The 57,671-nt window shown below is 28.8% G+C and carries 41 protein-coding genes, 7 tRNA genes, 2 rRNA genes and 1 other annotated feature (2 of these 51 cut by a window edge); of the genes, 10 read left to right on the top strand and 40 right to left on the bottom strand.

The genetic code is table 11. The features are described from left to right. Both CLSA_RS00290 and CLSA_RS00285 read right to left on the bottom strand, forming a co-directional pair. A protein-coding gene (locus CLSA_RS00290; protein ID WP_022743431.1) for a sensor histidine kinase crosses the window boundary here: on the bottom strand, positions 1-563 show its 5' portion. The gene continues 736 nt to the left of window position 1, outside the view; 563 of the gene's 1,299 nt are visible here — the first part of the coding sequence; it begins with the start codon at positions 561-563; its stop codon lies off the left edge, out of view. Between the two features lie 5 nt (positions 564-568). Next, positions 569-1,252 (bottom strand): response regulator transcription factor, encoded by a 684-nt coding sequence (locus CLSA_RS00285; protein ID WP_022743430.1) that lies wholly within the window; start codon positions 1,250-1,252, stop codon positions 569-571. Positions 1,253-1,589: 337 nt separating this feature from the next. Here CLSA_RS00285 and CLSA_RS00280 point away from each other — a divergent pair, with 337 nt between their 5' ends. Further along, positions 1,590-1,802, top strand: coding sequence for a (2Fe-2S)-binding protein (locus CLSA_RS00280; RefSeq protein ID WP_022743429.1), 213 nt, complete (start codon positions 1,590-1,592; stop codon positions 1,800-1,802). A gap of 48 nt (positions 1,803-1,850) precedes the next feature. Here CLSA_RS00280 and CLSA_RS00275 read toward each other — a convergent pair whose 3' ends face one another. Together CLSA_RS00275 and mnmL are read right to left on the bottom strand one after the other, a co-directional pair. Further along, positions 1,851-2,567 (bottom strand): 2-phosphosulfolactate phosphatase family protein, encoded by a 717-nt coding sequence (locus tag CLSA_RS00275; RefSeq protein WP_022743428.1) that lies wholly within the window; start codon positions 2,565-2,567, stop codon positions 1,851-1,853. A 60-nt stretch (positions 2,568-2,627) separates the two neighbouring features. After that, positions 2,628-3,557, bottom strand: a complete 930-nt coding sequence (mnmL, locus tag CLSA_RS00270; protein WP_022743427.1) for a tRNA modification radical SAM protein MnmL/YtqA — start codon at positions 3,555-3,557, stop codon at positions 2,628-2,630. Positions 3,558-3,860: 303 nt separating this feature from the next. On the opposite strand from mnmL, the gene CLSA_RS00265 reads away from it, so the two are divergent. Then, positions 3,861-4,922, top strand: a complete 1,062-nt coding sequence (locus tag CLSA_RS00265; protein WP_022743426.1) for a YkvI family membrane protein — start codon at positions 3,861-3,863, stop codon at positions 4,920-4,922. Positions 4,923-5,045: 123 nt separating this feature from the next. Next, positions 5,046-6,050: a radical SAM protein gene (locus CLSA_RS00260; RefSeq protein WP_022743425.1), complete on the top strand. Its 1,005-nt coding sequence runs from the start codon at positions 5,046-5,048 to the stop codon at positions 6,048-6,050. A gap of 59 nt (positions 6,051-6,109) precedes the next feature. Here CLSA_RS00260 and CLSA_RS00255 read toward each other — a convergent pair whose 3' ends face one another. From CLSA_RS00255 to murI, 5 genes are all read right to left on the bottom strand, one after another. Then, positions 6,110-9,307: a S8 family serine peptidase gene (locus CLSA_RS00255; RefSeq protein WP_022743424.1), complete on the bottom strand. Its 3,198-nt coding sequence runs from the start codon at positions 9,305-9,307 to the stop codon at positions 6,110-6,112. A gap of 218 nt (positions 9,308-9,525) precedes the next feature. Beyond that, the gene (locus CLSA_RS00250; RefSeq protein ID WP_041715968.1) at positions 9,526-10,194 is read right to left on the bottom strand and encodes a helix-turn-helix domain-containing protein; all 669 of its coding nucleotides are present in this window, start codon (positions 10,192-10,194) and stop codon (positions 9,526-9,528) included. Then, positions 10,191-10,559, bottom strand: a complete 369-nt coding sequence (locus CLSA_RS00245; RefSeq protein WP_022743422.1) for a DUF3783 domain-containing protein — start codon at positions 10,557-10,559, stop codon at positions 10,191-10,193. Before CLSA_RS00245 ends, CLSA_RS00250 begins: the two co-directional genes overlap by 4 nt. A gap of 34 nt (positions 10,560-10,593) precedes the next feature. Next, on the bottom strand, positions 10,594-11,118 hold the full coding sequence (locus tag CLSA_RS00240) for a peptidylprolyl isomerase (RefSeq protein ID WP_022743421.1): 525 nt from the start codon (positions 11,116-11,118) through the stop codon (positions 10,594-10,596). A 296-nt stretch (positions 11,119-11,414) separates the two neighbouring features. Next, on the bottom strand, positions 11,415-12,200 hold the full coding sequence (gene murI, locus CLSA_RS00235) for a glutamate racemase (RefSeq protein ID WP_022743420.1): 786 nt from the start codon (positions 12,198-12,200) through the stop codon (positions 11,415-11,417). 321 nt (positions 12,201-12,521) lie between these two features. Between murI and CLSA_RS00230 the strand changes: the two genes are divergently transcribed. Next, complete coding sequence (locus CLSA_RS00230) at positions 12,522-13,631, top strand: HD-GYP domain-containing protein (RefSeq protein ID WP_022743419.1); 1,110 nt, start codon at positions 12,522-12,524, stop codon at positions 13,629-13,631. Between the two features lie 79 nt (positions 13,632-13,710). Here the strand turns inward: CLSA_RS00230 and CLSA_RS00225 are convergent, their stop codons facing one another. From CLSA_RS00225 to trhA, 8 genes are all read right to left on the bottom strand, one after another. After that, positions 13,711-13,947, bottom strand: coding sequence for a hypothetical protein (locus tag CLSA_RS00225; protein ID WP_022743418.1), 237 nt, complete (start codon positions 13,945-13,947; stop codon positions 13,711-13,713). A 425-nt stretch (positions 13,948-14,372) separates the two neighbouring features. Next, complete coding sequence (gene carB, locus CLSA_RS00220; RefSeq protein ID WP_022743416.1) at positions 14,373-17,582, bottom strand: carbamoyl-phosphate synthase large subunit; 3,210 nt, start codon at positions 17,580-17,582, stop codon at positions 14,373-14,375. A gap of 13 nt (positions 17,583-17,595) precedes the next feature. After that, complete coding sequence (gene carA, locus CLSA_RS00215; protein ID WP_022743415.1) at positions 17,596-18,645, bottom strand: glutamine-hydrolyzing carbamoyl-phosphate synthase small subunit; 1,050 nt, start codon at positions 18,643-18,645, stop codon at positions 17,596-17,598. A gap of 446 nt (positions 18,646-19,091) precedes the next feature. Beyond that, positions 19,092-19,874, bottom strand: coding sequence for an SDR family NAD(P)-dependent oxidoreductase (locus CLSA_RS00210; protein WP_022743414.1), 783 nt, complete (start codon positions 19,872-19,874; stop codon positions 19,092-19,094). A gap of 284 nt (positions 19,875-20,158) precedes the next feature. Then, the gene (mgsA, locus tag CLSA_RS00205) at positions 20,159-20,521 is read right to left on the bottom strand and encodes a methylglyoxal synthase (RefSeq protein ID WP_022743413.1); all 363 of its coding nucleotides are present in this window, start codon (positions 20,519-20,521) and stop codon (positions 20,159-20,161) included. A 216-nt stretch (positions 20,522-20,737) separates the two neighbouring features. Next, a complete protein-coding gene (locus CLSA_RS00200) occupies positions 20,738-21,982 on the bottom strand; it encodes a glutamate-5-semialdehyde dehydrogenase (RefSeq protein WP_022743412.1) in 1,245 nt (414 codons plus the stop codon). Positions 21,983-21,998: 16 nt separating this feature from the next. Next, a complete protein-coding gene (proB, locus tag CLSA_RS00195; RefSeq protein ID WP_022743411.1) occupies positions 21,999-22,814 on the bottom strand; it encodes a glutamate 5-kinase in 816 nt (271 codons plus the stop codon). Positions 22,815-23,210: 396 nt separating this feature from the next. Next, positions 23,211-23,858, bottom strand: coding sequence for a PAQR family membrane homeostasis protein TrhA (gene trhA / locus CLSA_RS00190; protein WP_022743410.1), 648 nt, complete (start codon positions 23,856-23,858; stop codon positions 23,211-23,213). A gap of 225 nt (positions 23,859-24,083) precedes the next feature. Between trhA and CLSA_RS00185 the strand changes: the two genes are divergently transcribed. The 3 genes from CLSA_RS00185 (at position 24,084) to CLSA_RS00175 (ending at position 28,764) form a co-directional block, all read left to right on the top strand. Then, on the top strand, positions 24,084-24,677 hold the full coding sequence (locus CLSA_RS00185; protein ID WP_022743409.1) for a DUF1836 domain-containing protein: 594 nt from the start codon (positions 24,084-24,086) through the stop codon (positions 24,675-24,677). Then, positions 24,678-26,378 (top strand): ABC-ATPase domain-containing protein, encoded by a 1,701-nt coding sequence (locus tag CLSA_RS00180; protein WP_022743408.1) that lies wholly within the window; start codon positions 24,678-24,680, stop codon positions 26,376-26,378. A gap of 796 nt (positions 26,379-27,174) precedes the next feature. After that, positions 27,175-28,764: an ABC-F family ATP-binding cassette domain-containing protein gene (locus CLSA_RS00175; RefSeq protein ID WP_022743407.1), complete on the top strand. Its 1,590-nt coding sequence runs from the start codon at positions 27,175-27,177 to the stop codon at positions 28,762-28,764. 218 nt (positions 28,765-28,982) lie between these two features. Here the strand turns inward: CLSA_RS00175 and CLSA_RS00170 are convergent, their stop codons facing one another. Together CLSA_RS00170 and CLSA_RS00165 are read right to left on the bottom strand one after the other, a co-directional pair. After that, positions 28,983-30,707, bottom strand: a complete 1,725-nt coding sequence (locus CLSA_RS00170; RefSeq protein ID WP_022743406.1) for a ferredoxin hydrogenase — start codon at positions 30,705-30,707, stop codon at positions 28,983-28,985. A gap of 145 nt (positions 30,708-30,852) precedes the next feature. Beyond that, complete coding sequence (locus CLSA_RS00165) at positions 30,853-31,425, bottom strand: TetR/AcrR family transcriptional regulator (protein ID WP_022743405.1); 573 nt, start codon at positions 31,423-31,425, stop codon at positions 30,853-30,855. Between the two features lie 361 nt (positions 31,426-31,786). Here CLSA_RS00165 and CLSA_RS00160 point away from each other — a divergent pair, with 361 nt between their 5' ends. Continuing rightward, complete coding sequence (locus CLSA_RS00160) at positions 31,787-32,677, top strand: phosphatidylserine decarboxylase (protein WP_041716416.1); 891 nt, start codon at positions 31,787-31,789, stop codon at positions 32,675-32,677. Between the two features lie 142 nt (positions 32,678-32,819). Here CLSA_RS00160 and CLSA_RS00155 read toward each other — a convergent pair whose 3' ends face one another. Together CLSA_RS00155 and CLSA_RS00150 are read right to left on the bottom strand one after the other, a co-directional pair. Continuing rightward, the gene (locus tag CLSA_RS00155) at positions 32,820-33,956 is read right to left on the bottom strand and encodes a Card1-like endonuclease domain-containing protein (RefSeq protein WP_022743403.1); all 1,137 of its coding nucleotides are present in this window, start codon (positions 33,954-33,956) and stop codon (positions 32,820-32,822) included. A 383-nt stretch (positions 33,957-34,339) separates the two neighbouring features. Next, a complete protein-coding gene (locus tag CLSA_RS00150) occupies positions 34,340-36,106 on the bottom strand; it encodes an N-acetylmuramoyl-L-alanine amidase family protein (RefSeq protein ID WP_022743402.1) in 1,767 nt (588 codons plus the stop codon). A 517-nt stretch (positions 36,107-36,623) separates the two neighbouring features. Between CLSA_RS00150 and CLSA_RS00145 the strand changes: the two genes are divergently transcribed. Further along, positions 36,624-37,373: a helix-turn-helix domain-containing protein gene (locus CLSA_RS00145; protein ID WP_022743401.1), complete on the top strand. Its 750-nt coding sequence runs from the start codon at positions 36,624-36,626 to the stop codon at positions 37,371-37,373. A gap of 151 nt (positions 37,374-37,524) precedes the next feature. Here CLSA_RS00145 and CLSA_RS00140 read toward each other — a convergent pair. The 3 genes from CLSA_RS00140 to CLSA_RS00130 form a co-directional block, all read right to left on the bottom strand. Beyond that, positions 37,525-37,599 (bottom strand) — tRNA-Arg (locus CLSA_RS00140). A 514-nt stretch (positions 37,600-38,113) separates the two neighbouring features. Next, positions 38,114-39,013 carry a sensor histidine kinase gene (locus tag CLSA_RS00135; RefSeq protein ID WP_022743400.1) on the bottom strand — a complete coding sequence of 300 codons (900 nt, stop codon included), beginning with the start codon at positions 39,011-39,013 and terminating at the stop codon, positions 38,114-38,116. 298 nt (positions 39,014-39,311) lie between these two features. Then, on the bottom strand, positions 39,312-40,118 hold the full coding sequence (locus CLSA_RS00130; RefSeq protein WP_022743399.1) for a DUF1189 domain-containing protein: 807 nt from the start codon (positions 40,116-40,118) through the stop codon (positions 39,312-39,314). Between the two features lie 204 nt (positions 40,119-40,322). On the opposite strand from CLSA_RS00130, the gene CLSA_RS00125 reads away from it, so the two are divergent. Next, positions 40,323-41,507: a L,D-transpeptidase gene (locus CLSA_RS00125; RefSeq protein WP_022743398.1), complete on the top strand. Its 1,185-nt coding sequence runs from the start codon at positions 40,323-40,325 to the stop codon at positions 41,505-41,507. 264 nt (positions 41,508-41,771) lie between these two features. Here the strand turns inward: CLSA_RS00125 and addA are convergent, their stop codons facing one another. The 16 genes from addA to CLSA_RS00045 all read right to left on the bottom strand — a co-directional run. Next, positions 41,772-45,503, bottom strand: coding sequence for a helicase-exonuclease AddAB subunit AddA (gene addA, locus CLSA_RS00120; RefSeq protein ID WP_022743397.1), 3,732 nt, complete (start codon positions 45,501-45,503; stop codon positions 41,772-41,774). Between the two features lie 47 nt (positions 45,504-45,550). Further along, complete coding sequence (gene addB, locus CLSA_RS00115; RefSeq protein ID WP_022743396.1) at positions 45,551-49,051, bottom strand: helicase-exonuclease AddAB subunit AddB; 3,501 nt, start codon at positions 49,049-49,051, stop codon at positions 45,551-45,553. Between the two features lie 39 nt (positions 49,052-49,090). Continuing rightward, complete coding sequence (locus tag CLSA_RS00110) at positions 49,091-49,594, bottom strand: GNAT family N-acetyltransferase (RefSeq protein WP_041715967.1); 504 nt, start codon at positions 49,592-49,594, stop codon at positions 49,091-49,093. 184 nt (positions 49,595-49,778) lie between these two features. Continuing rightward, positions 49,779-49,869 (bottom strand) — tRNA-Ser (locus CLSA_RS00105). A gap of 34 nt (positions 49,870-49,903) precedes the next feature. Further along, positions 49,904-49,994, bottom strand: a tRNA-Ser gene (locus tag CLSA_RS00100). 519 nt (positions 49,995-50,513) lie between these two features. Beyond that, positions 50,514-50,604: transfer RNA gene (locus tag CLSA_RS00095), tRNA-Ser, on the bottom strand. Between the two features lie 35 nt (positions 50,605-50,639). After that, positions 50,640-50,730 (bottom strand) — tRNA-Ser (locus CLSA_RS00090). Positions 50,731-51,047: 317 nt separating this feature from the next. After that, positions 51,048-52,325, bottom strand: a complete 1,278-nt coding sequence (gene serS / locus CLSA_RS00085; protein ID WP_022743394.1) for a serine--tRNA ligase — start codon at positions 52,323-52,325, stop codon at positions 51,048-51,050. A 61-nt stretch (positions 52,326-52,386) separates the two neighbouring features. Continuing rightward, positions 52,387-52,586: a binding site (T-box leader), on the bottom strand. A 149-nt stretch (positions 52,587-52,735) separates the two neighbouring features. Beyond that, positions 52,736-52,963: a DUF1667 domain-containing protein gene (locus tag CLSA_RS00080; protein ID WP_022743393.1), complete on the bottom strand. Its 228-nt coding sequence runs from the start codon at positions 52,961-52,963 to the stop codon at positions 52,736-52,738. 16 nt (positions 52,964-52,979) lie between these two features. After that, complete coding sequence (locus CLSA_RS00075; RefSeq protein WP_022743392.1) at positions 52,980-54,374, bottom strand: NAD(P)/FAD-dependent oxidoreductase; 1,395 nt, start codon at positions 54,372-54,374, stop codon at positions 52,980-52,982. A gap of 12 nt (positions 54,375-54,386) precedes the next feature. Continuing rightward, entirely contained in the window at positions 54,387-54,899 is a 513-nt protein-coding gene (locus CLSA_RS00070) for a transcription repressor NadR (protein WP_022743391.1), read from the bottom strand. A gap of 111 nt (positions 54,900-55,010) precedes the next feature. Then, positions 55,011-55,520, bottom strand: coding sequence for an HD domain-containing protein (locus CLSA_RS00065; protein WP_022743390.1), 510 nt, complete (start codon positions 55,518-55,520; stop codon positions 55,011-55,013). Positions 55,521-55,612: 92 nt separating this feature from the next. Then, a tRNA-Ala gene (locus CLSA_RS00060) sits at positions 55,613-55,688 on the bottom strand. Between the two features lies 1 nt (position 55,689). Then, positions 55,690-55,766 (bottom strand) — tRNA-Ile (locus CLSA_RS00055). 8 nt (positions 55,767-55,774) lie between these two features. Beyond that, positions 55,775-55,891: ribosomal RNA gene (gene rrf / locus CLSA_RS00050) — 5S ribosomal RNA — on the bottom strand. A 109-nt stretch (positions 55,892-56,000) separates the two neighbouring features. Further along, positions 56,001-57,671 (bottom strand): 23S ribosomal RNA (locus tag CLSA_RS00045) (it continues 1,239 nt past the right edge of the window).

The following is a 57,671-nucleotide window of genomic DNA, read 5'->3' as shown; positions in this document are numbered from 1 at the left end:
ATTAGCGCTATTATAATTAGTATTATTAAACTTCCAATAATTGAAGTTCTTAATCTATTTATTGAATTAACTTCAGGATCTATATTAGAAAATACTTGAATTTTATAATCACCTTGATTAATTGTAATTCCTCTAAAATTATATCCATTTTGTTCAAAGGTCACCATGTCTTCGCTAGATTCTGCTGGAAGTATTGGTAAGCTATCTTCACTAAAATATGCATTCTTACTAATAAGCTGAAAATTTTCATTTTTATATACAACAACAATTAAATTAGGTGGAATGTGCATTGGTCTTTCTTCCAGCTTGCCTTTAAATTCTTCTGGATGCTCATCATTTGGAGCTTTAATAGTATTTTGCCAATAACGATCATCACTTATTTTAAATTGCGATGTACTAAAAAAATTCTTTTGTTCTAAAAGTTGATGATCTACATTGTCTAATAGTCTAGATGAATACAACGCTTGAACTATTATTGCAAACACAATTAAACATACAAAAACCACGCTTGTACTTATGGCTATAATATTTTTCTTAGTTGATAAAAAAATATCTTTCTTCATACTTGTTAATCCTCTATACTTTCATCTAATAAATATCCCATTCCACGTTTTGTTATAAGATATTTATCATAGCCAAATGTACCCAATTGCTTTCTTAATCTACTTATGTAAACTTCAATTATTTCAGTTGCTGCATCACTATTATATCCACATACATTATCAAAAATTTGTTCTTTAAATAGTAATACTCCCTTATTTATAACTAAATATTCAAGAAGCTTATATAATTTTTCATTTAATTCTAATTCATTTTCATCTATATATGCTCTTTTTACTTTCATATCAATCTGCATATTTTTAAATTCAAGAATGTTAGGTCTTTTAACTTTTCCCATGCTTTTAAGAATAGAATTAATGCGTGCTTTCAACTCTTCCATAAAGAATGGCTTAGTTAAATAATCATTAGCTCCTAAATTAAAAGCCTTAAGTTTATCTCCAAGCTCTTCTTTTGCAGTTAATATTATTACGCCAGTGTTTAAACAATTTTTAGAAATGTGCTTTAAAACAGTCATTCCATCAACCTCTGGCAACATTAGATCTAGAATTACAACATCATAATCATAAGCATTTAAATACTCAATTGCATCTGCTCCATTATAAACTGCTTTTATATCAACTTCACCTTTAAAATATTCCACTATATTATTGCTTATCTCTATATTATCCTCAACAGCTAATACCTTTACCATTATTTTCACTCCCATTTAAAATTAATAAGTATCTGTATTTAAAATATAACATCTTCTGTTTATCTTTTCCCCATGATTATATAATAGTTTTCTTAATACTTACTTAATTCTAATATATTTAAATAATATCTATAAGTAAGAATACGATTAATTCATGTTCTAAAAAAACATCAATTAACTAATTTATTATAATATAAGTAAAAGCAATCGTCACGATACATTTAAGTTCATTATCTAATCACATGAAAATAAATAACAGATACAAAAATAAATGTTGACCATTACAAAATAAAATGATTTAATTATCTAAAATTTAAATATTTTTAGGAGAATTAATATGGATAATAACTTAAATGAAGCTATTTTAGATAAATTAACAAAAACTTGTAGATGTAAGCTTATTACGAGAGCCAAAATTAAAGATGCTATAAAAAATGGTGCTTCAACTTTAGAAGAAGTTCAAAAAGCTACTGGGGCTGGAAGTGGTTCATGCAAAGGAAAGAATTGTTCTTACATGATAAATGAACTGTTAAAACAGTATAAACAATAATTCAAGTCTTTAAGCATTGCGAAGCACTAAAGCTTCGCAATACCTGTATTATAAACAAGTTATCTTCTTATCTTTATACTCAGGTACTATATCTATAATGCTCTTCTTCATGCAATATTCAATGTCTTCATCTAGTCCTAATGATTTCATCACAGAATAATGGCTCGCTTCCTTAACATAACTTATAATATCTGTATTAGCTTCATATATGATATTTGCAGTTCTTGCTATATCAGTAAGTTGTATTTTGTTGTTAACACTTAACATCTCATTTATTATATATCCACTACAAATATAGTCATCCATAGAAAAATTTCCATTAGTTCCTGCATTGATAATAACTACATCTTCATTAATTTCTAGTAATTTCTCTGCTACTGCCTTTGCATTTATCATAGCTGCTATTAATATAGTTTTTGCATTAGTTGATTTTGTTAAAGTTCTGGTTCCATTTGTTGTAGTCATTAAAACTGTTTTGTTTTCTACTACATTCTTTTTATATTCTATAGGCGAATTGGATAAATCAAATTCTTCTATTTTAACAGCTCTTCTTTCTCCACCTAAAATATAATCTTGTCTATTAAGTTTACCTGCATGTTCCAATGTTTCTTCAATTGTAAGATAAGGAACAACCTCCTTGCATCCATTATTTAATGCTGTTACTATTACAGAAGTCGCTCTAAACATATCAATTACAACTACAATTTTATCTTCTATTTTGCTTTCAATAATATCATCTGCTGATATTATAATATCCACCTTCACTCTTTCACCCTCCATGTCTTTACATTTTATTTATATATTGAATCATTTCTATGAACCTAATTAACTTTTAAAATCTTTTCCTTGCCATAAATCATTATCTTCCAATGCTTTATCTATAGAATTTAATACTTCCCATTTTTTTAAACTCCACATAGGACCAATTAAAAGGTCTCTTGGAGCATCTCCAGTTAATCTATGCACTACCATATCCTTTGGAAGCATTGCTATTCCTTGCGTAACTAACTCTATATAATCTTCTTGTGATAAAAATTCTAATTCACCTTTTTCATATACTTTAACCATTGGTGTTTGCTTCATTAAATGCAATAAATGAAGCTTAATTCCCTTTGCTCCACAATGAGCAATATAATTCATTGTGTTCAACATGTCTTCTTTAGTTTCACCTGGTAGTCCTAAGATATCATGTACAACCACATCTATATTTCTATCCTTCAATTTTTTCATTGCATTTTCAAACACTTCTAACTTATATCCTCTATTTATTCTTTTAGCGGTTTCATCATTAGATGTTTGTAATCCAAGTTCTATCCAAAGATAAAACTTTTTATTTATTTCATCTAGCAATTCCAAAACATCATCATCTAAACAATCTGGTCTTGTAGCTATTGCAATTCCTACAACTCCCTCTTGATTTAAAGCTTCCTCATATTTTCTTCTTAGCTCTGATACTGGCGCATATGTATTTGTGTACGCCTGAAAATAAGCTATATATTTTCCACTCTTCCATTTATTAGCCATCATTGTTTTTATATCATCAAATTGTTTAGAAATAGATAATTCCCGGTTACCAGCATAGTCTCCAGAGCCTCTTTCACTACAAAAAAGACAACCTCCACTACTTATTTTCCCGTCTCTATTAGGACAAGAGAATCCACCATCTAATGATATTTTAAATACTTTTTCTCCAAATTTGTCTCTTAAAAAATAGTTTAAACTATGATATCTTTTCCCATTCCAAAAATTATTCATATTTCCTCCTAGTCTAAGTACAATATCACAATGTATTAGATTATTATTTTGGTATCTAACATAATTAATTCCTTTTTTAATTGTACATTGTAAATTTCTAAATGTACATTGTTGAATAACATTCTGCATCGTTAATTTCATTCTTCCTTACGCCTTAAGTGTAAATTACCTAAATACTACATATCAATATAATTACTACCCATTATTTTCTAATTTATAATACATAAATTAATATTTACAAGAATAAATACAATGTAAAGCTTGTATATTAATACATAGGAATGTTTTTAAGGGGGATAATAATTGAAATCGGAATTAACTAAAATATTTCAAGTTGCCACAGTCTTCATTGGAACAATTGTTGGTGCTGGCCTTGCCTCTGGAAAGGAAATTACTGAATTCTTTACTCAATATGGAATTAAAAGCTTCTTGGGAATTGTAGCATGTGGTATTTTCTATATAATTATGAGTTCCATAATTTCAAAGATAAGTATTGAACATAATCTAGATTCATATAGTGATGTTATAAACATAATAAGCCCTAATGTTATAGGAAAATTTACTGGCTTTATAACTACACTGTTTCTTATTTCTAGTGCTTCAATAATTCTTGCTGGAAGTGGAGCTTTAATACATCAGTTTTTTGGAATACCAAAGATAATCGGTTCATTAATAATGATTATAATAGCTTTATTTTTCTTATTTCGCGGTACTGAAGGTTTGATCGAAGTAAATTCTTTCATTGTTCCTGGATTAGTACTTACAATAACTTTAATCACAGTTTTATACTTCTGTTTTTGTAAAAACATAGTTTCATTTAATAATGTTTGTAATTTTCCCGCACAAAAAACTGGGATTGCATTATCAACAATATTATATGCAGGATATAATACTCTTTCAGCATCAGGCGTAATAGTTCCACTAAGTAATGAAATGAAAAAAACAAAAGTTATGGTAATTGGCATTATATGCGGTGCTGTTGGTCTTACTTTGCTTTGCTCTATGATAAATTTATTATTAACAATTAACCAACCATATATATATCAATATGAAATTCCTCTGCTTTTTGTAGCAAACAGATTTGGAAATGTAATACAAGCTGTTTTACTTATTATTATATGGCTTGAAATGTTCTCAACCGAAGTATCTGATGTATACTCAATAAGTAAAACTTTAGAACAATCTTTTAATATTGAATTCAAAACAGCTATTTTCCCAGTATTAGCAGTAGCATTTATAATCTCTCAATTTGGTTTTGGCAACTTAATAAACAAGCTATATCCTATGTTTGGATTGTTAAGTTTATTATTTATATCTCAATGCATAATATTCTTTATTAAACATAGAAATATCTACAATAAATAAACATCAGATTCCTTATTTATACAATGAATTTCAAATTTTATATTCTGCATATGATATAATTTATATATAATAATCAGATAGAACAATATATATTATACGTTATAAATAAAGGAGTTAATAAATATGAAATCTGCTATTACTAAAGCTGAAGATAACCCATTAAATATGCTCAATGAATGCAACCTTTGCCATAGAAGCTGTAAAGTTAATAGAAATGATAACAAATTAGGCTTTTGTAATGCTTCAAATAAAATTATAGTTGCTAGAGCAGCTCTGCATCCTTGGGAAGAACCACCTATTTCAGAAGGAAATGGTTCTGGAACTGTGTTTTTTTCTCATTGCAATTTTAAATGTGTATTTTGTCAAAATCATGATATAAGCCAAAGCCATATAGAAAATGTATCTGCATCATGTTCAAATTCTGATAACAAAACTTCAAAATACAAGCCATTGGTTATCGGAATGGAAATATCAATTAAAAGGCTTTCGGAAATTTTCTTAGAACTTCAAAAAAAAGGAGCAAATAATATAAATTTAGTTACACCTACTCATTATGTTCCTCAAATAATTGAAGCATTAAAGATTTCCAAATCAAATGGATTAAATATACCTATACTCTATAATACAAATAGTTACGATTCCATAGAAACTATAAAAGCGTTAAGTGGATACATTGATGTTTACCTTCCAGACTTTAAATATTTTGATGATAAATACGCAGTTAAATATTCTAAAGTTGATAATTATGCATCTAATGCTATTGAAATAATTGATGAAATGATTAATCAAGTTGGTTCTCCTAAATTTAATGAAAAAGGCCATATAATTAAAGGTGTTATTGTAAGACATTTGATGTTACCAGGACTTCTTTTTGATTCAAAAAAAATTGTAGATCTTCTTTATAATCGATATAAGGATAATATTTATATTAGTTTAATGAATCAATACGTTCCTATGTTTAAAGCTTGTGATTATCCTGAGATAAATAAAACGCTTAATCCTAAACATTATGATAGTTTAATAAACTATGCTTTAGATATCGGAATAAAAAATGGATTTATTCAAGAAGAAGGCTCTAATATTAAAGACTTTATTCCATCCTTTAATTTAGAGGGCATAAAAAAATAGAAGGTTGTATTTATATGTCCTTCTATTTTTTGAATGTGCCTTATATATAATAAAAAAAATTAATAATAAAATTCTGGAATATCTCTTTGAATGCCACAGTTAGGCATAATTGGAGGTATAAATATATTCTTTCCAAGTATACTTTCCTGTCTGAATTCATTTCTTAACTCTGCTATTCTAGTTACACCAACATAAACATCTGATATTTTATACCAAGTTGCATAATCAACCACTCCTGTTTTTGGTAGTGTAAATGTCTCTTGAAATACTCTTACTGCCTCTGCAGTTTTCGCGTCATATTGTCCATCTTCAGAAACTTTAGGTATTAAAGGATAATTCCTAGATATCCTATTTAATTGATTTTGTATTGTTCTAACCGATTCTCCAGATGAACCTATAGTTAACTCATTACCCGGATAAGATTTAGGACTTCCTGCAACTTTTTCTGCTGTAACTAGTTCAATATCATTCCCATAATAATTTGTTAATATTTCAAATGGTGATTTACCTTGATCACCTAAATATTTACTTCCCCATTGGCTTAACCATTCTGGACATGTAACACTCTTTCCATCACAATATTGAGTTAAAAGAGGTTGCTTTTTTCCAACCCTCCTTATATATGTGGAAAAAATTTCATCAACAACTGCACTTATGCTATCATATATATTCCTACCATAATTAAATGCATGATCATATGCAGTCGAACTTGTAACATCAAAGTTTTTTCCTTTGCCTCTATACCATTCCGTATAAATTCTATTTAACGTAAATGATAGCATGCAAAAAATATTTGCTGTTATAGTTGATTTAGGCCAAGTTGAATATATTTCACAAGAAGCAACATTTTTAATATAATCCTTAAATGGGACCTTATAATTTGGTGCTGAGTCATCATTTGGACTTCCTTGATGAACTATAATATATTCTGGAACTACAGGTTGAGCAAGTACAACTCCTGAGCTTGGTTTAGGTAATGGCTTATCTACATCCTCTGGAATCTTTGGTGGATAATTACCGTTTAACTTATTTGGAAGCACTTCTATAACTTCCTGTCTATACATTCCACGCCCTGAACTAGTTTTTAAATTACATATTTGATAAGCAACCTGCCCCGGAAATATTTGACACCCCTTTATTACTATTGGATTAAATCCACTTCGCTCAACTGTTATATCATATGCACTATATGGTGTTTGATTACTATTTTCATCTAAGGAATATTCTATTGGTGGTGCTTGCAACTCTATTTCCTGTGTTAATCCAGATACATTTGTGACTAATTCAATGCTATTTACATTATCGGATTGCACTGATGTTCTTACAGTTACTTTAGTTCCGTCAACTGGAATATACCCATCACTTTTAAAGCATTGAACTTTTAATCTTCCCACATTAGCTGTAGTTTGCCTAGTGTTTATATTCACCGTAATTTTCTCCTTAATATTTTTTCTATATATATTATATTTATCATATATTGAATTTGTTACTGGTGCATTGGCATCATAAAATCGCTTATTCCCCCTAGTTAATATGGCACTTAAATCCTCTTCAATTAAGTTTAGACTATCAAGCGCGCATACTTGTCCATATCCCCATGATGGATTAGGATAAACTACGTCTAATCGTGTTCGCTTTGCTGCTTTTATTAGATAATATTTTAGTCTTTGACCAAATAGATATGGATCATTTCCTTTAATTATTCCCCATTCCATAATTAATGCACAAATCCCAGCTACTTGTGGAGCAGCCATAGATGTTCCTGTTTTACTATCATAGCTTCCATTAGGAACTGGTCCCATTATATTTTCTCCTGGCGCAACTAAATCTGGTCTTACTCTACCTCCAGAATCTTGCTTTCCTCTTCCACTAAATGAAGAAATATTATTTAATATAGGATTATAACTTCCAACTGCAATTATATTATCAACAGTTGCTGGTATTCCTAGAGTATTAAATGTAATTGGTTCTAAAAACCTAGTTTGAGGATTAAGTCCTTCAGATACCGGAAGCCAAATAGAATATTCCCCATCGTAATTATTAGTAACACCTATTGTTAAAGTCCATACCCCCTCAGCTAAATATCCTAATGGTGAAGAAATTATTATTTGAATTTCACTCTCTAATTGAAATGGTCTTGCACCTGATACATATATATCAAATCTATCTTTTGCAATTTTACCTTGAATATAACCTTCTTGTATCTTTATCACTCCACTGCTTTTCCCTGTAGGATTAATTATAGTAAGAGTTATTTCCGGTAAAATAGGCTTATATAAATTCATAACAATTGCAGTTTCATCACTTGCTATATTAAATGTTTGATTTGGATTTGATTTTAAAATACCACTTGTATGATGTCCTGCATCGCCTTCATTTCCAGCTGCAATAACAATAGATGCTCGCTCTAAATTTGCCACTGTCCTAATATATTGTTCTAATAGACTACTTCCATTATGTGCTCCATTATTAGTACTTAAACTAAGACTAACAACCAATGGCATATTCAACTCTTTACTTTTCTCTACTAAAAATCTAAGACCTTTCATTATTTGTGAACTTAATATTGAAACACCTCTTGATGCTTTAACCATTGCTATTGATGCATCTGGTGCTGCTCCTTTATATTCCGGATTAATATTTCCTCCAGCACAAGCATCTCCTACAACATGAGTTCCATGACCTGAAAGATCTGTTGATGGTATTATTGAGAATGGATTTGGTGCTTTTATTGCTTCGTTGATAGTTTGCTTATTATAAAGTTTTCCCCCATCACTCAAGTCATAAATGTATTCTATTCTTGTCGTTCCTTGGTTATTCATAAATGCTGGATGGGTATAATCTATTCCTGAATCAACAAATCCAATTAAAACTCCTTTTCCTGAAACTTTATAATTAGAAACTACATCTGGAACACAAGACGCTATATTACTTGCTGCATCTGCTTCATACAAATTTTTAGGTAATTCTATATATTGCACACTTTTGCTTCTAGCTAAATCATCCAATTTGTCTAAGGGTAAATCTACTATTCCAAAATTAAATCCTAAATCCTCAAATACTCCTCCCAAACCTTCCACTACGCTTTTCATATTTTCTGGAGTATCCCTATATAAAATTGTAACTTCGATGATATTTTCTTCTTTTCCCACATTAAACTTATAACCTAAATTATCTAATATTGCTTTAGGTACATTAGTAAGCAAACCTAATGATGTATCTATTTTAGATGCTAATTCTTCAACTGAATTTGGCATAATAACCACAACCTTATTAATTATATACACTACTATATTATGCAATTAAATATTTTCACATAACAAAAAATCTAATTGTCATTAAGCAAAATTTTATAAATTAAAATAGACTGTTTCAAAATAATAATTTTTGAAACAGTCTGTTATATCTAGTTATATTAGATCTATGAAATAAAATAATAAGTCAAACTTACAATTTATATTTTGGCTATATATTATTAAAGTTTAATTTCAACTTTTTCTAATTTAGCGATTACATTTAACTCTTTTACTTCCATAGTCTCAGTAAGTAAATTTCCTGCATTGCTAACTAAAAGCACTTTTGAATTTCCTAAAACTTTTACTTGTCTTATCTTTCTTTGTCCTTTATAGTCAATTAAGAAAAATCCATTATTACTTACTTCTTTTACAGTGTGCGCAAATGCTACATCACCTTTTAACATTCTAAATCCATTCATTTCATCATCTTCTATTTCTACATAGAAAACCTTATCCTGCGGATGACCTTCTATTTTGTTTGAATGAACAGGCATTTCTTTAAATCCCTTTTTATTAGATAATGAGTAATCGTATATTGGAACACTTCTAAGAACTGATGAAAAAGCATCTGTCCAAACTTCTGAACTTTCTACTTTTTTCTTTGGAAGTTCTCTTAAAGTTTTCTTTTCCTCCATTAATGCCTCATCTGTAACTACCATACTTATATCATTTAAATCGGCCTTTAAAAGTTTAGCTGCTCTATCTATAAATGATTCAGGTGCAACTTTTCTTCCCATTTCAACTTCATTTAAATATTTTTCTGCCACACCCAACTTTTTAGCTAAAACTTTAACTGTCATTCCATTTTTTTCTCTAGCTTGTTTTATATTTTCTCCTACACGACTCACTTTAATTGCCCCTTTGCTTTGTACCATTCTCTTTCTTCTATTAGATGTTCCATTAAGTCCTTAAACGTCCATTTACTAGATTGTTCTGTAACTACAGCCAATACTCCACCTTCTATAAACGTTCTAATAAATTTAATGGCATTTCTTAATTCTTTATCATTATATCCATTGAAAATAAGTGCCTTTTCATTTACTGGCAATTCAGCATAAGTATTTTCTTTGCTTTCTTCGCACAAAATATCTACTATTCTCATTGAAGCATTCTCATTAGTTACTTCTTTCACTTTTAATCTTCTCTTTTGTATCTTGTCGAGTTCCTCTTGCGTTAATCCATATGCTAATATACATTGATAATTTATTGCCATATAAACACCTCTTTTCCTATTTATTTTATGAATATTATTCTTCTATTATTTCTGGTTCTTTAATTTCTTCACCTTGCATATCAACTACAACACTCTTTATTTTTTGATCTTCATAAGGTCTGTCATATACATCAGTTTTTTGAGCTACAATTTTATCAGCAACTTCCATTCCTTCAATTACTTTACCAAATGATGCATATTGACCATCTAAGTGTGGAGCATCTGCTACCATAACAAAGAATTGACTTCCTGCTGAGTCTGGATGCATAGCTCTAGCCATTGATAATACACCTCTTGAGTGTTTTAATGTATTATTAAATCCATTTGATGTAAATTCACCTTTAATAGAATATCCTGGACCACCCATTCCAGTGCCTTCCGGACATCCTCCTTGAATCATAAAACCTGGTATAACTCTATGGAATATTAGTCCATCATAAAATCCTCTATTAATTAAATCAACAAAATTTCTTACTGTATTTGGTGCTACTTCTGGATATAATTCAGCTTTAATTACCCCACCGTTTTCCATAGTCATTGTAATAATTGGATTCTTCATTCTATATTTCTCCCTTCAATTATAGATATTAAGGCACGTGAAAATAAATAACGAGTCTAATCTGCCATGGATATTTTTCATTAGACAAGGAGGTGAATTGCTCTCCTAGCATGCCTATTAGGGCAATTTGCCAACGCAGCATGATGGAAAATAGGCTGACAAATGAACTTGTTATTTATTTGAATGTGCCTAAATATTATTGTCTAAATTCTGCATTAAAATTCATATATTTAAAATACAGGTACCTAAGTAATAATAGCGAAAATCTAATTTACTTAGGTAATTTCCCCTTAAAATCACCTTGAATTTTCCGCATTGATTAAATTATAACAGAAATCTATAATTTTATTATCATTAGTTGAATTATAAATTATTATTTTTCCTTTTTCCTTTGAATCAGTTAAGCACGCTTTCTCTATTAGCTTTCTTTTTAATTCATGAGACGTTCCAACTCCTCCATCAATAAGCGGCACATCATGTCCAACAACCTTAGATAATGCATTCTTTATAAATGGGTAATGTGTACACCCTAAAACAATCGCTGCTATATCTTCACTTAAATACGGTTTAAGCTTTTCTTTCAAATAATTTTCTAGCTCTTTACCCTCAAGTATTCCTTGTTCTATAAATTCCACTAAACCTGCACATGGTAATGACACTATACTACAATCATTTTTATATTTTTCCATAAGTGATTTAAACTTTTTTTCTCTTAAAGTCATAGGTGTTGCCATTATTATTATGTTGCCTTTTCTATTAAGTTTAACTGCAGGTTTTAATGCTGGCTCTATACCTATTATTATAGTATCTTTATATTTATCTCTAAGTAATTCAATAGCAGCACTCGTTGCTGTATTACATGCTACTACTATAGCTTTAACTTTCTTTTTCATGAAAAAATCTGCTACATTTAATGTAAGATTTCTAACTTCCTCTAACTCCTTAGTTCCATAAGGAGCATTTTGTGAATCTCCAAAGTATATAAAGTCTTCATTTGGCATAATGGCAATAGCTTCTTTCATCACACTTAATCCACCTACCCCAGAATCAAAAAATCCTATGGGACTATTTTTAATATTCAAAGTCTCCTCACTCCATTTTTTCTAAAAATTCTCTATTTAAATATTTTATTACTTTATCTACAATAAATCCACATGCAAATTATTTAAAATTAATATTTAACTAAAGTTCATACCCAAATTAACACTTCTTCAATTATCATAAAATATAGAAATTAAAACTTAACATAATTTAATATGTAAATATACAAATATATAATTAAGTCTAGTATAAACTTTAAATCCTATAATTACTTATTTTTTAACAATTACTTCTTTTTTTCTTATAATTTGTTCCGCTTTTATGATATAATAAAGATTATTAATGTGGTGAGGTATATAACTATGAGATTAATTCCTATTGAATGTGTACGAGAAAATTCAATATTAGGAAAAACAATATATAGTGATGATGGGCGTGCTTTACTTCGAGCTGGTTCTACATTAGACGATGTTAGAATAAATAGAATCAAACAGCTTAAAATATTTTCACTTTACATAGTTGACGAATATAGCTCAGTTGAGATTGAAGATGTTATAAAACCAGAATTAAGACAAAAATCTGTATCTGTAATAAAAGAAACATTTTCCGATATAGAAAGAATTGCATCCAATCATAAATTTGAAAAGCGTAGACTTAACGATTATACAAAACAGGAACAAAATTATTTTAATTCAATTAACAGTATATCTGAAGAATTAATTGAAAATATACTATCAAATAAAAACTTATTAGTTTCATTGGTAGATATAAAAAGTATGGATAATTATACATATGCTCATTGTGTAAATGTTGCTGTAATATCTATAATCCTTGGGATTAGCTTGAACTTACCTAAAAAAAGTTTAATTAATCTTTGCACAGGAGCATTAATTCATGATATTGGAAAGGCATTTATTCCACGTGAAATTCTTCAAAAACCCGGAAAGTTAACCAATGAAGAATTTGAAATAATAAAGTATCATCCACAGTATGGTTATGACTTTTTAGGAAAATTTTTTGACTTAAGTTCACATATTAAACTAATAGCATTACAACATCATGAAAGATTTGATGGGCTAGGTTATCCTAATAAACTGGATGGAGAAAACATTAGCTATTTAGCAAGAATTGTAAGTATCGCTGACGTTTATGATGCATTAACTTCTGATAGACCATATAAAAGGGCCATGTGTCCAAGTGATGCGTTAGAATATCTAATGTCTAACGCTGGCACATTATTTGATTATGATATGGTTGATGTTTTTTGTAAAATAATAATTCCGTTTCCTCAAGGAACAATTGTTAGTCTTAGTAATGGTGATATTGGAATAGTTGAAGAAACTCTTCCAAACTTTCCTCTTCGCCCCATTGTCAAGATTATTAAAAGTGATCGTTCAAATGATATCGGCCGTAAAATTAATTTGATAGATACACTTTCAATTGTTATTTCTAATATCCAGTACGAGATATAAAAAAGCTACTTTAATAGATACAAAGTAGCTTTTTATATTTATATAAATGTTATTATTCCTATAATCTTAAATATGTAAATCAACTTACTCTAATTCTGTTATTCATAAATGGATTAAGATTTGCGAGTTCCTCTGCCTCCTTGAAGGTTTTTGCTCTAAATACTAGTGTCCAACCATTCTTATCATACTTTCCAGCACACATTATGTATTTTTCCTTTTGATTTGTATAATTTTCTTGCCTATCTATTATCAAACTTCGAATATTGTCTATATTTTTACAATTTAATTTTACAAAAAAATTTCCTGCATCTTTCATAATACACGCCCCCTAGCAAACATACGTTCATGAATTACATTATACAGAACGTATGTTCACTTGTCAACTATACAAAATAACCGCATTTCTAAACAAAATTAATCAATACTCACAATTAATATTAAATATATAATTAATGAATTTACTCATTAGATACTTTTAATCCTAAATTAAAAGTATTAATAATTTTTATAACATACAAAAAGCCCTCAAATTAAATTTGAAGGCTTTTAAGACACAATCAAATAAATAGCAAGTCCATCTGCTATCCTATTTTCCACCATTCTGCGCCAGCAAAATCCCATAATATGCTTACTATTATGGCACTTTGCTTCCTTGTCTGATGAAAAATATTCATAGTAGCTTTGGACTTGTTATTTATTTTCATGTGCCTAAATTTAATTATAAAATTATATTAAAACTTTTTATTCTGCTATATTGAATACTTCTAAATTTTTATTCTCATCAAGCTTTTCAAGTTCAACATCTGCAATTGCTCTTAATGTATCTAATGCAGTTATTACTCCTACGTTTCTTTCAACTGCAGCTCTTCTTATTAAGAATCCATCTCTATTTGAGTCATTTCCCTTAGTTGGTGTATTCACTACTAAGTCTACTTCTCTTTGCTTAACAATATCTAATATATTGGGTTCTTCTTCATCTATCTTTCTAACTTCTTCTGCATCTATTCCTGCATCTCTTAGAAGCTTACAAGTTCCTGTAGTAGCAATGAACTTATATCCCACTTGTGCAAGATCTTTTGCTATTGGTAAAAATTCTGCTTTATCATGTTTATTTATAGTTGCTAATATTTTGCCTTTTTCCTTTGATGGATACATATTAGCTCCAACAAATCCCTTATATAAAGCTTCTTTAACATTTCTACCTACTCCTAGAACTTCTCCTGTAGATCTCATTTCAGGTCCTAAACAAACTTCAACGTTAGGCAACTTTTGAGTTGAGAATACTGGAACCTTAACTGAAACTAATTCTGGTTCTGGATATACATCTGTGCCATATCCCAAATCTGTTAACTTAGCTCCAAGCATTACTTGTGTAGCTAAATCTATTATTGGAACATTACTTACCTTACTAATATAAGGAACAGTTCTTGATGCTCTTGGATTAACTTCAATTACATATAGACTTCCTTCGAATTCTATGAATTGAATGTTTATCATACCTTTTATTCCGATTTCTAAAGCTAATTTCTTAGTATATTCTAATACATCAGCCTTTATCTTATCAGAAATATTTTGGCTTGGATACATAGTAACACTATCTCCTGAGTGAACTCCAGCTCTTTCTAAGTGTTCCATGATACCTGGTATTAATATATTTTCTCCATCAGATATAGCATCTACTTCTATTTCTCTACCCATTAGGTATTTATCTATAAGAATTGGATTTTTCTTATCTTTTACAAAAGCATTTTCTAAGTAGAATGTTAATTCTTCTTCATCATGAGTTATTTCCATTCCTTGACCACCAATTACATATGAAGGTCTAACAAGTACTGGGAACTTTAATTTTTTAGCTTCTTCTAATCCTTCTTCTACTGACCATATTCCTTTACCCTTTGGTCTTGATATTCCTAATTTTTCTAACAATGCATCAAACTTTTCTCTGTCTTCAGCCATATCAATTTGATCTGCTGTAGTTCCAAGAGTCATGATGTTTTGTTCTTTTAAGAAGTTTGCAAGCTTAATAGCTGTTTGGCCTCCAAATTGAAGTATTACTCCATCTGGTCTTTCCTTTTCAATTATATTTAAAACATCTTCTTCTGTTAGCGGTTCAAAATATAATTTATCTGATATATCAAAGTCAGTACTTACTGTTTCTGGATTATTATTAACTATTATAGTTTCAATTCCAAGCTTCTTTAACGCTTTTACACAATGTACTGAAGCATAGTCAAATTCAATTCCTTGACCTATTCTTATAGGACCTGATCCTAAAACTATAACTTTCTTCTTATCTGATACTTCAACTTCATCATATTGTTCGTAAGTTGAGTAATAATAAGGGGATAATGCTTCAAATTCTCCTCCACAAGTATCAACCATCTTATATGAAGGCTTTATATTCCAAATATCCCTTAATCTATATATATCATCAGGACTTACTCCTAACATATCTGATATAGCCTTATCAGAGAATCCCTTTTTCTTTAGATTGTGTAACCACTCTTTATCTAAATCTTCTATCTTACTTAATTTTAATCTTTGCTCTTCTTCAACAATCCATTTAATCTTTTCTAAGAAGAACATATCTATTCCAGTAATTTTGTTTATTCTATCTACCATATAATCTCTTCTTAACATTTCTGCTAATGCAAAGATTCTTTCATCATCTGGAGCCATTACTCTTTCCTTAAGTTCTGACATACTTAATTCTTTAAACTTTTTATGATCTAAAGAGAATTTTCCAATTTCTAAACTTCTAATTCCCTTTAAAAATGCTTGCTCAAAGTTAGCACCAATTGCCATAATTTCACCAGTAGCCATCATCTTTGTTCCAAGCTGTCTATCAGCTCCAAAGAATTTATCAAAAGGCCATTTTGGTATTTTTACTACAACATAATCAAGTGTTGGTTCGAAACATGCATAAGTTTTTTGTGTTACAGCATTCTTTATTTCATCTAATCCATATCCAAGGGCAATTTTAGCTGCAAGCTTTGCAATAGGATATCCTGTTGCTTTTGATGCCAAAGCTGAACTTCTTGAAACTCTAGGATTAATTTCTATAACTGCATATTCGAAGCTATTTGGATTTAATGAGAATTGTACATTACATCCACCTTCAATACCTACAGCATTAATTATATTTATTGATGCTGTTCTTAGCATTTGATATTCTTTATCAGAAAGAGTTTGTGATGGTGCAACTACTATACTATCTCCAGTATGTATTCCTACAGGATCGATGTTTTCCATATTACATACAGTAATACAGTTTCCATAAGAGTCTCTCATTACTTCATACTCTACTTCTTTCCATCCTTTAACACTCTTTTCAAGTAAAACTTGACCTATTGTACTTAATTGAAGTCCTAATTTTAATATGGTTTCAAGTTCTTCTTCATTGTTAGCAATACCGCCGCCAGATCCACCTAATGTATAAGCTGGTCTAACTATAACTGGATATCCAATTTTATTTGCAAAATCCATTCCTGATTTTAAATCAGTCACAATTTCACTTTTTATAACTGGTTCTCCAATTTCATTCATCATATCTCTAAATAATTCTCTATCTTCCCCTTTTTTGATTGAATCGATAGATGTTCCGATAACTTTAACATTGTATTTCTCTAATATTCCAGAATCATTTAATTCTACCGCAAGATTAAGTCCTGTTTGACCACCCATTCCTGCAAGTAAGCTATCTGGTCTTTCTTTAGCTATAACTTTTTCAACAAATTCTAGTGTTAATGGTTCCAAATAAATTTTATCTGCAACTTCTTTATCTGTCATGATTGTTGCTGGATTTGAGTTTATAAGTACAACCTCTATACCTTCTGATTTTAATGCTTCACAAGCTTGAGTTCCTGAGTAATCGAACTCTGCTGCTTGACCTATAACTATTGGACCTGATCCTATAACTAAAACCTTTTTTATATCTTTATTTAATGGCATTTCTTATAACCTCCTATAGTGCATACTCTAAAAATTTATCAAATATATATTCGCTGTCTCTTGGACCTGCAGATGCTTCTGGATGGAATTGAACTGAATATATTGGTAAAGTTTTATGTTTCATTCCTTCTACAGTCCCATCATTTATATTTACATGAGTTACTTCTATATCTTCTGGTAATTTTTCAACTACATACCCATGATTTTGTGAAGTTATATGTACCATATTAGCTTCTAAATCTTTAACTGGGTGGTTACATCCTCTATGTCCAAACTTTAACTTGGCAGTTTTTCCACCTAGAGTTAATGCCAATAATTGATGTCCTAAACAAATACCCACTATTGGTTTCTTTCCAACTATTTTCTTTATATTCTCTATTGCAAAATCTAAATCTTCTGGATCCCCAGGGCCATTAGATAGGAATACTAAATCTGGATTGACGCTTAAAACTTCTTCTGCTGTAGCACTTGCTGGGAATACTGTTAACTTACAGCCTCTCTTTTTGAAATTTCTTATTATATTAGTCTTTATTCCAAAATCCATTATAGCTACATGCTTTCCAGTACCTTCAATTGTGTAAGCGCTCTTTGTACTAACAGTCTTAACAGCATCCTTAGTTGAGAATCCAGCTATTCTTTCTTTAACATATTCATCACTTACATCTTCTAATGCTATGATGCCTCTCATTGTACCGCTATTTCTTAAGACCTTAGTTAAAGCTCTTGTATCTACCCCTTCTAATCCAATAACCTTTCCTTGTTTTAAAAAATCTTCTAATTCTAATTCACATCTAAAATTACTTGGTAAATCACATTTTTCTCTAACGATAAAACCGCTTACCTTTATTGAATCTGATTCCATATCTTCAAGATTAATTCCATAATTACCTATTAAAGGGTAAGTCATAGTTACTATTTGTCCGTAATATGATGGATCTGTAAGTACTTCTTGATAACCTGTCATACCTGTTGTAAATACTACTTCTCCAACGCTTTCTTTAAGATAACCAAAAGCTTTACCTTCAAAAATCATACCATTTTCTAATATAAGCTTTGCCTTCATGCTTAAGCCTCCTACAAATATATTTTTTGCTAAAACTACACCTTATGAATAATATTCATATAAAACAAAAGGATAATAAAGAGACTACAGTATACCTGCTCTCTTCACTATCCTGTGATATATCTTATACAATATATTTGACTTCAAAAAATAAGCTATGAAATTCTTCTTTGAATTTTTAAATATCATAGTTATACTCCCTTTCTGGCCTCACAGGACCAAGTTAAAGTGCATCTTAACTCTTTAATTTTCTCTTTTTAATTATTCTAGTTCATAGATGATACTCTGTCAAGATAAATAAGGATAGTTTAATTAATATATAATTTTATTTACTAATTTTCTCTTAATTATAATTTTTATTTAAATTGCTAATATCAATATTATCATATAGTCATGATTATTTAAAGTATATTTATTCACTTTTTTGAATTTTTATGCGTTATTTTTTATTTACTATTGCTCATTAGTACTACCTTCCTACTTAACCATCTTGGTACAAATTTATTCCCAAGAACCAACAATTTATTTTTATATCCTGGAATAATTATTACCTTTCCTTGTAAAAAATTTTTATATGCATATTTAGCAACATCATTTGCACCCATTAAATATCTTTTTGCATTTTTTGATTTTTTTATTCCTGATTTTTCTTGAAATGATGTTTTTACTGGACCTGGACATAAACAGCTTACTCTTACACCTAGTTCCTTTACTTCATCATGAAGAGCTTCTGTTAACGACAATACATACGCTTTGCTTGAATAATACATAGCCATCTTAGGCCCTCCTACAAAAGCTGCTGTAGATGCTACATTTAAAATTCCTCCATCGCCTCTTTCAATCATCATGTTCAAAAAATACTTAGTAAGATTCGTTAATGCAATAATATTTATATTTATTAATTTCTCTTCAAACCCACTTTCAGATTCATGAAAATAGCCAAAGCTACCTATACCTGCATTATTTATTAAATTGTCAACTGTAATTCTTCTTTGCTCAACAAATTTTATTATTTTTTCACACTCTCCATCCATAAATAAATCACATTGTATTGTTTCCACCTTTATTCCATATTCTTTTTCTATTTTATTTCTGGTACACTCTAACTTTTTCTTATTTCTTGCTACAATAATTAAATTATGTTTATCCATCGCAAAAAGTTTTGCAAGTTCAAATCCTATTCCTTCACTACCACCAGTAATTAGTGTATATTTATTTATATCTTTCATGCTATTTTCCTCTTATATTTCTTTTCTAAATTATCAAAAAAACTCTATTGTTAATTATAAATATTAACTTATAATTTATATCTTTACTAGTATATATTCAATAAGTTACATGAAATAAATGACACGTCAAAAACTTCCACCTAAAAAATAAGCTGCTTAAATTTAGAAAATATATTTCTAAATTCAAACAACTTATTTTAGTATACCTAGAAGAAGTAATTTAAAGTTATTTTTCATCACTTTAAATTATTTTATTTAACTAACTTTTTTAAATAGATTAACAATTATTGAAATTCTCTAATTATTAATTCTGCACTTGAAACATTTGTTACCACTGGTACACTATGTACATCACATACTCTAAGTAATGCTGATACATCAGGTTCATGTGGTTGAGCTGTAAGAGGATCTCTAAAGAATATTACTAAATTTACCTTTCCCTCGGCAATACGACTTCCTATTTGTTGATCGCCTCCATAAGGTCCACCTAAATATTGTTTAACATCAAGTCCAGTGGCTTCTGAAACTAATCTCCCCGTTTCTCCTGTCGCAATTAATTCATACTTAGATAATATATCCTTATGCTTTTTTGAAAATTCTATCATATCCTTCTTTTTCTTATCATGTGCTATTAATGCAATTTTCATAACCTTCATCCCCTTTAAATAATTATAAATACGTTTTCATAGTAAAATTATACTACAATTCTATTAATTTCAAAAGATAGTCTAACTATATATTTTGTGATTTTAATATATATCGCAATTCCAATTTATATAACAATCAACATCTAAAAAGACTGCCCTAAAATTTAAGGCAGTCAACTACATAAACATATTAAATTATTCTTTATATTTAATTCTTTATCTTATTTGTCCGTTTCCATAAATAATATATTTTATAGTTGTTAATTCTTTAAGTCCCATTGGTCCTCTAGCATGCAACTTTTGTGTGCTTATTCCTATTTCAGCTCCAAATCCAAATTCAGCTCCATCTGTAAATCTTGTCGATGCATTTACATAAACTGCCGCTGCATCTACCCTTTGTAAAAACTTCTGAGAGTTTTTATAACTTTCTGTAACTATAGCTTCTGAATGCCCAGTTCCATATTTATTTATATGATTAATAGCTTCATCAACATCTTTAACTATTTTTACAGCCATAACATAATCTAAGTATTCCTTACTCCAATCTTCTTCATTAGCCTTTTCTATATCGTTAATTATAGCTTGAGATAATTCATCACCTCTAAGCACAACTCCATTTTCTCTTAAAGCCTTAACTACTATTGGTAAAAAATCTTTAGCTATCTTTTCGTTTACTAATAACTTTTCAGCTGAATTACAAACAGATGGCCTTGATGCTTTTGCATTAACAGCAATATTTTCTGCCATTTCAAAATCACAATTTTCATCTACATATATATGGCAATTTCCAGTTCCTGTTTCTATAACTGGAACTGTTGCATTTTTAACAACAGCTTGAATTAAACCAGCTCCACCTCTTGGTATAAGTACATCAATAAATTCATTTAATCTCATCATTTCAGTTGCAACTTCTCTACTTGTATCTTCAATAAGCTGAACCGATTCTTTAGGCAATCCTGCTTTCTCTAATCCAACAGTTAATGCTTTAACAATAGCCTTGTTAGAATTAATAGCTTCACTACCGCCTCTTAATATAACTGCATTTCCTGTCTTTATACAAAGTCCAGCTGCATCACATGTTACATTAGGTCTAGCTTCATAAATTATCCCTATAACACCCATTGGTACTCTCTTTTGTCCTATTTGCAAACCATTTGGTCTTTGCCACATTGAAATTACTTCTCCTATTGGATCTTGAAGCTTAACTACATCTTTTAATCCTTCTGCCATTGCTTCAATTCTTGACACACTTAATGCTAATCTATCCAGCATTGTTTCTGATGTCCCTTTTGCTTTTGCATTTTCTAAATCTATATTGTTAGCTTTTATAATTTCATCCTTTGCACTAAGCAATTCCTCTGCCATAAATAATAATGCATCATTTTTCTCCTTAGTTGATGCAACACCTAATTCATAAGAAGATTCTTTTGCCTTTTGCCCCATGACTAATAATTTACTCATTTTTTTGCCCCCTCTTCTATTTTTCAAATGATGATATAAATAACGTTCCTACTTCTTTACCATCTAAAATATCTAATAATATGCTTGGTTCACTTCCATTAGCAAGAACCATATTCACTCCAGCCTTTATAGCAGTCTTTGCTGCTGATAACTTTGTAATCATTCCACCAGTTCCCAAATTAGAACCAGCACCTCCTGCACATTCTTCTAATTCTGGTGTTATTTTTTCAATTTCACTTAATAGTTTTGCATCCTCATGACTCCTTGGATCTGAATCATAAAAGCCATCTATATCAGATAATATTATTAATAAATCTGCATTAACTAAAGTTGCTACTATAGCAGATAAATTATCATTATCTCCAAATCTAACTATGTTCTCTATTTCATCTATAGCCACCGTATCATTTTCATTAACTATTGGGATTATCTTCTTTTCAAGCAAAGTTTCAAACGTGTTACATACATTTTCTCTAATATGATCATCTTCTACTACATCTCTTGTAAGTAAAACTTGACCTACTATATGACTATACTCACCAAAAAATTTACTATATATATGCATTAATTCACACTGTCCGATTGATGCTACTGCTTGTTTTTCTCTTATACTTTCGGGCTTTTCATTTAACTTTAACTTATTTACACCAACAGCAACTGCACCTGATGTTACAAGCGCAACTTCCTTACCACTATTAACTATATCTGATAGAACTCTTGTTAACTTTTCAATTCTATTCAAATTAATATTTCCATTTTCATAAGTTAATGTTGATGTTCCTACCTTTACAACTATTCTATTTGCATCTTTTAAATTTTGACGAAAGCCCATTTTTACATCCCCTTAAAAGTTATAATTATTTATATCATTTATATTACTATACCTAATTTGTCTTATCAAGATAATAAAGTTATTTCTAAATATTACACTTATACGATTAACATTAGGAAGTAGCTTTATCTATATTGTAATATATAACATAACATGAACTTCTAACTCCATACAGATTTATAATCATGCTATCAGCAATATTTAGTCAAATTTATTCTTTATATATTTTATGAAATTAATAAAACATGTAAACTTTATTTTTAATAAGTCACTAAAAAAGAAGGAGGCTGTGATAAATTTTATTAACACAGCCTCTTCTCTACTAACTTATTTAGCTTAAATTTACAATTTATATTTAAATCTTAATAAAAATAATTTATTTAAATTTTGTATATTTTAAATTATATATACGAACACACTAATAAAGTGACAAAGAGTTCCTACCATTATAAATACATGAAATATTTCATGTCTTCCAAATATACCTATTCGTATTTTCTCTGATTTTAATGCATAAATTACGCCACCTATAGTATACATTAATCCACCTAGTATAAGCCACATTAAACCAGCTATTGATAGTACTTGTGACATTGGATATATTGCAAATATTGCAAACCATCCTATTCCTATATACATTACACTGCTTACCCATCTTGGACATGTTATCCAACATATCTTAAACGTTATTCCTATCACAGCACATATTGTTACTGCTAGAAATAAATTCATTCCTATCTTTCCATCTAATGCAACTAAGCAAAACGGAGCATATGATCCTGCAATTAATATAAATATCATTGAATGATCTACTCTCTTTAATGCTTTTATTACCTTATCATTTGCTATTACTGAATGATATGTTGCAGACGCACTATATAATAAAATCATGCTTACTCCAAAAAATATTACTGATAAAAAAGTAGTTGTAGAACTTCCTCTTTCATAGGCCTTAAATATCATAGCAACTAAAGCAAACAACGATAGTACAGCTCCAACCAAATGAGTTAATCCATTTACAGGTTCTCTTAAATATTTCTCCATTCTCTTACCTCCTATTTTTCCCAGGTAGTTTTAATAACTACGTATCACTATATTGAAATTATTTCACATATCTACTAATACTGCAATAGTTATTTACCTTTATTTTTATTATCTATAAGTATTTTTCCCATAAATGCTTGAATTATCTCCTCTTTTCTATTAATATTAAAAATGTACTATATTACAAGACGTAGTTTTGATTACTATGTAAGGAGTGAATACTTTATGAAGGATTTTGACATTGATAATTATATAAATTCACAAAAATCTTCTAACAATATTAATTTAGATGATTTTCCTGAAATTGATCTATATATGGATCAAGTAATGCAATTATTTGAAAGTAAGTTAAGCTATACGAAAAGAAACGAGGACGATAAAGTTCTTACTAAAACTATGATAAATAATTATGCTAAAGGTAATCTTTTAATGAAAATAAAAAATAAAAAATATACTAAAGATCACCTAATCTTAATGGGATTAATTTATAACTTAAAGGGATCTCTATCTTTAACAGATATAAAAACTATATTAAGTCCTATAGTTAATTCTTTTGAAAAAGAAGAAGACTATCCATTATATGATGTATATCAATCATTTCTTGATATATATGATGAAAACTTAGACGATCTAAAGGTTTCATCTAATAAAATTTATGAAACTATAACTCAATTAATAAAAAATAAAAGTGATAAACTTGGAGATTATGAAGAAAAGTTTTTACTTATTTGTGCTTACGTTAGTATGAGCAATCTTTATAGACGCATGAGTGAGAGAATAATTGATGAATGTTTCAGTTCTCTTAAGGAGGATAAATAAATGAAGAATTCACTTGATTTAAAAAAAGAATTAACTTCTATTAATGGCAGAAGCTATAACGCTTATAAAGCTTTAGCTAATCAATATGATTTTAGAGATTACACCTTGAGCATAGATCATGTCCAAGGTGATCCTTTTGCTTCCCCTTCAAAAATTAGAATTATAATTAATCAAAGCATAGCTAAATTTCCTTTAAATTTATTTGACACATCCTATAAAAAAATCGCCTTAGAAGATTATTTAACAAGATTATTCTATAATAATATAAATAAATTTAGTTCAAGAGTTTTTGGTTCTGGTAAAAGTGGTCTTATTTCTATAAGCAGATGTAACCAAGAAATTATTGAAAGAACTTCTACATTAATAAATTCGGAAAAAATAGAAGTTAGATTTGAAGTTGGATTTCCTGCTAGAGGAAGAACTGTTTTATCCAATGAACTTGAAAAAATATTTTATGATTATTTACCTAAAATAATTGATAATACATTAAAATATGAAAATTTAAATAAATCTGAAATTGAAAAAAGAATTAAATTATTTGAGGATCAAAATTATATAAGATGTGAATTAAAAAATCGTAATCTGATTGCTTTTATTGCAAATGATTCAATTCTACCTAGAGAAAGTGGTGTTTCAAACAGACCATTAAAAAATGGCATTAAATTCAAATCCCCTAAATCTTTAGAAGTAGAACTTACGCTTCCTAATAAAGGTAAATTAGTCGGAATGGGAATTGAAAAAGGAATAACATTGATAGTTGGTGGTGGATATCATGGAAAGTCTACCGTTTTAAAAGCTCTTGAACTCGGTGTATATAATCATATTCAAGGTGATGGACGTGAATATGTAATAACTGATGCTTCAGCCCTAAAAGTTAGAGCTGAAGATGGACGATGCATAAAAAATACTGATATATCACTTTTTATTAATAACCTACCTAATGGAAAAGATACTAGGAATTTTAGCACTGATAACGCCAGTGGCAGCACTTCACAAGCTGCCAATATAATTGAAGGAATCGAAGCCAATACTACTCTTTTCCTTATTGATGAAGATACCTCTGCGACTAACTTTATGATTAGGGATGATATAATGCAAAAGTTAGTAAGTAAAGAAAAGGAGCCAATTACCCCTTTTATCGAAATAGTGAAAAAACTTTATAGCGACCTTGGCATTTCTACCATACTTGTTGTAGGAAGTTCTGGTGATTATTTTGATATAGCAGATAGAGTTATTCAAATGGATTCCTATGAACCAAAAGATGTGACTCTTGAAGCTAAAGCGTTAAGTAAAGGATCTATTTTAGAAAGAATAGATAATGCTAACTTAAATTTATCAATAAATTTCAATAGAAAAATCAAAAAAGGTTCCATAGAGCAAAGTCATAAAGGTGTTAAGATTAAGACTCTTGGTAAAGATGGATTATCTATAAATAAAGATACAATTGAATTAAGGGGACTTGAACAAATCGTTGATTCTGAGCAAATAACCACTTTAGGATATATAATGAAATACGCTGAAGATAATATTATTAATAATTCTAAAACATTGCAACAAGTTGTTTCTGAAGTTCTTTACCATATATCTAAAAATGGTCTTATTTCTCTTAGTAATGTAAGTTATGGAATTGGATGCCTTGCAATGCCAAGGGAACAAGAAATCATAGCTTGTTTTAATAGATATAGAAACTTAAAGATTTAACTTTGTTAATTAAATATCACTTTCCCAATTTAAAACATTTAACTTTTACACACAAACACTTTTTTCGGCATATAAGAAAATAATAAGTCAAAAGATATTAATGAATATTTTTTATGAGTCAAGGGGACAAAATACTATAATAGGCCTATTATAGTATTTTCAGATGAGCAGATAAGTGAAAGACTAAATCTATGATTTGGTTTCTTGAACTTAGTTAACTCATCTATGAGTTAACCTCATATAAAAAATTAAAAAATGATTTCGTGTAATTCATTTACTCAGCAAACATATGTGAGTAAAATTTCCTCTGATAGAAAATAGGCTGACAAATTCACCTGTTATTTTTTGGAATGTGCCTTAACTACAATTATATGATATAATAAGCAACATGAAACGAAACTTACTTATTTAATGATTAAATCATATTATAAAAAATAGCAAGTCAGTATGCTAATCTATCTTGCGTCATACTGTATAGATAAATTTCGCTAATAGTTTAATGCCATTAACAAAATTCACTTACTTATCTGACACAAAATATGCATAACATATTTTAATTTGCTATTTTTTATATACTTAAGGCACATTTAAATAACTAACAATTCCATTTGCCAGTCTATTTCTCATTATGCTGCGTAAGTAAGTTGACCTAATAGGTCCGCAATGAGAGCAATTCACCTCATTGCCTAATGAAAAATATTCATGACAAATTGGACTGGTTATTTATTTTCACGTGCCTAAATCATTGTAAGTGTACATAAAATATTATAATACTATGAAATGAGGTAGAAATAGATTGATAAACGTATCTAATGTTAGTCTAAGATTCGGTGGACGTAAGCTTTTTGAAGATGTTAACTTAAAATTTACTGCTGGAAACTGTTATGGAGTTATCGGTGCTAATGGTGCTGGAAAGAGTACATTTCTTAAAATATTATCAGGTGAAGTAGAACCTAATACTGGAGAAGTTACAATAGCGCCTAATACAAGAATGTCAGTTTTAAAACAAGAACATTATAAATATGATGATTTTCAAGTTTTAGAAACTGTGATAATGGGTAATGAACGCTTATATCAAATAATGAAAGAAAAAGATGAAATCTATGCAAAGCCTGATTTCTCTGATGAAGATGGAATTAAAGCATCTGAACTAGAAGGAGAATTTGCTGAACTTAACGGTTGGGAAGCAGAATCCGAAGCTTCTTCACTTTTACAAGGACTAGGAATTGGAACTGAATTGCATTTCAAAAATGTATCAGAATTAACTGGTGGAGAAAAAGTTAAAGTTCTTTTAGCTCAAGCCTTATTTGGTAATCCTGGAATACTAATTCTAGACGAACCTACTAACGGCTTAGATCTAAAAGCTGTAAACTGGTTAGAAGACTTTTTAGGTAACTTTGATGGTACTGTTATAGTTGTATCCCATGACAGACATTTCTTAAACTCAGTATGTACTCAAATGGCAGATGTTGATTTTGGTAAAATTAAGATTTATGTTGGTAACTATGATTTCTGGTATGAATCAAGCCAATTAGCTCTTCAAATGTCTAAAGATCAAAATAAGAAAAAAGAAGAAAAGATTAAGGAATTACAAGACTTTATTGCAAGATTTAGTGCTAATGCTTCTAAATCTAAACAAGCAACTTCAAGAAAGAAGTTATTAGATAAAATTACTTTAGATGACATTCAACCTTCAAGCAGAAAATATCCTTTCGTAGGATTTAAGCCTGAAAGAGAAGTTGGTAATGATATCTTAACAGTTAAAGATTTATCTAAGACTGTCGATGGTGTTAAAGTTTTAGATAATGTAAGTTTCATGGCTAATAAAGGTGATAAGATTGCTCTTATTGGTAATGAAATAGCTGTAACTACATTATTCAAAATCCTAGCAGGTGAAATGGAACCAGACAGCGGTGAATTTAAATGGGGAATAACTATAACTAATTCTTACTTCCCTGCTGATAATTCAAAATACTTTGATGGATGTAATCTTTCTTTAGTAGATTGGCTTAGACAATACTCTGAAGAAAAATCTGAAAGCTATATTAGAGGTTTCTTAGGTAGAATGTTATTCTCAGGAGAAGAAGCTTTAAAAGAAGCTAATGTTCTATCAGGAGGAGAAAAGGTTAGATGTATGTTATCTAAGATGATGCTTTCTAATGCAAATGTATTGATGTTAGATCAACCTACAAATCACCTTGACCTTGAATCAATCACAGCTGTAAATAATGGCTTAAGAGATTACAACAGTAACATACTATTTGCTTCTCATGACCATCAATTTGTTCAAACTATAGCAAATAGAATTATAGACATCAAAGATGATGGTTCTATAGTTGATAGAGCTATGACTTTCGATGAATACTTAGAATTTTCAGGTAAATAATTAATTTTTAATGCTCTTTTAAAAGATTATTATAATCATTTAAAAGAGCATTTCTTTATTCTTTACAAAATTATAGTTAAGCTAAATCTAGTAACCCTTAGATAAAGCAAAGCGATACAATCTGCAAATTAGATCTTCTTGTTAATATAATTAATAAAGGGATATATCTTTAAAATGATATATCCCTTTATTTATAGAATAAAAAATTCTTTATAACTTTATTTATTGTATTTTAAGTGTAATAATTCATGAGCTTTTCCTTGTCCTGGAGCTCCCATATAATCATAGTACATATTTAATAATGCTGTATTTTTATGTGATTTTCTCTTCTCTAAATTTTTATCTTGGTTATATAAAACAGATGCTCTTACAGTTCTAACATCTACTTTTTCTCTTTCCTTTGCACTTACGTGTGGTTGTCCTCCACCATTTACACATCCGCCTGGGCAAGCCATTACTTCAATAAAATGATAGTTCTTTTCAAGGATTTTACCGCTATTCATGAATTCAGCTAAGTTTGCTGCACCATTAATTACAGCTACGTTATAATTTTCTCCACCAATTTCTACTGTAGCCTCTTTTATTCCTTGTAATCCTCTTATTTGTGTATATTCTATATCAGTTAAATCTTTATCTTCAACGAAATCCTTAGCAGTTCTAAGTGCTGCTTCCATAACTCCACCTGTAGCTCCGAATATAACTCCAGCCCCAGTGTATTCTCCCATTGCTGGATCAGCTTGTTCGTCTTCTAAATTAGCAAAATTAATCTTTGCATCTTTAATCATTTTTGCTAATTCTCTTGTAGTAAGTACTGCATCTATATTTTTAATTCCCTCATTATACATTTCTTCTCTATCAGCCTCAAATTTCTTTGCTGTACAAGGCATTATTGTAACAGTAAATACATCTTTAGCACTTATACCTGATATTTGAGGATAGTATGTTTTGCTTGCTGCACCAAATATTTGTTGTGGTGATTTAGCTGATGATAAGTTTTCTAAAAATTCTGGGTAATAATTTTCCACTTGTCTAACCCATGCCGGACAACATGAAGTAAACATTGGGAATGGTCCATTATTTTTAACTCTTTCAATAAACTCTGTTGCTTCTTCCATTATTGTCATATCAGCCCCAAAGTTAATATCAAATACCTTATCAAATCCTAATGCTCTCATTGAAGCATATAATTTTCCAGTTACATCAACCCCATAGCCTAATTTAAATAACTCTCCCATAGAAGTTCTGATTGATGGTGCCATAGCAACTATTACATGCTTATTAGGATCTTCTAATGCTTCTTTAACTCTATCAACGTGTGTTTTTTCAGTTAAAGCTCCTACTGGACATGCTGCAACGCATTGTCCACATAATAAACAATTTGTATCATCAAAGCACTTTCCGCCTGTTGCTTGCACTATTCTTCCTGATTCACTCTTACAAATTGAAATAGCTCCTGTACCTGTCTTTGTTTTACATGCTGCTTCACATCTTCCGCATAGCACACACTTAGTTCTGTCTATTACAATTGATTTACTTCTAATATCTATGTATTGTGATTTGTCTTCAACCACAAAAGGCTTGTTAGCCTTAGCTTTTGTTTTTATAACTAACTTTAAAAATTCGCAATTTTCTCTTCTTGGACAAGGTCCACATTTAAATTCATGCTTATCAAGCAAAGTAGCAACTCTCATTTTAACTCTTTCTTGTACTTTTTCTGAGTTTGTTTTTACTACCATACCTTCTTCAACTTTTGTTATACATGCAAGTGCTAAGTTATTTTTTCCTTCTATTTCTACTGCACACACTCCACACTTTCCAACATTACCACACTCATTAAGATAGCATAAACTTGGTATATCTATCCCATTTGCTAGGGCAGCTTGTATAACTGTAGTATTTTCCTGTACTTGAATAGTTTTTTCATCAATTACTATGTTTATCATTAAATAAAATGCTCCTTCACATACAATTATTTTTTAATACGTTAATATTTTAACATACTTTTTATAACAAAATAAGTATATATTAATAACATTAATGTATAAATTAATAAAATAATTAATTTAGTTAATAAAAATCGACTTATTGCTAAATTTGTATCCCAAATCCTTTTAAAGTGAACTGCACTGTATTATTAATTATGTCATCTAAATTTATTTTTTCAGTATGGATTGATTTATATATGGCCGCTGAACATAATGCACCAAAAAATTCATATGCCATAAGTTCAGAATTACTCGATTCTATCTTACCTTCATCCATTGCAACTTGTATATTAGTTTGAATCTCGTTAATATACTTTCTTAGTTTTAAACGTAAATACTCTTGTCTTTGCTCATTTCCCCATAATTGACTCATTACAACTTTGAAAAAATCATTATATCCATAAAGAAAGCTTAATTGTAGTTTACATATTTTAATTAACTTTTCAATTGGTCCTATATTCATTTTTTGAACCTCACCAACTTCATTTTGAAGTATTTGAAGTCCTTCTTCTACTATAAAATTAAATATCTCCTCTTTACTTGTAAAATGATAATACAATGTTCCTTTTGCAAGTTTTGCATTTGAAGCTATATCATCCATAGTGGCACCCCTATATCCACATTCAGAAAATACTTTTATAGCTGATTTAAATATTAAACTTTTTGTTTTATTCACATTCTTCGCCCCATCTTGTTCTCATAGTTTCCTGTAATATTATATCATTTAGGTTGTTATGAATCTATACTTATATAGATATAATAATTGCTCCATTCCACTTAATAAATCTTATTTTTTGAATTTTATGATATATGTGATAAAATTAGGCTATATAGAAATAATATTAGTGTAGGTTACAACACTAATCATTAACATATATTTTTTCAAATTATAGTTGATAAGCTCCTTTGTTCAATATAATTTAGAATATATATATGCATTAAAATAAGAAATGGAGGATATTTGCCGTAACTGTAACATTATAAAACTTATGATTAGTTTATCTACATTATTTTATAAAGTTTTGGCAATTGTATTTATGATTCAAGTATATAATAGAACTACAAAATCTTATGAAGAAGAACTTATTGCAGGAAAAAAATATATAAAGTGGACTTACGAATCACCACTTGGTAAGAATGTAACTGAGCTTATTGCTAAAAGAAAATTCTTTTCTAAAATATATGGAATGTATTGTGATACAAAATTAAGTACTAATAAAATTCCTGATTTCGTAGAAGAATTTAATATTGATATGACCATGACAGAAAAGAAAATGGATGAATTCACTTCATTTAATGATTTTTTTATTAGAAAATTAATTCCTGAAGCTAGACCTATAAAAAAAGATGAAAATATATTAATTTCACCTGGAGATGGACGACTTACTGCATATGAAAATATTGACCTTAATAATATAGTGCAAATTAAAGGTTTAACGTATAGCTTAAAAGAATTAATTAATAACGAAAATATTGCTAATAAATATAAGAATGGTGTATGTCTTATTTTGAGATTATGTCCAACTGATTATCACAGATTTCACTTTATTGATTCAGGAATTCCATGTGAAAATCATGCAATTAAAGGACATTATTACTCAGTTAATCCAATAGCTTTAAATAGCATTCCGAAACTTTTTTGTGAAAATAAAAGAGAATGGTCGCTACTTAAATCTGATAACTTTGGAGATGTATTAAATATAGAGGTTGGTGCTACCTGTGTTGGTTCAATAATTCAAACTTACTCACCTAATACAAGAGTAAATAAAGGTGATGAAAAGGGATATTTTAAGTTCGGTGGATCAACTACGATATTATTTTTTGAAAAGAATCGTGTGAAAATAGATAAGGATATATTAGAACAATCTAATTCTGGTTTTGAATGCAAAGTCCAATTCGGAGAAAGCATTGGTGTTAAATTCTTATAACCCATAAAATTAATAAACCATGCTAAAATTACTTTTTAGTATGGTTTACCTTTTATTTAAATATACTATATAATATTTACAATAATTAAAATTATACTGTACATTAAAATAGATTAATATGTGAGTGGATTATGAAATTTTCTCAAATATTTATTATTCTTCTTAAAATGTTTTTAAATTTATTTATATCTCTATCTAGTATTACTAAATTAATACCCATTGCTTTAGCTCTATCATTTATACATTCTTTGCTTGGTAATTTTGTTGCAACCAATATTTTTCTAGCAACATTCCCCCCAAGTCTTTTACTATATACCTCTAATTCATTTAATGCATTTTCATCATATTTTTCACTATCCTTACATGATATACAAATAAGAACTGAATCTTTAACTGCTAAAACATCTAGCTCATTTTTAACCCTTTGTTCACATTCCTTCCATAAGAATACTACACCACTTTTCACTTCATCAATCTCTGTAATTTCTCTAACAACCATATTAGTTAACACTTCTAACCAAGTTCCACTCTTAAAAATAAATCCTTTTAAATAATCATTTAAAAAATTAACCTCTATTTCTCTATCTTTATTTTTGTAATTAATATCTTTTAATTTCTCTAAATACTTTAATGAGGCATGCAGAATATTAATTTCTTCATTTGTTAAGTCTTTTAGATTAATATTAATCTTTCTGGGATTTGAATAATCGTGTAAAAAAACTTTATTATCATATAATTTTTGTTTATATTTATGCCATAAATCTAAATTATTATAAATCTGTTTAGTCAAACTTATTATATCTTTTTTCTCACTTAATGATGTAGAATCAACTAGTAAATTTGTTCCTGTCAACTTTAACATGTCTTCTAAATGAATATCATAAAATTCATTTTTATCTTTATTTATATGTTGGCCAAAACTATACCATTGTTTATTTAAAACATCTACGTATATGATATTAAAACCTTGTAATACTGCTTGATTTAATAAAATTAATGCATTAATTCTTTTTCCACCAGTAACATTGATTATTGTATTATCTTTAGATAAATTACTTAATATAAAATCTATTCTTTCAATATCCCCCTCATCTACCAAATAATCTTTAAATTCTATATCAGAAAACTTATATTTTTCATATCTCTCGATTTCTTTATATATACTTTCTGTTTCACTGTTTCTTATATAAATAACTCTATTAGGTCTTAATTTATCTATCGCTAACAAACTACCTTCATTATGCGTATCAAAAAAATTAACAAGGGTCTCCGTTTTCATAATTAGCACCATTCCCATTAATTAAATATAGTAATTTATATTTTAATTTGTTCATACTATTATTAATTTAACCTATAAGTAATTTTATATTCATCGTCTTTGCGTACTACTTTTTTTATATTCATAATAATTTATCTAAATTATTATTTTTATTGTTTTTTGATTATATACATAACCATAACGCAATCATTGGTAAAAAAATCTGTATTGTATTTCTCCTTAATATAAATTAGGGCTACAGAACAACTAATTCTTAGTTACTCTGTAGCCCCTATACTGAATTTTTAAAATTTGGGAAAGCATTTTTAATTTATTTAAATACAATTCATTAATATTTAATCACATTTTTGAATTGAATATTATATCATTATCAACTGTTTGAATTATCTAATCCAAGCTCCATTAGAACCTAAAGTATATCCACCAACAGTTGTATCATGTAACATAGCACCTGATCCATTAGCATAGTACCAATTTCCTGCTGTATCTTGGAACCAGCCTGTCTTCATTGAACCTAATGGGCCACCTGAAACTGGATCTAAATAATACCATGTTCCACTTAATTGAATCCAACCAGTCTTGATTGCACCAGTTTCTGATAAGTAATACCAATTACCACCATTTAGTAACCAACCGTTTGCCATCATAGCACCATTTTCATTCATGAAGTACCAAAGACCACTAGTAGGACTTTGTATCCAATTATTCTTTACTTGAGTTCCATCTTGTGTATAGTAAGACCATGATCCATCAGTAGTATTTTGAACCCAGCCTACTTTTTTAGTATCTGTATTTGTATCAGTTTTAGTATCATCTGCTTTGTTCTTTGAACCAATTACTGAATAAACTTCATCATCATCGTCACTCCAAACAACCATGTTGTTTTTGTCATAAACTGATAATTTAATCATAGATCCATCAACTTTGTAAACTTTGTTCCAGTCTTCATCGTTGTCCCATTCATAAACGAATCCATTATTTAGCATCCATAGGTTTCCATCAACATCTGTATCAAAGTATTTTGTATCATCGTCACAAACACTGTTTACATCAGTATAATAGTATGAACTCTTAGTCTTTAATTCTATAGTTGCAGCTAAATTTTCGCTATATGCAATTATCTTTCCGTTAGCTACAGTATATTTAGTACCGCTGTTAGGATCAACTAATTTAGCTTTATCTCCATCATATTTCTTAGCATCTTCATTTGAAATTATATAAGTTGTTACATTTTTAGCATATTTCGCTCCATCTGCTTCATCAGAAGCTTGAGCTTTTGAAATCTTTTGAATTACATTTAAGGCTACTGTTTTATCATCACCAGCTGCTTCAACTGCAGAACCAGTAGTAACTTTAACACCATTTACCTTCTCTATTTTAGTAGTCTTGTTAGTAATTTCTATAGTTGCTGTTCTGTATATATAATCCTTATCTTGTCCAATTACAACTGGAGACTTAACTGTTGCTTTTGTATCATCATCATTGATTAAATCATCTGTATCTGTGTTCTTTAAAGTAACTGATTTGCCACCTGCTTCAACTTTAACTTTTCCTATATTGTAATCTGCATCAATATATTTTCCATTTGCATCAGTATATACATTATATGCATCTACTCCTGCATCTGTAGTTGACTTTGGAGTATATTGAACTTGATACCAAGTTTCACCATACTTTTGTCCTGGTATTACTTGCATATCAGAATCACTTTTAGTTTTTTCTGCAGAAGCCTTTGAATATCTTCCATCATTATCAGCTTTTATTCTCTTCTTAAGATTTGCTGCAGCATCATCCGCATCATTTTCTACCATATTATCATCTGTAACTTTTCCAGTTGATAAATCTACAAAGTTATCTTCGCCTGAAATATCAAGATATTTTCCATTATGAATTCCATCAAAATCATCACCTGAATTAAGATCTGATAATTTATTATATTTACCATCTTTTAAATAATATATTTCTTCTTCATCATTATTTTTAACGTCTCCATCAATAACTGCAATTCCATCCTTGTAAGCTTGTGCATTATATACCTTACCATCTTGAGATTCTATTCTCTTATAATCAGCAGCATAAGCTGGAACCATTGAAGCAACAGAAGCCGCAACCACTAATAAACTTGTTATTTTTGTTGATCTTTTAAACATAATATTTCTTTCCTCCAATTTTTCTAATCTATCATTAATTAGCATTGCATTTGCATATAAAACCACTTGATTTCTTTTTAAATAAGTTATTATGTACTTATGCAATACTATTAATCAACTTATTGCATTTATGTTTTCGCTATATAATACAAACAACTTGTATTATTTCGGTACTTTTTTAAATAATTTGATATTATTCAACTAAATTACATAACATACACATTATTATATAAATTCATTTTTAAGGTTATAACTTTATAAGATTTTAATTTTTCATCTAAATATGCAATCCATATAAATTTATTAATAACCTATGATTTATATTACTTAATTTATAATTTTAAAATCCACTGCGGAATTATATGTTTTAAAATTAATATTCTAGAAGTATAATTCTTAAATGTTAATTTTAATTTTCTAATACCAATTTGTGCTATAATAACAGTATAAACCTTAAAGTAACTTTAAGGTCAATTTATATTGATTAATATTTTATACATATTGGGAGTGATTTTTTATGAAAAGAAAAAATTATATAAAAGAAATTTCAGATGTTTTTCAAATTCCACCTTCTTCATTACGTTATTGGGAAAATGAATCTCTCATTAAGTTTCCAAGAAATTCAAAAAATAATTACCGATTTCTCTCTTTTCAAACTATGATTGATATTTGTGATATTATATTTTATCGTGATCTTTCTATTCCACTAAAAGAAATTAAATTAATCCCATGCATGGATATTGATGAATTAGATTCTACTCTAAATAAAAATAAAGAAAGGCTTACTAAAGAATTCCACAAAATAAAAAAAACTATTGAAAAAATTGAGTCTAAAGAAATAATTATCGAAAAAGTTAAATATTTAGAATCTAATCCTTCTTATATAGAAAAACAAATTCTCTCCCCTATTAAACTTTTCGATGATTCTATGAGCCATGAAAATAAAGAATTAATACAACTATATCTTTCCAATCCCAATGAATTTGCAATAGTTATTGATTCCAAAACATCAGCTACTCATTATGGTTATTTTACTTCTGAAACTGATAAAGGTGTTTTTAGACAAAAAGATAGATGTGAAAAAACATATTTAAAAGGATTATTAAAAGTTGAATATGATAATATGATCAACAATAATCATAATGAATTAATATCTAATGCAAATTCATTAGGATATAAGACAGGCCTTATCATGGGAAGGTATCTAATTACTGCTTGTGAGGATAAAAGATATGATTACTATGAAGTTTGGATAGAATTACTTTAATTGAATTATTCTATAACAAAAAATTATAGAAGCAAGCTGTACACAACTTTTAATAAATTAATTCACAAACAATAACTTTCCATAAATGTTAACTATCTTAAACATAAAAAAGGCTTAATCCCTATAGATTAAGCCTTTCTCTTTATTAAATTGGCAGAGCGTGAAGGAATCGAACCCTCAATGTACCGTCCGTAGCGGTAAGTTATATCCGTTTAACTAACACTCCATATTCATTTTTTACAACATAAATATATTATCACAAGCTAATATAATAATCAAGTTTATAATTATTTGTAATATTAATTTTTCACTTTAAGATTGCCCATATTTTAACATCTTATAATTAATACATCATTATTATTACGTTTTTCTATATAATAAGCATAACTTTGTAATCTGGTGACTAAAAATAACTTTACGAATATCTAAAAAAATATGGTTCCATATTGAAAATTAATCATATCCGTTGTTAATAGCAATCAATATAAAAGCCAATTTAATTTGTATAATATTTATTGCCGTTATATAATCCTATAATTATTAATACATTCATATTGAAAGTTGCTTAATTTAAACTAACCATTAAACAATAAAAAATTTATTATTAAAAAATTTTAATTCTTATATTTACATAATAAATAGTATAGCAACTTTCAATTTACATCTTCACTGTTGAACATTTAAAACTTAACAAAAATATATTATTTCTAATATATTTATTGTAAATTTTTTAATTCATCCTATAAATATATGTCTGAAAATTCAATTTCTAACAGTTCAACTTGATTTTTAGTCTTTAAATACCTATTCTTCTTATTCACTTCTTCACTTAATAATTTAATAGGTAATCTAACAATAAATTCTGAACCTTTGTTTTCTTCACTCTTAAGTTCTATCTTTCCTTGATGCGCTTCTGTTAAATATCTTACTAAATCTAATCCTATTCCGCTCCCTGAATGTTCGTTTTTTTTGTTTTTAGAAGATTGAACAAATCTATCAAAAATATTACTTTGTTCTTCTTTAGGTATTCCAATACCTTCATCTTTTACAGATATAGTTAACTGACTTTTATTTTTCCAAGCATTAATATAAACATTGCTTCCTTGAGGTGAAAATTTTATAGCATTTGAAATTAAATTCATAACTATTCTATCAATAGCTTCTGAATCTACTGCCATTACACATTCTTCAACATTAGTATCAAATATTAATGCTATCTCTTTTTGCTTAGCATACTTATCCATAGACGATATATTCCATTCTATCAAATTAATTATATCTAAGTTTTCCATTTTTAATTCATAATGTTTTCTTTCTAATTTTGTAGTATCTATAAGATTATCTATAAGTTTTAATATTTTATACCCATTTCTTTTTATAATATCTATGTGCTCACATGCTTTTTTATCTTTATTTATATAATCATCCTTATAACATTGTAAAACACTCAAAATAACATTTAATGGTGATCTTAAATCATGAGAAATATTCAAGATAAAATCCTCCTGAGCTTTTTTGCATTCATATAATTTAACAATTTCAGTAATTAATTCTTCTTTGGATAATTTAGAAAGTTCTACTCTACTTAATATTTCATCATCTTTTGTTTGATTATCCTTTAAAGTATTAGCAAAAACCATTTATATATCCCCTCTCATTAATTATTTACTTTTTTTTCCATACGCCTTTATTATATAATAACATATTGATTCTTTTGTAACAACTGTCCCCAAAACTCGATATTGATTCTTTTATAGATTTACTACAACATTAGCTTAGAGTACTTTTTAATAATCTTATTCCAAAAGGAAACATTAAAAGCGCCACTATAATAACTAATTATAAAAAATTAATTATTTATATTTTCATAATAAAGAGAGCTTATACTAAAGTATTATTCTTTAATATAAGCTCTTTTCTCTTCTATTTATGTTATTATTATAACTTTCCATTATTTATGTTTTCTATTATTTCTGCTTTTATATACTTTAATATCAATATAACATAAGTTAAAGTTCCTAATACAAATGTTACATCAAAATTTACAGTTGGATTAACTATTTGTAATATAGTTTGTATTATCAATGGTAAAGTTGCAGCATATAAAGTCAATGAATATAAGGCATTGTATTTAACTACCATCCTCATAAATATAGTTAATATTGATGCAAATGCTACAACTATTAAACAATTAAGTAATGTATTGAATATTGTGAATCCTATACTAATCATACTTGAAGCTATTACAAACATAATATCTAAATTTTTAACCGCAGTTTTTAAAATTGTACTGTCTATAATTTTATCTCCAAACAAATTAATATAACTCATTTTATACTTATTTATATAGTTATTAACTATAATTCCATCCCTTAAAACTAAAATGCTAACATCCTCATTTATTACAATACTTTTTAAATCACTTTCATCTGCCATATTCTTGCTATTATCAATGTATATTATAGTATTATCTTGCTCAAATTTAATTGGAGCCTCATTGATATTTAAATTTCCATTTTCTATAAAAAACTTATATTTTTCACTTTGTAACTGTTCACTTATTTGCGTGATATCACTATTAAATCTATATCCTGATGCTATCCCTTTAATTCCACCTAAAATTAAACTAAGCAATACACCATATATAATTGCTCTTAATAATCCCTCTTTCGCATATTTTGAAAAAACTTTTATGTCATAAATAGAAGTTATAAACTTCTTAAAAAAGTTAGTTTTAATATTCATACTTTCCTCCAATAATATTCTTTGGTTAAATACCCCATATTAAATATATTAACATATATTTCAATTACTTAAAATATCAAGGTTTATTATTTGCTTTTATTGTTAATATTATAAATAAAAGTAATAATTAATACTTTTAAATACATTTTAATGTTAACTTAAGTGTATTTTTGTTATATTAATTATTTAATTAGGAGGTACATTTTGAAATTGTATAAAAACTTATATCATAATAAATTAAAATATAAAAAAAAGTTTAAAATAACCTTATTAGTATTCTTATTTCTTATAACCTTAACATTAAGTGCAATTTATGAAGCTTATAGGTATACTAAACTAATAAACGAATTTAAAACTGATTTTGACAATTATAAGTTCTCAGAAGCTAACAACTTACTATTAACTAAACAAATATCTAATCCGTTCAAATCATATATGCTTATGAATGATCTACATAAATACTTTAATGCTAAAACAAATACAATATCTGATAATATTAATAATAAAAGTATTTCTTCAGAAAATGCATTAACACAATTAAAAGAAATAGCCCGCTATGACATCATTCCCCACGAAGATTTACTTAATATTTCAGAGTCAATTGATTTAAATCAAGATTCTAATAATAATTTTAATAATGGTATTACAGCATTTAACAATGGCCAATACGCTCAAGCAATTTCTGCTTTTAAAAAAGTTTCTTCACTAGATTTAAATTATGAAGATTCATTAAAATACTTAGGAGATTCAAAAGATAAGCTTAAACAAGATTTACTAGATCGTTGTGATGATTTAGCTAGCAATGATTATTATACTCAAGCATTATCTCTAATTTCAAATAACAGTGATATTCTTGGAGATGATTCTGATATTCAAGAAAAGATAGCAACAATTAAGGAACAACAGCAAGAATACTTGAATAAAGCTTCTGCTGCATCTGAAGCTTCATCTCGTGCTTTAACAACTGCTATTTCTCAAAATAACATCAATACTTTAAATATAGAAAGTACTACTTCTTATTTTATTGATGTAGATTTAAAAAATCAAAAAACATATATATATAAAGGGACTGCTGATAACTGGCAATTAATAAAAAGCTTTCCTTGTTCTACTGGAATAACTGGTGAAGATACTCCAACAGGCTCTTTTTCTATTAAAGAAAAGGGAGATTGGTTTTTCTCGGATAAATATAAGCAAGGCGGAAAGTACTGGACACAAATTACTGGTGATATATTATTTCATTCCTCTCCGTTTGCTAAAGATAAGACCACTATAGTAGATTATACATTAAATAAACCATCTTCTCATGGATGCATTAGACTTTCTATTGATGATGCAAAATGGATATATACAAATATCCCAAAAGGAAGTAAAGTTATAATCAAATAATTATTTTCGAGTCCATCAAGATTTTTGTATAAACTTCAAAAAATAATATGTTTATTTAATAAGGGTAGAGGTGGAATTAAAACATCCAACCTTAACTTATAAATTATTGAATATTATTACATTAACTTAATATCTAAAAATAAACTGAAAAATAGCATAAATACTAAGATTAAATTTTAAATTATAAGTATTTATGCTATTTAATATTTAGTTGCATTAATATAGTTTTATGTATATTGAAAATTTAATACGCACTAATATATTTTATAACTGAATTTCTTCTTCCAGATAAAATGAATATAGATATTTTTTCTTAACTTTTTTACCAGTCATTTTTACTATAGCATCGCTATAGTAATCAATTTGTTTTTTATATTTCTCTTTAAATTCATTTTCCTTTCCCTTTTCTATATAATCTGTTTTATAGTCTAAAAGAATTATTTCTTTTCTATATTCAAAAAAGCAATCTATAATTCCTTGTAATCTAACTGTTTCATCATTATATCTCTTATCTAAATCATTATTTATTTCTAAACTACTTATTTCAGTATAAAATGGAATCTCTCTATATACCTTTTCACCCTTTTTATGCAACTCAATCATCATACTCCCTAAATTACACTTAAAAAAGTTTAATATTTTATATGGATTAATTGCTTTTACTTCTGCTTCAAGTAAAAATTCTCCTTCGTATAACTCCTTTAATTGATCTTTAATTTCATTTATAGTTGATACCCTATTTAAATCTAATTTCCTCATTACAAAATGAACTGCTGTTCCTCTCTCAGATGAGGTTAATCCCTTTTCTTCCTGAAGAAATTTTGGAGTAACCATAACTTTTTCCCTATACATTTCTTCAATTTCTAAATTTCTTTCTAAATTTCTTCTCTTTAAATCTGAAACTGAAATATTACTTTTAATAATAGTTGATTCCTTTAATGGATATTCATAACTCAATATCTCGTCTATGCTTTTTAATGTGCTTTCATTTAATGAATTATTATTTATTACATTCGATTCAAGCTTACCCTTTTCAGTTTCATCATTTAAATCATCCATATTAATTAAATCGGCTTTGTTCCACAGTTTAACTTCCCACCTAGATGCATCAACCTTCGATATTTCATTTGATTCTGAAATCTTTTCTCTTAATACAGCGCCATCATTATGCTGACATAAAGCCATTCCAATCCAATCTAAATATGATTTTCCTTTCATAACTTCCGATGGCAATATAAGATTATGCTCTAATGATGCTGAATTCATCCACTTCTCTATAATCTTGTCAATATTATTTACTGCTCCTGTTATAATCAACTTTTCTTTTGCCCTGGTATATGCAACATAAAGTATTCTCATTTCTTCTGATAATGTTTCAAGTTTTATTTTCTTTTTTATTGCCTCTTTAGCTAAAGTTCCAATACTAAATCTTTTATTTATATCTACAAAATCAGGTCCGATCCCTAATTCATCATGATATAAAATATTCTTATTTAAATCCATTAAATTAAATTGCTTTCCAGTTCCACATAAAAACACTACTGGAAACTCTAATCCCTTACTCTTATGAATACTCATAATTCTTACTACATCCTCATTTTCTCCCAATATTTTTGCACTTCCCATATCTCCTGAGGATTTTGTAAGCTTATTTATAAAACTTATAAAATTAAACAATCCTTTAAAACTAGTTTGCTCAAATTGTCTTGCTCTTTGAAATAGTATCTTTAAATTTGCTTGCCTCAACATTCCATTAGGCATAGCTCCAACATACCCATAATAGGCTGTATCCATATATAGATACCATATAAATTCATCAATTGCCATGTAAATTGATTTTTTTCTCCATTTATCAATGCATTGAAGTAAATATACACATTTATCTACAATCTCTTCAGAGTATAGATACCCATTCTCTTTGCTAGATTCATCTACTATATATTTAATATTTTCATAAAAATACTTTTCTTTATTCACTAGCCTAATATCACTTAACTCTTCTGCTGAAAAATTCATAATTGGTGATCTTAACAATGCTATCATTGGAATATCTTGCATTGGATTATCAATTACCTTTAAAAGTGATATTATAGTTCTAATCTCAATTGATTCGAAATATCCTGATCCCGTATCTGCGTATACGGGAATTCCTTCTTTACCTAATTCCTCTAATAAGTTTTCAGACCAATTCTTAGTTGCTCTTAAAAGAATTACTATATCTTTATATCTTAATGGTCTATATTCCCCTGTTTCCTTATCCAAAACTTTAAAAACTTTTTCTGCTTTTGATGACATTAATTCATTTATTCTTTTAGCAATGATTCTTCCTTCTAAATTAACAGCCTCAATTTCTTCTTGTTCATCTTCAATATCCTCTTCAATATTTTTACCATTCTTATCTACTATATTAACTTCTATTGCTCCACCAAGAGTTATATTGTCATCATCAAACTCTTTATAATTCGCACCTAAATTTAAAGCTTCATCATCTGTATATTCCAACTCCCCAACAGTTTGAGACATAACTTCCTTAAAAATGTAATTAACTCCATCAATAATTTCTTTTCTACTTCTAAAATTTTTGTATAATTGAATTTTTCTATTAATGCCTATATTAGTTTGGTAATTGTTGTATTTCTCTATAAACAATTCTGGTTTAGCCTGCCTAAACCTATATATACTTTGCTTAACATCTCCAACCATAAACACATTAGGAATGTCTGAATCTCTTCTAGATACTAAACCAATTATAGTTTCTTGAACACTATTAGAATCCTGATATTCATCTACGAGTACTTCATCAAAATAATTTTTAAAGTTTTCTGCAACTTTAGATGGTATTAAATTCTTATTTTCATCATATTCAATTAATATCTTTAAACATAAGTGTTCTAAATCATTAAAATCTAAAATATTTCTTTCTTTTTTCTTTTTACTAAATCTTTCGCCAAATTCTAATACAATTTCTGATAACTTTTTTATATAAGGATATGATCCCTGAATGTTAATCAACATGTCATCAGGCGTTACTGAAAATATATTGTTTACTAAAGATGATATTCTCTTTTTTATATCATCCCTTATATTCTTTACAAGATTTTGTGCATTCTGATCTGAAACTTTATCCTTCTTTATAGGTTTAAGCTTACCAAAATTTATAGATAATATTCCAATATACATCTTTTCTAGTCCATTATTAATATTCTCGTAAATACTTTTTATCTGAGATAATTCACTTATAAAACTATCTAAATAAGGCTCAAGACCATCTGTGCTATTAATAATTTCAATTGCCTTTTCCATAGAGTTAATATATCCTTGAATTTCAACACTAACACTTTCATTTAACACCTTAACCCATTTACTATTATTCAATTCCTCTAATGTTTTTATATTAAATTCCTCTGCACTATCAATAAGCCATCGTTCTGGCCATGGTCCTGACATTGTAAAATCATATAAATCTAAAACTAAATCTTTTAAATTGTCATCATTTTTATAATTTCCAAAAACCTCAACTAAATTTATGAAATCAGCATCATCTTCATCATATTTATCTTCAAAAAGTTCCTCAATTACTTCTGCCTTTATTAACGTCCCCTCTGTTTGATCTCCTATCCTAAAAGAAGGATCCAAGTCAATCTTATGAAAATTACTTTTAATTACATCTAAACAGAATGAATGCATAGTTGTAATATTAGCTCTATTTAATAAAGTTAATTGTTTTTGAAGATTTTTAGAATTTGGATTCTTATCTAATTCCTTAGATATAGCTATTGCTATCCTCTCTCTCATTTCTGCTGCTGCTGCATTTGTAAAGGTAACAACTAATAATTTATCTATATCTACTGGAGCTTCTTCATTTGTGATAATTCTTATAATTCTTTCTACCAAAACAGCAGTTTTACCAGATCCTGCAGCTGCTGCAACTAACAAATTACAATTTCTTGTTTCAATTGCACTTAACTGTTCATCAGTCCATTTTGTTTCACCCATATTTTTCTCCTATCTGTAATTAAACTTCTCTAATCAGATTTTAGTAATTATTCTAATACATTATTTTCTTTTGAATCCTTATTACTATTTTTCTCACTAAAACTATTGGTACAGACTATCTCCTTTTTTATATCACTCCAAATTTCATTTTGAGATTTCTTTATTATCACGTTATACTTATTATCTTTTATATCAGTATCAAATTGACATATTGCAGAGAAATCACAATATTCACATTGGACTCTATTCGACTGCTTTACAGGTTGTATTTTGACTTCTCCACTTAACATTTCTTTACATAATTCAATCATTTTTTTGTTTACATAATCCCTAAGCAAATTAAACTCTTCTTCTGTTACTACATCACTATTAGCTTTAAAATCTCCATCTTTCTTAAATGCAGCTGGTATTATCAATGAATAACCATCAATATCCTTATCCATAGCCCTAACAACTCTGGCATCCTTTAATACCAAGCCCTTCATTTTCAATGCATCTAAAACTTCTACTTCAACCTCTTCTACTGTCATTTCTTTCTTGCCCTTAATTATTGGATCATCTATTTTGAAATAAAATATTCCTCCTGGTTTAACCTGCTTCTCTAATATATATTTAGAATTCTTAATTAAAGCATCTAAATAAACTAGTAACTGCATTTGTAAACCATGATACAATTCATTTAACTCAAACTGCTTAGCACCTGTCTTGTAATCTATAATTCTTACATAAGTTTCATCATCTAAATCTAATGTATCTATCCTATCAATTCTTCCTTGCAGGTATATTTTTTCATTAGAATTTAAATCTAATGTTATTGCTTCACCTTGACTATAGCTGCCAAAATCAAATTCAGTCTTGAATACTTCAAACTTACCTTGATTTATTTGCTCTGCTATAATTGTAATAGACTTAGAAATCACTCGCTTAAACCTTTGAGCTAAATATTTAAATCTCTTAGTACTATTCAATATTGAATTACTTTCTTCGTCTAATCTTTTATCAATTAACTTAGAAACCATTTCTCTGCACTTTTCATTATTTAAGTCAGACCATAAAATTCCTTCATGCTTAACTTTATTTGTAAATGAATCCAAAACATCATGAACAAATGAGCCTAGATCTGGAGGTGTAAATTCATATACTTTTCTATTTTTAGCTTTAAGTCCATATTGGACAAAATAAGAAAATGGGCATTTCGCATATTTTTCTAATCTAGATACACTAAATACCATTTTTCCAATATCATTTTGATAAAGTTCTCTAAGCTTCTTTTTAGCTACTACATCTCCTATATTAGAATAGTTAAGCCCATTAAATATATTTTGTATTTTATCCTTAAATTCTTCATTTTGTTTAAACCAGTTATATACTTCTGGCCAATACTCTTCTATGTCTTCCTTATCAAAATCTCTTCTCACCGCTAATATTAACTCATTAAATGTAGGAATTGGTGTTGTAATTTTATTTAGCATATTTGAATTACTTACTAAATCAAATATTGAACTCTCCTCTATTAAATTAGGAAGTATCTTCTTGATTCTTGATATCACTATTGAAGGTCTCAATGATTTACCTTCAAAATCAGCCATTGGATAAGATATCATTAAATATTCACTGCTTATAGTTAATGCAGTATATAGTAAAAATTGTTCCTCAAATATTTTATTTCTAGTTGTTGATGCTAAAGTTATTCCCATTTTACTTAATGTTTCTCTATCCATATCAGATAATATTCCTTCATCCTTGTTGGCTGCAGGCAGCACACCATCATTAACTCCAACTATGTAAAGTACTTTTACATCTCTCCCTTTTATTCTCGCCACATCACCAATATTTACTTGATCTAAAGCTACTGGTATAACTCCAATTTCTTGATTAGTGAATCCTGAATTTAATATCTTAAAAAATTCAAAAGAATCTAAAATCTCTCCTCCCATTACATCAACTGCTTGATCTAAAATATCTATTACTATGCCTTCAACTTGACTATATTCCTTAACCTTATCTTCTAATCCAAGCTTTTCAAAATTCTCAATCCATAATTCTATTCTTTTGAACGCTTTTAAATCAACTAAAAATTCATAAATAGCAGCACAAATATCCCTTACAGTATGATTTCCATTTATTTTATTATGAAAAGTTATAAGTGGTCTTCTTATCTCCTCCATAATTTCAGCTATTCCCACTTGCTCTTCTGTTAATTCTTTATTATTGTGAAACCATTTTTCAGAAATTATTTCTTTTACAGTCCACTTATATCCCTTCACTCCATTTTCCAATATAAAGTTTTCTAATATATCAATATCTAAACTTTCTATTCCTGTTAACCCACTTTTTAAATACTTAAATATACTTTCATAAGACCAATTCTTAAACAAGATTTCAAAAGCAGATGTTATAAGTATAATTAACGGATTATTTAATAATTGAAGCTTCTTATCTAAAAAATACGGTATATTGTACTCCTTAAATATTACTGATGTTATTTTCTCATAATCATCAATATTTCTACAGACAACTGATATATCCTTATATCTATACCCATTATCTCTTACAAGTTTAACTATGCTTTTCGCAACTCTCTCAATCTCATCATATATATTATTTGCTTTATAAAGTGAAACATTTTTATTTAACCCCTTATATGAATTAAACGGATAAGTAAAAAAGTATTTTTCTATATGTCTTAATTCATAACTATTTTTGAATCTATATGGAAAATTAGTATTTAAATCAATAGGCTTATCATAAGCTATATTATTTTCTTCCACTATTTTCATTATACTCATTTCAGTTTTCTTTATTGAATTAAAAACATCTGTTATATCTTCATCCTCTTTTTGCATAAATGAACTTTCCATACAAAGAGTTATATTTATTCTTCTGCACCTTTTTGCCAATAATCTTATAATCTCTAATTGTTGAGGTGTGAAACTAGTAAATTCGTCTATCCATACTTCACAATCTTTATAAATATTGCTATTTAATAACTTTTTTCCTAATAAAGTTAATTCATCATCACTATCAATATATCCTTGATTCATCTTCAAATTAAAAGCATCATAAATTACTGCTAATTCCTTAATTTTTTGCACTAATTCTATATCATTAATACTTTTATCTATTTCTACTAAATTTTCAATATTAACATTATACTTTTTAAATTCCGAAATAATATCTGCTATAATTTCATTAAAACCCTGTTCTCTTGATATTTTTTTAAAGTATTCTAAAGAATCAATATTTTCATTTAATACTTTATGAATCAACATGTTTTTTCCTGATTCTTTTATTATCTCTTTAACACGTCCGCCACATTCTTCAAATACTGTGTGAGCCATCCTCTTAAAACTCAAAACTTCGGTTCTTAAAAGAGCTATTTCACCAATACTTTTTAAAATCTTATTTTCAGTATTGAATGTATATTGCTCTGGAACTAATAAAATTAACTTATAATCCTCACTTTTTTCGATTTTTTTCTTTATTTCATTTATGCAAAATTCACTTTTCCCAGTCCCAGCCCTACCATATATAAATCTTATACTCATCTATTTTTCACCTCTAGATCTAATAATCAACTTTTATTATTAGATGTTGGATTTATCATTACGTATGCTCATAATTACAGTATCAACATCTGATCCATCTATACAACACCTATTATATCTAATTCCACATTCCCTAAACCCACATTTTTTATAACAATTTATTGCTCTAAAATTTGATTTGATTACTTCTAATTCTACCCGTATAGCATTCAACTCTTCAAATAAATATTTTAATAATACTTTTATAGAGTCTTGCCCATAAGACCTATTCCAATACCTACTTCCTATTGTAATTCCAATAGAATATACATTTTGACAATAATCACTTTCCTTATATGTTATAAAACCAACTAAAACATTTTTTTCGTTAATTATGCTTAAAGCTTTTCTTAAGTTTGTCTGTTTGAGATTATTTTTATCTTCATTAATATCACTCGATATTATATTGTATTTTTTAACTTCCTCTTCATTACATAACTTATGCAACATTAATATATCCCTTTTCTCAAGTAACCTTAAATATATTTTCTCTCCTTTAAGCACAATGCACCTTCTTATCTGATTAATCTCTCTTATATAATTATACTATGTATCATCATTATATTTTTGCTTTATAATATATTATTCAATACTGTAACTTTTTAGAAATAAGTATTAAAATATATAATAAATGATTATATAAAAATTTACAAAACAAAAAAACATCTAACATAATGTTAGATGTTTTTGGCGGAGAATCCGGGATTTGAACCCGGGCGCCAGTTACCCGACCTACGCCCTTAGCAGGGGCGCCTCTTCAGCCACTTGAGTAATTCTCCATGTGCCTTCTGCATTTTTTATTATTATATTAAATGGCGGAAAGATAGGGATTCGAACCCTAGGTACGCTTACACGCACGCCGGTTTTCAAGACCGGTGCCTTAAACCAACTCGACCATCTTTCCACGTCTCACGACATGATTTATTATAGCAATGATTTTAATATGTGTCAACATATTTTTTTATTTTTCATTAATGTATATTTTACCAAGGACAATTTATATTAAAATGAGCAACATTAACTTAATTTTATTGAAAAATCTAAATTATGAAATGAATAGTTTAAAATTTTATTTTTATAACTTTCCATATAATAAAATAAAGAAATATATATGTTAAAAATTGAATTCTAAATTAAAGTTATGTACAGTATCACTAAGTAATGAATAAATCATATTGTACCATATATATAACACTAAACTTTGCTTAGCACAATATATTTTTTGATACTTTCAAACATTATCGTAATATTTTGATTTATCATAATTTCGTCAATAATAACAAATTTACTTCACCATGTCTACTTTATAATAAACTTGTTATACTTTGTACTCTTTAAAACATTGATATCACTATAGTTTGCACTTCAGAATTTTTATACTTTTCTAAATATAAAAAAGCATCTAATAAAATATTAGATGCTTTGGCGGAGAATCCGGGATTTGAACCCGGGCGCCAGTTACCCGACCTACGCCCTTAGCAGGGGCGCCTCTTCAGCCACTTGAGTAATTCTCCATGTGCCTTCTATCTTTATTTTTAGATAAAAAAAATGGCGGAAAGATAGGGATTCGAACCCTAGGTACGCTTACACGCACGCCGGTTTTCAAGACCGGTGCCTTAAACCAACTCGACCATCTTTCCACGTCTTACGACAAGATTTATTATAGCAAGCAATTATTATTATGTCAACACTTTTAAATAAAATTATTTTAATAAATGATTTTATTTATTAATGTTTAAATACAGTAGAAATTTTGACATCATAATTAAAGATAAAATGTATAAAAACTAAAAATTTGCATAGCTTCGTTTCATTTATACATATATTAATATACAAATAACTTATTTCTCTTCTTATTATGTTTTATTAAAAAGAAGTATGAATTTATAATGTAAAAATAACTTATTCATACTTCCTTTTAATGCTTTATTACATATTATATCTTTTTAATAACAAACTATCTTATTTCATCACAATTCATATATCTTCTTAAAACTTCTGGGATTTCTACACTGCCATCTTCTCTTTGATAGTTTTCTAATATAGCTGCAACTGTTCTACCTATCGCAACTCCTGATCCATTTAATGTATGAACAAATTGTGGTTTATTTTTTGGAGTTTCTCTATATTTAATATTAGCTCTTCTTGCTTGGAAATCTTCAAAATTTGAACAACTTGAAATTTCTACATATCTATTATAACTTGGCATCCAAACTTCTATATCATATTTTAAAGCTGCAGTAAATCCTAAATCACCTTTACATATTCTAACTATTCTATAAGGCAAACCTAATCCTTGTAATACAGATTCAGCATCAGTAACAAGTTTATCTAATTCATTATAAGAATCTTCTGGCTTACAAAATTTAACCAATTCGACCTTATTAAATTGATGTTGTCTAACAAGACCTCTTGTATCTCTTCCAGCAGAACCCGCTTCTGCTCTAAAACAAGCTGAATATGCAGCATGCTTAATTGGTAAGTCTGCTCCAGCAAGTACTTCATTTCTGTACATGTTAGTTACAGGAACTTCTGCTGTAGGAATTAAGAAATATCCATTGTTTTCAACTTTAAATGCATCTTCTTCAAACTTAGGTAATTGACCTGTTCCTGTCATACTATCTCTATTAACCATGTATGGTGGTAATATTTCAGTATATCCATTCTCACATGTATGCTTATCTAAGAAATAAGAAATTATCATTCTTTCCAATCTAGCTCCTAATCCCTTATACACAGTAAATCTAGATCCAGCTACCTTTCCACCTCTTTCAAAGTCTAAAATGTTTAAGTCAGTTCCTAGATCCCAATGTGCTTTTGGTTCAAAACTAAATTTAGTTGGCTCTCCCCATCTTTTTATTTCAATATTATCCTCATCTGTTTCACCATCTGGAACTTCTGGATTTGGTATATTAGGTATTCTTAACATAATATATTTTATTCTTTCATCTATTTCTGTTACCCTAACATCAAATTGCTTAATTTCATCTCCTAATTCTCTCATTTCAGTCATTATTGAAGTAACATCTTCTCCTGCTTTCTTAAGCTTAGGAATTTCAGCTGAAGCTTGATTTCTTTTATTTTTTAGTGTTTCAACTTCTACTAATATTTTTCTTCTTTCTTCATCTAATTGTATTATTTCATCAATAACCTTAGCATCAAAATCTTCCCCTCTATTTGATAAAGCTTTCTTAATTTCTTCTGGATTGTTTCTTATTCTTTTTAAATCTAACATGTAATTTATCCTCCTAAAATAAAAATATATTTTTCAATAAAAAAAGAGTCCTTCTTCCCATACAAGGGACGAAGAACTCCGCGTTGCCACCCTAATTGATAGTATTAAAAATACTATCCACTTAACTATTTAACGATATATACCGTACTACTCATCGCAGTCCCTCAGAGGTGGATTCATAATCTACAATTATCAGTTTACACCTAACCACTGACTCTCTAAAAATCATAATATTATTACTATTCTCATCACAGGTTTTTATATTAACTTAAATTTAATATATTACAAAACACCTATATTTGTCAATATATATGTGTTACAAAAAATAATTTATACTCAAATAATGTAACACTAACTTAACTTTCCTTAGAAATTTTAATTTATATATACATCAAAGCATATAAAAAATATCAATCAATCCTTCTTGTACAAACAATATCTATACCTGTATTCATTATATTCTTACAAATGATATCTCCGATATCAATAGGAGTACTTATATATATTCTACTAAGAACTTTGGAAAACTCCCTCCATAACTCCTTTTCTATAGGCTTAGTACTTTTTACAGATGCAACTTTGTTATTTAAATCACCCTTTATTCTAACCAAACTTGTAAAAATATCTTTATTGCTCATTTTAATTTCCTCCTAGTTAGATTTCATTAAATTCTTTAATTCTGCTAACTAATACCTTTGAATCCATCGAATCATATACTATGCTTAAAGGACTTTCATTCATTTCTCTAGCTAAAATTTTTATAATTTTCATTTTACAATAAGAACCATTACAGCTACCTAGACCTATTCCTGTACGTCTTTTAACTCCTTCTACAGTTCTTGCACCAAGTGGCCTTCTAATACAATCTATGATTTCACCTTCTGTAACATTATTACAACTACATATTATGTTTCCATACCTTGAATCTAAAGCAATTATCTCATTTCTTTGTTCTTTAGACATATTCTTAAATGTATACATTTCCCTATTCTTATCAACATAGTCTCTCTTCTTAGTTATATTCATATTAGTTTTTAATGATTCTTCAATCTTTTCAGCAATAGCAGGTGCAATTGTTATCTTACTATAATGACTTCCAGTAACTTTTATATATCCATCTTGAATCTTATTATCATCAATTAACGTATTACCTTTACTGTATGTTTCAGTAAAAATATTCATAACTACTTCCTTTTTTACATCCTGTAAAATACTCTTAGATAATTGTAATCCATCCTCTAAACTTAAAAAATCATATCCCTTTATCCCAATTAAATTTTCTTTTGATGCTGTTGGTATATTTATTACAAAAGCATCTTCATCTATATCATTAATAATTACACTATTAATGTAATTATCTAAATTTTCATTAAATAAAATATAATTCATTTTTTTATTTATTACTTCATTTTTGCCTTCTACATATCTTCCTGCAAAAATTTCACTTGGTATTGTATTAACCACGAACTTACAAGTAAACTTGTTTTTATTAGTTGTTACCTTAAAGCCTTTGCTTACATTCTTAATATCAATAACCTCTTCTTCTAATCTAAAATTCACTCCATTATCAGCAGCAACTTCAGCATATGAAATGGCTAAATTGTAAGGTGAAATAACCGCAATATTTTCTGAATATAGTGCTTTTTCTGCTTTTATCTTTAAATTTGGCTCTATATCATAAATAGCATTATCTTCTATTAAGTGAACTCCTAAAATGCCACGTTCATTAGCCTTATTATACATAATATCTAATCGCTTATTGCCACTATCATTTGAAGAAATTCTTAATGCACCTACTCTTTTATATGGTAAATTAAATTTCTCACAATGCTTTTGAATTAACTTCATTCCAGAATTCTCTAGCTTAGCCATTACATAATCAGATGTTTCCGATCCATCATAAACGACAGCTGTATTAACAAGAGAAACATCATTGGCTACGTCATAATCTTTTTCAATTAAAGCTATATTTATATTATATTTAGATAACTCATAAGCTACTGCACAACCAACTATACCGCCACCTAAAATTAATACATCATAATCCATAACTTAATCCTCCTAATCTGAAACCACAAAGTTACGTTCTTTTAATTCTGATATTATTAATTCAATATCATCTTCAGTATCTGCTGCTATAGTATGAAGATGAACTCCATTAGTTAATACTGATAATAATTTTGCTTTTTGTTCCTTATACTTTATAATAAACTTATTTAATTCATTAAAATTTTTAATCATAAGCATTCCTTTTATCTCACCATATAACGGATGTTCTACTATAACATCTTCAATTATCCCCCCATATTTAATTACTATGCTCATTTCCTCAAACATTTGCTCTTTATCGTGAGTCACAGCTATAATAGCTTTAACTTTCCCTTCATTATTATTTACTATATATCCATCTGGCGTTGCTATTATATTTTCTCCCTTAGCTCTAAGAATAGCTATATCCTTTACAATTACTTGTCTGGTTACAGCATATTTTTCAGCTATAGTAGTACCTTTTAATGGCTTATTGCTCTCTAATAATAACTTAATTATACTATCTCTTCGTTCAATAGAATTCATATTGACCTCCTGAAAAAGAATTTTCTCTTAGTAAATTTCTTTCCCCTACAATTTACTTAAAGCACTATTTATAGTAACTCTAATTATCATCCATAAATTAACCAAATAATATTAATTACAATTATCACATATCATTAATATTTTTAAATAAATGCTTTTCTCTTTAATTTCTTCATTATGATGTTGTTCTATGCATTCAATTATCTCTTCATCCTTTTCACCAGAATCTCTTAACAGCTTTGCTCCAATTCTAGGATGATTATAATAATTACTTATTCTCTTAATTTTATTATACTTTAAAAAGCTTCCTAAAGTAATCTTATTCATAATAACAACAAAACTTTTCTCAAATATATTTATTCTAACTTGTGATTTTCCTATATCATGTAATAATGCACATTTACTCATTTTATTCTTATCAATATTGGAAATGTTTTTATCATATATATAATTTATGGCTGACTTACATACTCTTATTGAATGTTGTCTTTCCGATTTACTTATTTTCATAAATAAATTTAATTGTTCTGAATTAAGGTATTTATTCAATATTGCAAAGTCATCCTTCTTTATTAAAGATTGAACTGCCCAATAAAATTGTTTAATTCTATAAAATTGCATATTTATATATCCCCTTATTATATTTCATATACTAAAATGAACTTAATTATATACATAATAAAAAAAGTTATGAAATACTTCATAACTTTTTTTGGTGGAGATAAAGAGATTCGAACTCTTGACCCCCTGCGTGCAAGGCAGGTGCTCTCCCAACTGAGCTATACCCCCATGGTGGACCTTCAGGGACTCGAACCCTAGACCTACCGGTTATGAGCCGGTTGCTCTAACCAACTGAGCTAAAGATCCTTTTTATTACCTGGCAACGTCTTACTCTTCCACACAGTCTCCCATGCAGTACCATCAGCGCTATAGACCTTAACTGTCCTGTTCGGAATGGGAAGGAGTGTTACCTCTATGCCATCATTACCAGATTTTCATTAATATTATACACATTAATTATCAATATGTCAAACATTTTTTTGAAAGATTTTGCTCTTTCAAAATTGCACATAGTTCTTAATGTATTACAACTTGATTATATTGGTCAAGCCCTCGACCTATTAGTATCAGTCAGCTAAATACGTTGCCGCACTTACACCTCTGACCTATCAACCTTGTAGTCTTCAAGGGGTCTTACTAGCTTATGCTATGGGAAATCTCATCTTGAGGTGGGCTTCACACTTAGATGCTTTCAGCGTTTATCCCTTCCCGACTTAGCTACCCAGCTATGCTTCTGGCGAAACAACTGGTACACCATAGGTCAGTCCATCCCGGTCCTCTCGTACTAAGGACAGCTCCTCTCAAATTTCCTACGCCCGCGACGGATAGGGACCGAACTGTCTCACGACGTTCTGAACCCAGCTCGCGTGCCGCTTTAATGGGCGAACAGCCCAACCCTTGGGACCTACTTCAGCCCCAGGATGCGACGAGCCGACATCGAGGTGCCAAACCTCCCCGTCGATGTGAACTCTTGGGGGAGATCAGCCTGTTATCCCCGAGGTAGCTTTTATCCGTTGAGCGATGGCCCTCCCACGAGGTACCACCGGATCACTAAGCCCGACTTTCGTCCCTGCTCCACTTGTAGGTGTCGCAGTCAGGCTCCCTTCTGCCTTTGCACTCTTCGAACGATTTCCGACCGTTCTGAGGGAACCTTTGGGCGCCTCCGTTACATTTTAGGAGGCGACCGCCCCAGTCAAACTGCCCACCTAACAATGTCCTGTCACCAGTTTCATGGCATCCAGTTAGAATTTCAATACTATCAGGGTGGTATCCCAACAACGACTCCACTAAGGCTGACGCCCTAGTTTCCCAGTCTCCCACCTATCCTGTACAGACAATACCGAAATTCAATGCTAAGCTACAGTAAAGCTCTACGGGGTCTTTCCGTCCAATCGCGGGTAGCGAGCATCTTCACTCGCACTACAACTTCGCCGGATTTGCAGTTGAGACAGTGCACAAGTCATTACGCCATTCGTGCGGGTCAGAACTTACCTGACAAGGAATTTCGCTACCTTAGGACCGTTATAGTTACGGCCGCCGTTTACTGGGGCTTAAGTTCACACCTTCGCTTACGCTAAGTGTTCCCCTTAACCTTCCAGCACCGGGCAGGCGTCAGCCCCTATACATCAGCTTTCGCTTTAGCAGAGACCTGTGTTTTTGTTAAACAGTTGCTTGTGCCTATTCTCTGCGGCCTGCCGTAAAGCAGGCACCCCTTCTCCCGAAGTTACGGGGTCAATTTGCCTAGTTCCTTAACTGCAATTCTTCCGTCGGCCTTAGGATTCTCTCCTCATCTACCTGTGTCGGTTTGCGGTACGGGCACTACTTCTCTCTCTAGATGCTTTTCTTGGAAGCATGGAATCAGATACTTCGGTTCCGTGGAACCTTCCCCATCACGCCTCAGAATTGTTAGAACGGATTTGCCTATCCTAACTCCCTAAACGCTTAGACTAACATCCAATAGTTAGCACATCCTATCCTTCTCCGTCACACCATCGATAATAACGATTATAGTGGTATTGGAATATCAACCAATTGTCCATCGACTACGCCTTTCGGCCTCGCCTTAGGTCCCGACTAACCCTGAGAAGACAAACTTTACTCAGGAAACCTTAGATATTCGGCCTGTAGGATTCTCACCTACATCTCGCTACTAATGCCAACATTCTCACTCGTAATCAGTCCACCGCTCCTTTCGGTACGACTTCAGCCCGA

Origin of the sequence: Clostridium saccharobutylicum DSM 13864, from assembly GCF_000473995.1 — a bacterium.
In the GTDB taxonomy this organism is placed as follows: Bacteria; Bacillota; Clostridia; order Clostridiales; family Clostridiaceae; genus Clostridium; species Clostridium saccharobutylicum.
Note: the sequence above shows the minus strand (reverse complement) of the source record. Positions and strands in the feature narration are given on the sequence as shown.

Coding starts and splice junctions, on each gene's coding strand:
- CLSA_RS00285 (WP_022743430.1), bottom strand. CDS start 1,252: ATGGTAAAGGTATTAGCTGTTGAGGATAATATAGAGATAAGCAATAAT.
- CLSA_RS00280 (WP_022743429.1), top strand. CDS start 1,590: ATGGATAATAACTTAAATGAAGCTATTTTAGATAAATTAACAAAAACT.
- mnmL (WP_022743427.1), bottom strand. CDS start 3,557: ATGAATAATTTTTGGAATGGGAAAAGATATCATAGTTTAAACTATTTT.
- CLSA_RS00260 (WP_022743425.1), top strand. CDS start 5,046: ATGAAATCTGCTATTACTAAAGCTGAAGATAACCCATTAAATATGCTC.
- CLSA_RS00255 (WP_022743424.1), bottom strand. CDS start 9,307: ATGCCAAATTCAGTTGAAGAATTAGCATCTAAAATAGATACATCATTA.
- CLSA_RS00245 (WP_022743422.1), bottom strand. CDS start 10,559: ATGGCAATAAATTATCAATGTATATTAGCATATGGATTAACGCAAGAG.
- CLSA_RS00240 (WP_022743421.1), bottom strand. CDS start 11,118: ATGAAGAATCCAATTATTACAATGACTATGGAAAACGGTGGGGTAATT.
- CLSA_RS00230 (WP_022743419.1), top strand. CDS start 12,522: ATGAGATTAATTCCTATTGAATGTGTACGAGAAAATTCAATATTAGGA.
- CLSA_RS00225 (WP_022743418.1), bottom strand. CDS start 13,947: ATGAAAGATGCAGGAAATTTTTTTGTAAAATTAAATTGTAAAAATATA.
- carB (WP_022743416.1), bottom strand. CDS start 17,582: ATGCCATTAAATAAAGATATAAAAAAGGTTTTAGTTATAGGATCAGGT.
- carA (WP_022743415.1), bottom strand. CDS start 18,645: ATGAAGGCAAAGCTTATATTAGAAAATGGTATGATTTTTGAAGGTAAA.
- CLSA_RS00210 (WP_022743414.1), bottom strand. CDS start 19,874: ATGAAAGATATAAATAAATATACACTAATTACTGGTGGTAGTGAAGGA.
- mgsA (WP_022743413.1), bottom strand. CDS start 20,521: ATGAAAATTGCATTAATAGCACATGATAAGAAAAAGAAGGATATGATA.
- CLSA_RS00200 (WP_022743412.1), bottom strand. CDS start 21,982: ATGAGTAAATTATTAGTCATGGGGCAAAAGGCAAAAGAATCTTCTTAT.
- proB (WP_022743411.1), bottom strand. CDS start 22,814: ATGGGCTTTCGTCAAAATTTAAAAGATGCAAATAGAATAGTTGTAAAG.
- trhA (WP_022743410.1), bottom strand. CDS start 23,858: ATGGAGAAATATTTAAGAGAACCTGTAAATGGATTAACTCATTTGGTT.
- CLSA_RS00185 (WP_022743409.1), top strand. CDS start 24,084: ATGAAGGATTTTGACATTGATAATTATATAAATTCACAAAAATCTTCT.
- CLSA_RS00180 (WP_022743408.1), top strand. CDS start 24,678: ATGAAGAATTCACTTGATTTAAAAAAAGAATTAACTTCTATTAATGGC.
- CLSA_RS00170 (WP_022743406.1), bottom strand. CDS start 30,707: ATGATAAACATAGTAATTGATGAAAAAACTATTCAAGTACAGGAAAAT.
- CLSA_RS00160 (WP_041716416.1), top strand. CDS start 31,787: ATGATTCAAGTATATAATAGAACTACAAAATCTTATGAAGAAGAACTT.
- CLSA_RS00155 (WP_022743403.1), bottom strand. CDS start 33,956: ATGAAAACGGAGACCCTTGTTAATTTTTTTGATACGCATAATGAAGGT.
- CLSA_RS00150 (WP_022743402.1), bottom strand. CDS start 36,106: ATGTTTAAAAGATCAACAAAAATAACAAGTTTATTAGTGGTTGCGGCT.
- CLSA_RS00145 (WP_022743401.1), top strand. CDS start 36,624: ATGAAAAGAAAAAATTATATAAAAGAAATTTCAGATGTTTTTCAAATT.
- CLSA_RS00135 (WP_022743400.1), bottom strand. CDS start 39,013: ATGGTTTTTGCTAATACTTTAAAGGATAATCAAACAAAAGATGATGAA.
- CLSA_RS00130 (WP_022743399.1), bottom strand. CDS start 40,118: ATGAATATTAAAACTAACTTTTTTAAGAAGTTTATAACTTCTATTTAT.
- addA (WP_022743397.1), bottom strand. CDS start 45,503: ATGGGTGAAACAAAATGGACTGATGAACAGTTAAGTGCAATTGAAACA.
- addB (WP_022743396.1), bottom strand. CDS start 49,051: ATGAGTATAAGATTTATATATGGTAGGGCTGGGACTGGGAAAAGTGAA.
- serS (WP_022743394.1), bottom strand. CDS start 52,325: ATGTTAGATTTAAAAAGAATAAGAAACAATCCAGAAGAAATTAAGAAA.
- CLSA_RS00080 (WP_022743393.1), bottom strand. CDS start 52,963: ATGAGCAATAAAGATATTTTTACAAGTTTGGTTAGAATAAAGGGTGAT.
- CLSA_RS00075 (WP_022743392.1), bottom strand. CDS start 54,374: ATGGATTATGATGTATTAATTTTAGGTGGCGGTATAGTTGGTTGTGCA.
- CLSA_RS00070 (WP_022743391.1), bottom strand. CDS start 54,899: ATGAATTCTATTGAACGAAGAGATAGTATAATTAAGTTATTATTAGAG.
- CLSA_RS00065 (WP_022743390.1), bottom strand. CDS start 55,520: ATGCAATTTTATAGAATTAAACAATTTTATTGGGCAGTTCAATCTTTA.